Origin of the sequence: Actinokineospora inagensis DSM 44258 (genome assembly GCF_000482865.1) — a bacterium.
Taxonomy (GTDB): Bacteria; Actinomycetota; Actinomycetes; order Mycobacteriales; family Pseudonocardiaceae; genus Actinokineospora; species Actinokineospora inagensis.
Genome location: NZ_KI519518.1, coordinates 135978 through 193648 on the forward strand (window position 1 = coordinate 135978; position 57671 = coordinate 193648).

Here is a 57671-nt window from a genome sequence, read left to right on the forward strand (position 1 = left end):
GCACGTACAGCGCCTCGGCGGAGATCCGCAGGCCCTTGGCGATCTGCTGCAGGATCTCGGCGCTCGGCTTGCGCAGGCCGCGTTCGATCTGGCTGAGGTAGGGGTTGGAGACCCCGGCGAGCCGGGCCAGTTGGCGCAGCGAGATCTCGGCGGTGTTGCGCTGCTGCTTGATGTACTCGCCGATCCCGCGGCCGAGGTCGGCGACCTTGTCGATCGCGCTGCCCTCGTTGTCGTCCACCGGTGCCTCCTCGGTCTCCTTCGACGGTACGCCGGGGTGCTAACTCCTGCAAGCAGAGTGCTTGCGCAGGTCGGTGTGGTCGATCACAGCTCCGACGGCGCGACAATTGCCGAGCGCCGCACCCGGTCCCTGGTGAATGCTGGGTGGCATGACAGAACGGATCGGGCCGCCCACCGTCGGCGCGGAGCGGGAGGTGCTGCGCGGGCTGTTGGATTTCCAGCGCGCGACCTTGGAACTCAAGTGCGAGGGGGTGTCCGACGACGACCTGCGCCGCCGGTCGTGTCCACCTTCGACACTGACGCTGCTCGGCCTCGTCCGGCACATGGCCGAGGTCGAGCGCACCTGGTTTCAACGGGTCATCAACGGTGAGGACTTACCGCTCGTGTGGTCCGACCACGGTGACTTCCAAGAGGCGTTCACCGTCGAGGGCGCGTCCGTCGCCGAGGCGTTCACGGCGTGGCGACGGGAGGTGGCACGCGCACGCGAGATCGAGCAGGCTGCGGTGTCGCTCGACGTGATCGGTTATTCCCCGCGCTGGGAGTCGGACGTGTCGCTGCGGGTCGTTCTCCAGCATGTCGTGTCCGAGTACGCCAGGCACAACGGCCACGCGGACTTCCTACGCGAAGCCATCGACGGCACTACTGGTGCTTGAGCAGGCTAAGAACCCAATTGGCGACAGCCTTCGTCGTTTCCTCTACCGGCGCCGTTGTGGTGTCCAGCAACTGCATGGGTGGATCGGTCGCGGCTGTTTTCACCCACCTGTTGAAGGTGACCATGTCGGCGATCCGTTGCTCGTCGTCCCAACCGCGCCAGGCAGGACGGTCACGGAGGCGTTGCGCGAGCACGTCATCGTCGGCGACCAGGGCCAGGTAGTGGATGTTGGAGAAGAGAACGCGTTCGGGCCGTAGTTCAAACTGCGGCGGCGCGACCGTTCCGCACAACACCACCGGGCGGCCGTTCTGGTTGACCATGGCCGCCATTCGCAACCAGGTCTGCCGGAACGCGCCGAAGTCGTCCTCAGGGTCGCGCAGCGCGCCGACCCACAGGACGTCCTGCTCGAGCACCACCGCGCGGTCGCCGAGCAGCGCGCCCAGCCGCCTGCCCACGGTCGACTTACCGGTGCCGCTCGGACCGGTAAGGGCGAACAGCGGGAGCCGCGCGAACGGCTCCCGCTGTCCACAGAACTCGCAGACCAGTAGATCACCGTCGGCGCGGGGTTCGTCGGCCCACTCGCCGCAGGCCGCGCAGATCATCGGGTTCAACGGTCAGTCGAAGAGTTCTTCAAAGAAGCCCTTCCGCCGCTTCTTGGCCCCTTGATGGCCGTAGTGGCCTTGGTGGCCGTATCCGGGAGGTGAGTCCCGGTAGCCGGGGGGCGAATCGCGGTACCCGGGCGGCGAGTCGCGGTTGCCATACCCGTGCGCGGCGGGGGACGGGTACTGCGGCTGCGGCGGGTACCCGGGCGGCGGGGCCTGGTACGGCGAGGGCGCTTGGTACTGCGGTGGCGTCTGGTAGTGGCGCTGCTCGGCGGCAGCGATCTGCTCCAGCTCGCCGCGGTCGAGGAAGATGCCCCGGCAGCCCTCGCACTGGTCGATGTGCACGCCGAGCCGGTCGACGGTGCGCATCACATTCTGACACTTCGGACAAATCACACCAACCAGAGTACGCAGATCATCCAGCTCCTGTCGGCGTGTCGGTGATCAACACCTATCGAGGTCAGGTTGTAGGAGCTACGCACATGGTCGGTGGCCCTGCGTGTACCTAACGTCATCAGGCATGACGAGTGGCACGGATCACAAAGGCGACCTGCGCGGGCGGACCGCGCTGGTGACCGGCGGGGCGAGCGGGATCGGACGCGCGTGCGTGCTGGCCTTGGCCGCGGCCGGGGCGGAGGTGCACGTGGCCGACCTGGCGGGCCCCGCCGCCGAGCAGGTCGCGGCCGAGGTCGGCGGGATCGCGCACGTGGTCGACCTCGCCGACCCGGCAGCGGTGAACACCCTCCCGGCCGAGGTCGACGTCCTGGTCAACAACGCGGGCCTGCAGCACGTCGCGCCGTTGCACGAGTTCCCCCCGGACCGGTTCGAACTCATCCAGCGGGTGATGGTGACCGCGCCGTTCCTGCTGGTCCGGCGCTGCCTGCCGCACATGTACGCGGGTGGCTGGGGTCGGATCGTGAACATCTCCAGCGTGCACGGGCTGCGGGCGAGCGCGTTCAAGGCCGCCTACGTGACCGCCAAACACGCGCTTGAGGGTTTGTCGAAGGTCGCCGCCGTCGAAGGGGCGCCACACGGCGTGACCAGCAACTGCGTCAGCCCCGGTTATGTCCGCACGCCGCTGGTCCAGGCGCAGATCGAGGCCCAGTCGCTGGCGCACGGGGTGGCCGAGACCGAGGTGGTCGACCAGGTGCTGCTGGACCGGTCGCCGATCAAGCGACTGGTCGAGGCGGACGAGGTCGCCGCCATCGTGCGGTGGTTGTGCGGCCCCCACGCGGCCAACGTCACCGGGATCTCCATCCCGGTCGACGGCGGCTGGACAGCCAACTGATTGGAGCTGACAGCGATGTCCAAGTTCGTGCGCGTCGTCGGTGCGAGCCTCATCGGCACCACGATCGAGTGGTATGACTTCTTCCTCTATACGTCCGCTGCGGCTCTTGTCTTCAACAAGTTGTTCTTCCCGACAGCCGACCCCCTCACGGGGACGTTGCTGGCCTTCTTGACCTATGCAGTGGGGTTTGTCGCCCGGCCTATCGGCGGTCTGGTGTTCGGACATTTCGGCGACAGGGTGGGTCGTAAGCGCTTACTGGTCCTGAGCCTGTTACTCATGGGCGGGGCAACCTTCGCGATGGGGTTGTTACCGACCTATACCGCCATCGGCGTCGGTGCACCGTTGCTGCTAACCGCCCTCCGCCTGGTCCAGGGGTTCGCGTTGGGCGGCGAGTGGGGTGGGGCCGTGCTCATCGTGTCCGAGCACGGTTCCCCTGAGCGGCGCGGGTTCTGGGCGTCGTGGCCGCAGTGCGGTGCCCCCGGCGGCAACCTGTTGGCGACAGGGGTACTGACGCTTCTTGCCGCCACGCAGTCCGATGCGACGTTCCTGTCATGGGGCTGGCGTGTGCCGTTCCTGTTGTCCGGCGTGCTCGTGATGGTTGGCCTCTGGGTACGCCTGTCCGTGACCGAGTCCCCGGTGTTCCTAGAGGCACAGGCGAAGGCCGCTGAACCGCACGTGCCCGTGGTGGAGGTCTTCCGCAACGGTTGGCGCCAAGTGCTGTTGACGATCGGCGCCCGCATGGCTGAGAACGTGTCTTACTACGTCATCACCGCGTTCATCCTCGTCTACGTCACCACCGGGCTGGGGATGGCGCGAACAGTCGGTCTGAACGCGGTGCTGATCGGGTCGGCGGTGCACTTTGTCGCCATCCCGTTGTGGGGCGCGTTGTCGGACTTGATCGGTCGACGCCCGGTCTACCTGTTCGGCGCGGTGTCGATGGCGGCGTGGGCGTTCGTGTTCTTCACGATGCTGGACTCGCGCTCGCCCGCAGTAATCGTCATCGCGGCCACGGTGGGGCTGGTGCTGCACGGCGCCATGTACGGGCCGCAGGCGGCGTTCTTCTCCGAGCAGTTCCCCACGCGTGTCCGCTACACAGGTCTTTCGGTCGGCGGCCAGTTGTCGTCCATCGCGGCGGGCGCGGTGGCACCGTTGATCGCGACAGCGCTGTTCCAGGCCTACCACAGCACGCTGCCGGTCTCGTTCTACCTGCTCGGGATGTGTGCGATCACCGTGGTCGCCGTCCTCCTTTCGCGGGAAACCCGCGGCCGGTCGTTGACCGAACCGGTGGCCACGGCCTCGGCGACGGCGGTTACAGCGGGCTGACCGCGCCGGTGGGGCCGTCCGGCGATTCGGGCGGCCCCCACGCGGTGCCCGGGGATTGGTGCGACCATGACCCCCGTGAAAGCGCACGACGCTGTTCGTGAATTGCTTGGTCTCCTGGTCACGGGGTCGAGCGGTGAGCGGCTGACGCAGGTAGCGGTAACGGCGCGCGCCGCCGGTCTTCCCCCGGACGAGCTGGTGGTGGTGGATACAGCCACCGAGGACGCGGTACGGGTAAGGCAGACGCTGGTAGACCATCGCCGCCGCGAGGCGGAGCTAACCGCCTTGTTCGACACGGCAAGCGATCTGGCCCGGTTGCGCGATACCGACGAAGTACTGCGATCGATCGTGCGGCGTTCGCGGATGCTGCTGCGCGTGAACGTCTCGTACCTGACGCTCAACGACGAGCACGCGGGCAAGACCTACATGCGCGTGACGGAAGGGTCCGCGTCGGCCTTGTTCCAGCAGGTCACCTTGGGGATGGGCGAGGGTCTGGGCGGGTTGGTAGCGCAGACCGCGCGCCCTTACGCGACTCGGGACTACTTCGCCGATTCCCGTTTCCGGCACACCACACCGATCGACTCGTCGGTGAAAGAAGAGGGCATCACGGCGATCCTTGGCGTGCCTCTTACCGTGGGCGGCAAGGTGATCGGGGTCCTGTTCGCGGCGGACCGGTCGCCTCGGGACTTCTCGCCAAGCGAGGTGGCGTTGCTGTCTTCGCTGGCCGACCACGCCGCCATCGCCATCGACAACGCGCGTCTGCTCGACGAGACCCGGCTGACGCTCGCCGACCTCAACGCCGCCAACGCCACCATCAAGGCGCACAACGAGGCCATGCGCCGCGCCGAGGAGGCACACGACAAGCTGACCGACCTGGTCTTGCGCGGGGGCGACCTGCCGGAGGTCGCGGCCGCCGTCGCCGAGGTGCTGCACGGCGGGATCGTGGTGTTCGACGAGTCGGGCACGGAACTGGCCCGAGTCGGCAACCAGCAGGTCTACCTCGATGGCAAGTCCGTCGCGACGGCCAGGGTGACCGGCCGCGCCGTGTCCACTCCGGACGGGTGGGTATGCGCGGTGCAGGCGGGGCAGGAAGTTCTCGGTAGCCTCATGCTGACCGGTCAGCCCGAACTCGCCGACGCCGACCGGAGGCTGTTCGAGCGCGCGGGCGTCGTCACCGCGCTCCTCTTGATGCTCCGACGGTCGGTGGTGCAGGCCGAGGATGAGGTCCGCGGCGAACTCCTGTCGGATCTGCTTACCGCGCCAGGTCGTAACCCCGCCGCGTTGCTGGCACGCGGACAGAGGCTGGGTGTAGACCTCGCCGCGCCCTATGCGGTGCTCGTGATAGCTGCCAACCAGGTGTCTCGTAGGCGACTCCTCGCCGCCGCGAGCCAGTTCGCCGTACTAATCGGTGTACACGCAGAGCAAGTAGTGCTTCTTACGCGCACCAATGACCCGAGTGCATTGGCCGCGCGGATCGCGATGTCGCTGTCTTCCACTGTGGACTCACCAGTGACCGTAGGTGCCGCAGGTCCCGCCACGGGCATGGATGCTCTTGTCGCCGCACACGCTGAGGCAGTGCTGTGTGTCCGATCCCTCTTGGCGCTAGGTCGGTCCGGACACGGTGGTGCCATGTCCGATCTAGGCTTTGTCGGCCTGCTCCTCGGTAACGCCGACCTGGAAAGCTACGTGCACAACAACCTGGGTCCGGTACTGGACTACGACGACCGCCGCGGCACCGAACTGCTGCACACCCTGGACGCGTACTTCACCTCCGGCGCCAACCTCACCCGAGCCAAAGATCTCCTGCACGTGCACGTGAACACGGTCGTGCAGCGGCTGGAACGGATCGGCTCACTGCTCGGCGCCGACTGGCAGGCCCCCGAACGGGCGCTGGAGATCCAGCTCGCGCTCCGGCTGTTCCGGCTGACCGAGGGGTAGTCGGCGAATCCGGTGCCTGCCACTGCCGGTTCGACGACCCTGTGGACAACTTTTCACCGGGTCTTGCGATTTCTGCCATCGTGTGCCGGTCAGCGAGGAACCCCGGAGGCACACCGTGTTCACCATCATCCACTGTGGACTGATCCTGCTCGGCTGGGCCAGGGGCCGACCCCCAGTCGGCCCCTGGCTCCGGCTATTCGGTGCGCAGCGATTCCAACCGGGTCGCGCTGCGCAGGAACGGCAGGGTCAGCAGGGAGACCAGCACCACCAACCCGCCCGCCGCGCCCGTCATCGCCGCCGCGCCGAGCCAGTCGACCACCAGGTCCACCCGCATCAGCCGCACCACCAGCACGGCCAAGATCCCCCCGAGTGCCACCGCGACGGCGACCCCCAGCACGATCGGCACGACGATCTGCCACAGCAGCGAGCGGGCGATCACCCCGGTCGGCACCCCGGAGGCGGCGAGCACGGCCAGCGGTCGCCTGCGCTCCCGAATGTGCTCCACGGCCAGCACCAGCAGGCTGATCCCGGCCAGCATCAACGTCAGCAGCGCGCCGACCAGCAGTCCGCGCCGGATGGTCAGGAACGTCCGCTGGTTCTCGTCCTCGGTGGTCACCGGCTTCCAGAGGCTGTAGGTGGGCACGAAAGCCCGCCAGGTCAGCGGGCCGAGCGCGACGCGCAACCGGTCGATCGAGTCGGGGTCCGCCGGGTCCAGCAGCACCCCGTACTGGTTCAGCGACGCGGGTGGGAGGGCAGGCAGCGCCCCGGGAGTGATCAGGAGCACGGCGCCCGCGTTGAGTGGGTTCATGCCGCGCTCGATGGGGCGCGCGAGGGTCCAGGACCGCGACTCGGGAGTGCCGGAGCCAGGACCGTAGCCGCCGCGCACGTCGTAGAGGACGGCGGAGACCGACGCCCCGGGCGAGAAGCCGCTGAGGGGCACATCCGGGTTCGCGTACATCCGGCCGTCGACGCAGGAGTCCACCGCGCTCATGCGTTCGGCCATGGCGCAGTCGGTCACCAAGGCGGTGAGGCCGTCGCCGGAGCTCGACCGCAAGTCGACATACCGGATGCGGCTCCAGAACTGGACCGCTGGGGCACCCGCGAGCAGCCGGTCGATCCCGGCCGCGCCCTGCTGGGCCACGTAGACCTCCGCGGTGTTGTGCCAACTGGCGGGCGGGGTCGAGTCGTAGCCGGTCCGGGGCAGCGAGTACGAACTCGCCTGGGACAGCAGGGCGGTCTGCAGGGCGATCGCGCCCGCGAGGACGACGGCGACCCCGCTCACGACCCTGGCCGAGGTCCCGCTGTCCAGTTGCAGCCTGCGGACCGCCAACTGCCAGGACGCGGACCCGCCGCGCAGGCGGCGCACCACGCGCTCGACCACCCAGGGGAGCAGGACGGGCACGCCGATCAAGACCAGGCACACCGCGATGGCGACCGCGACCGCCTGCCCCGCGGAGACCGTCGTGTACTGCTTGGACCGGCCGAGCCAGGCCAGCACACCGATGCCCGCGAGCACGGCGACCAGCCGCCAAGCCAGCCGCCTGCCGGTCGGCGTGCCGCGGCGGACCATGCCGAGCGGTTCGATGATGGTGCGGCGCAGCGCGAACTGGGCGGCGAACACGGCCAGCACCGGCGCGGACAGCACCACCAACCCGGCCAGCCACCACACCGGCACGATGTCGGCGGTGTAGACGCTCGCCCCGTAGAGGGTCACGCCGCCCGCCACCTGCCTGCCGACCAGGAACACCCCGATCCCGACCAGCACCCCGAACACCGCGCCCACCAGGGACTCGGCCGCCGCGATCCGACGGACCTGCCTGCTGTCCGCGCCGACCAGCCGCAACGCCGAGAGCCGCCGGTCCCGTTCGGCACCCGCGATCCGGGTGGCCGACACGAGAAAGATGAAAACCGGGATGAGTACCGCGATGATGCCCAGCAGCAACAACAGCAACAGGTTGGGCCGCAGCCCGGAGTACGGCACCGGGTCGAGCCCGAACCGGTAGGCCAACCCCACCTCCGGCGTGGCGGCCCGGTCGAGGTCGCCCGACCCGAGGTAGGCGACCGCGTCGTGCGGGTCCCGCACGGTTTCGGGGGCGATCGTCCCGACGACCCGTTCCGGGAACCTCGCCCGCAGCAGCGGGTCGGTCAGCAGGTCCGCCATCTCGGCCGACACGTACATCTCACCGGGTCCGGGCACCCCCGGAATCCCCTTGGGCGCGGGCGAATCCGCCGCGGTGCCGCGCAGGTAGAGCAGGTCGAGCTGACGTTCGCGAAACTCCGACCGGTTGGTATAGAAGATCGTCGGAGCAACCCCGGCGATGGGTCGCGTATCGCCAACGCCGGTGAGATCCCGCCCCGATCGCGCCTCCACGATCGGACCGACCGATGCCGCCAACAACAGCACGGCCACCGCCAACCCAACCCCGAGCGCGCTGAGCACAAACCGCACCAACGAGGTCCGGCCACCCCCCACGGCCAGCCGCACCCCAATCCCCATGTCGTTGAGCCAGTCCCACAACGACCCCGCTCGCCTCACCCGCTCACCCCCTCATCAACCCTTCACGTGCCCTGCCGATCGCCATGTCCGTCCGGGTGGCTGTTCCGGCGTTCGCCGGGTGCTTTGATGGCTCGATCCGGAACGTTGACCACGTCTCCGTTCCGGATCGAGCAGCTAGGAGACCTCGGCCCGTTGGCGCGTCCGACCGTCTCGGACCACCACCTCGCGGTCCGAGTAGGCGGCGACCCTGGCCTCGTGGGTCACCAGCACCAGCGACGCCCCGGTCTGCTTGGCCGTGTCGACGAGCAGGCGCATCACCTGTTCGCCGCTGAACGAGTCCAAGGCGCCGGTGGGTTCGTCGGCGAAGACCACCTTGGGCGCTGTCACCAGCGCACGGGCCACCGCCACCCGTTGGCCTTGACCGCCGGACACGTCGCCCGGCCGCTTGTCCGCGATCTGCTCGACTTCCAAGCGGGCCAACCATTCCCGCGCCCGCGCCTCGGCGACCCGTCGGCGCGTCCCCGCCAACCGCAGTGGCAGTGCGACGTTCTCCACGCAGGAGAGCTCGGGAACCAACTGTCCGAACTGGAAGATGAAGCCGAACTCGCCCCGTCGCAGCGCGCTGCGCGCCCGGTCGGACAAGTCGGCGAGGTCCTGGCCCTCGAACAGCACCGTGCCCGAGTCCGGGGTCACGAGTCCGGCGAGGCAGTGCAGCAGCGTCGACTTCCCCGAGCCGGAGGGACCCATGATGGCGACGATCTCGCCACGGGCCACGGTGATCCCGGCTCTGTCGAGCGCAGTCGTGTGGCCGAACGACTTCCGCAGGTCCATGGCGCTGAGCAAGGTGTCCGAGGTGGTCGGCTGGTCCCCGTCCAGCGCGGTGGCGCTCATCCGGTGACCTGCCTGGCGAGGTCGGCCAGCCGGGCCGCGGTCAGCTCCAGCCACCGCAGGTCCGCCTCGAGGTGGAACAGCGCGTGGTCGCAGATGAGTTGGTCGGCGAGGTCGCCACCCTGCTTGCGGCTGGTCAGCTCGCGCATCGACCGCAGGTGGGCCGCGCGCTGGGCGTCGAGCACCTCCTCGGCGTCGCGGCCGGACATCAGGGCGAGGACGACCTTCGTGTAGAGGGCGCTCTGCAGGTACATCTGCGGGTTCTCCGGGGTGATCAGCCAGGCCGACACGTCGGTGACCCCGGCGTCGGTGATCGCGTACCGCTTGCGTTCGGGCCCGCCGCCGACCTCGAACCCGCTCTCCTCCACCAGACCGTTGCGCAACAGGCGGGACAGCGTCGAGTACACCTGGCCGTACGCGAGCGGCCGGTCCTGCCCGAACCGCTCGTCGTAGACCCGCTTGAGGTCGTAGCCGTGCCGGGGACCGGTTTCCAGCAGCCCCAGCAGGGCGTGCCCAATCGACATGGTGAAGACGATACCGCACCGGTATACACACTAGGAATAGATCATTGAGCTGGGCAGATGATCCGCCGGAGGCAGTGCACTGGCCGGAAAACGCCATAACCGGTGAAGGGAGCGCAAGAGTTAGCCACACGCCGGGCAACCGGTATTCGGCCTACTGTGGTGTGGTGAGTACTGCTGAGGTCAGTGCCGCCCACGACGTGGAGCTGGTCCTCGATTTCCTGAACACGGTCGACGTCGAGCAGCGCACCGATGTCCTGGACGATCTGGCGCGCTGGCGGATCTGGCTGACCGAGCGCGATCTGGTCGACGATCCCTCGGTCCGCGCGACCCGGGACGGTCTGCGCGCCGTGGTCGGTGGCCCGCACGCTCCGGCGTTCCCGGCCGCGACGGTGCGGATCGAGTTGGTCACCGCCACGCCAACCCTGGTCGCGGACACCGTGACCGGCGCGGTCCTGGCGGCCGCCACCCGCTTGTCGGTCCTCGGCGAGTGGGACCGGCTGAAGATCTGCCCCGCCGACGATTGCCGCTGGGCGTTTTTCGACCGTTCCCGCAACCGCTCACGCACCTGGTGTTCCATGCGCGTCTGCGGAAACCGGGAGAAGGCCCGCGCCTGGCGCGAGCGTTCCAAACTCGGCCAGGCCCAGTAACGGCCCGATCAAACGACAAGCTCACCGCTAGCCGATCAACTGGGCGACGGTGTAAATGATCAGACCCGCCAACGCGCCGACCACGGTGCCGTTGATGCGGATGAACTGCAGGTCTCGGCCGACCTGCAGTTCGACCTTGCGCGCGGTTTCCTCGGCGTCCCAGCGCTGGACGGTGTCGGTGATCAGGGTGGTGATCTCGGCCCGGTAGTTCAGCACGACGTAGGCGGCGGCCCCCTCGACCCAACTGTCGGCCTTGGTGCGCAGCGTCTCGTCGCCGACGAGTCGTTCGCCGAGGGCGACGAGGGCGACGCGAACCCGGGTGCGCAGTTCGCTGGAGGGGTCCTCGGCGGCGTCGAGCAGCATCTTCTTGGCCGTGGCCCAAGCGGAGCCGATCAGGTTCTGCACCTCGGGGTGTTCGAGGACCTGCTGCTTGACCGTCTCGGCACGGGCCATGACCGTCGGGTCGCGCTGCAGGTCGCCCGCGAACTCGCGCAGGAACGTGTCCAGTGCGAGCCGCATCGGGTGGTTGACGTCGGTCTTGACCGCCCACGCGAAGGACAGCACCTCGCCGTAGACCTTGTCCGCGACCAACGAGTCGAAGAACTTCGGCGACCACGACGGCGCCCGGTCGGACACCACGGTCATGACCTGGTCGTAGTTGCCCTTCACCCAGTCGTACGCGCGGTCGCACATCAGGTCGACCAGTTTGTGGTGCGCCCCGTCCTCGAACACCCGCTCGAGCAACTTCCCCAGCGGCGGTCCCCACGGCACCTTCACCACCCGGGAGACAACGGCTTGTTCCATGACCGCCTGCACGTCTTCGTCGCGCAGCACGGTCACCGCCCCGCGCACCACGGTCGCCAACTCCGACGTGACCCGCTCGGCGTTCTCGGTCCGCGCCAGCCAAGCCCCCAACCGCGCCGCGATTCCCACCCGGCGCAACCGTTCGCGCACAACCTGTTCCGACAGGAAGTTCGTCCCGACGAACTCACCGAGGCTGTTGCCCAGCGCGTCCTTGCGGGACGGGATGATCGCGGTGTGCGGGATCGGCAGCCCCAGCGGCCGCCGGAACAGCGCGGTCACCGCGAACCAGTCGGCCAGCGCGCCCACCATCCCCGCCTCGGCCGCCGCCTTCACATACCCGACCCACCCGGGCGCCCCGTTCGCCCCCCAGATCGTCGTCACGAGGAACACCACCGTCGCCGCCCCGAGGAACGCGAGCGCGACCAGCTTCATCCGCCGCAACGCCCGCCGCTTCTCCGCTTCCCCCGGCACCGGCGACGGCACGGCCCCACCTTGCTGACCGGCACCTTGCCTGCCGGCACCCTGGTGACCGACACCCTGCTGACTGGTACCAAGCCGACCGGCACCAGTCGCGGGCACCTCGCCGTCCTGCCGCGCCTCCGCGCCGGACACCGCCTGCCGCCCCACCACATCACTCATGGCCGCCCGCCTCCCCGCCCACACCCAACACCGCCCGGCCGCCGACCACTGAGTCACGCACACCGCTCACCCCACCAACGACCACAGCTCGCATTCCGCTCCCGCCCACCTCGCGGGCTGCGCCACACCCACTCCCGTGTGCTGCACTCGACCCCACCCGGCACGACCTCAACAGCGATGACATCGCGCCAACCAAGCCCAACCGCTCATGAGCCCCCGGCGGCCATCCAGCCCGGACGACGCCGGTCGGACGCGACCACCCGACCGGATGTCCTGCCCTTGCGGGCACCGCGATCCACCGACCTTTGGCGAGGTCAGCGATGGGTTCCGCCGGGCAATCGCACCTCGGGCACGCGGACCGGGGCGGCCCCTGAGGTCCGTCTGGCGCGGGTGTCGGTTGCTCCACGGGCCCATTCTCCGTGAGGATGCGTGGTCGTGCCCCGAAGCAGCCTCGTGCCCCGCCTGCAGCCGTTCACCTCGACGATCTTCGCGGAGATGACCGCGTTGGCCGTGCGCCTGGACGCGGTCAACCTCGGTCAGGGTTTCCCGGACACGGACGGACCGGCCGGGATGCTGACCGCGGCCCAGGACGCGATCGCGTCCGGCGTCAACCAGTACCCGCCGGGCCCCGGGCGACCGGAGCTGCGGGCGGCGATCGCCGAGCAGCGGGCCAGGTACGGCACCGACTTCGACCCGGACACCGAAGTGCTGGTCACGGTGGGCGCCACCGAGGCCATCGCGGCGTCGCTGCTGGCGTTGGTGCAGGGTGGCGACGAGGTGATCCTGTTCGAGCCCTACTACGACTCGTACGCGGCCTCGGTCGCGCTCGCGGGAGCCGAGCGCAGGGTCGTGTCGCTGGTCGAGGAACCGTCCGGCCGGTTCGGTCTCGACGTGGCGGCGCTGCGCGCGGCGGTGACCCCGCGGACCAGGGCGATCCTGGTCAACACCCCGCACAACCCGACCGGCACCGTGTTGACCCGCGCCGAGCTGACCGCGATCGCCGAGGTGTGCCGGGAGCACGACCTGATCGCCATCACCGACGAGGTGTACGAGGACCTCCTGTTCGACGGTCGCGAGCACGTGCCGCTGGGCTCGCTGCCGGGGATGGCCGACCGGACCCTGACGATCTCCAGCGCGGGCAAGAGCTTCAACTGCACCGGCTGGAAGATCGGCTGGGTGTGCGGTCCCGCCGAGCTGGTGGCGGCGGTGCGGGCGGCCAAGCAGTTCCTGACCTTCGTCGGCGGTGCGCCGTTCCAACCCGCGGTCGCCCACGCGCTGCGCTCGGAACAGGCGTGGGTCGCCGAGCTGCGGGCGTCACTGGCGGACAAGCGCACCAGGTTGTCGACGGGTTTGGCCGAGGCGGGGTTCGACGTCCGCGCCGCCGAGGGCACCTACTTCGTGTGCGCCGACGTCCGCCCGCTCGGTTACACCGATGGTCTGGAGTTCTGCCGCGCCCTCCCGGAGAAGGTGGGCGTGGCCGCCGTCCCGGTCCAGGTCTTCACCGACAATCCAGATCGCTGGCGCCACGTGGTCCGCTTCGCGTTCTGCAAGCGCGATGAGGTCTTGGACGAGGCCATCTCCCGGTTGCGTCGTTTGCGTTAGGCATCACCTTTTCCTTTCTGCCGCTGGTTCCAGACAACCGGCGGCCGGGGTGGTCTGTCATCACTCATCCGGGCTACTCCGGGCCAACTCCGCTCTCAGCGGAATTGCCGGAGATCGCACATCAATAACCGGATCGGGCAGCGGTAATCACACCTTCGAGGGGCGCGGGGAGCGGGAACCGGGGCGGGTCCGTCTGAGCCGGCAAATAGCCGACCTCAGATCGGGGAACAGCGTGAACACACTGTCCACAGCAGACTTGTTGGACCGCGCCCGGGGCGGCGACGAGACCGCGTGGCGCGATCTCGTTGCCCGGTTCGCGCCGACCGTGTGGCGGGTGGCCAGGTCCTTCCGCCTGGGCGCCGCCGATTCCGCCGACGTCTGCCAGAACACCTGGATCGCGCTCGCCGAAAAGGCCTCGACCATCCACAGCCCGGAGCGGCTGTCGGCGTGGCTGACCACGACCGCCCGACGGGAGTCGATCCGGATGGTGGGCGCCCACAAACAGGAAGTCAGCGTCGACTGGATGGAATGGGGGACGCTGCTCCGCGACGAACAACAACCCGAGGAACGCGTTATCCGCTCCAACCGCGACGACCTCTTGTGGCGCGCTTTTAACCAACTCTCCGAGCGCTGCCGACAACTCTTGGGCCTAATGGCATTCGCGCCAGAACTCAGTTACCCCCGTCTAGCTCATGCGGTAGGTGTCGCTACCACGAGCGTTAGCACTACCCGAGCACGTTGCTTGGACATCCTGCGCCGCAAGCTCACCATCCTCGGCATGCCGGACGAGGTGGCGGGATGACGAGCTGGATCTCCGACGACGAGTTGCTGTCCGAGCTGCGCGGCCTGCTGGACCGATTGGACCCGACTCCGCGGCGGGTGGTGGACGCCGCGGTCGTGGCCGGGTCGATGCTCGGCGCGCGGTGGGTGGAGGTGGAGCTGACCGAGGTGAAGGGCGTGCTCGCCACCGGGGCGCGGACGGTGTGGCGCGGTGACGGGTTGTTGGTGGAGCTGGGCAGGCGGGTCACCGGCCTGGTCGACCCCAAGCTCGACGTCACCCACGTCGAACTGCACTCCCACGGCGCGGTCGAGGTTCTCGCGGTGGGCTCCATCGGCACGTTCTGCGCCGAGCGACCCGACGGCACTATCCGGCTCGTCTTGCACCGGTCGGGCGCGGCTCCCCTTGTGACGTCATGGCTCCGGTAGAGCTAGCCGGCGTAGACGGACGGCGGTCGACAACCGTCCGGATCGTGCAAGGCCACAAGGCGTTCGCGTTCGGCGGATCCGGACCGCGCGGTCGCACTGCGGTCTGTGTGCACTTGGGACACCGTGACGTCGCAGCCGCGCACTCGCACGGAAGACCGCGAGGTTCACCCGGTCCGGTGGATTCCACTGTCGGTGATCAACGCGACGGTGGGGTGGCGGCGGCGGACGCGTTGCGCCGTCTTTCCGGGTGGAACACACGCGGTTAGGGTGCAGAAGGACGACCCGGTCCTGGATAGTGGCCTGGTCACACCGGTCGGTGGCGGCTCGACGATGGGAACCGGGATGGCGGTGATGCGCGTGGCACGGTCGGTCGACCTGTCCCGGCTGCTGCTCCGGCTCGCCGTCACCGGTGGGCTGGTGGTGGCCGCGTGGGTGATCGGCGTGGTGCTCGCGGGCAGCGCGTCCGCCGACATCGGTCTCGGGTTGAGCTCGGAACCGGGCGACGACCAGGCCGTTGTCTCCGGGTACGTGGTCAACACCAAGACCAGGCCCGCCGCGGCGGTCAGCGCCATTGGCATCACCTCGACGACCCGGCCGCAGACAACCGTCTACGCGGGCGCGGTGTCGAACGAGGTAGCCGCACCACCGGTCGTAGTCACTCCTCCTATCCCCCCTCCCCCACCAATCGCGGTCGCACCGGTAGCGCAAGAGCCGCAGGCCGCGCCTGTCCGTAAGAGCGTCGAGCGGGCTAAACCGCGTCGACAAGCCGTCAAGGCCGTGCGGGCTGTTACCGCCATCGCGCAGACGATCGATGTGGCGTCACCGCCGCAGGCAGCACCACCTGCCAAATCGGAGAACCCGGACGACGGCCCGTTGGCCCAGTCGGGGAAGACCCCCCAAGTTCCCGCACCCACCGCGCCCGCCTGCCCGGCGGCGCCCGGTTCGGCGGCAGCGCCGTCTTACGACAACGGCGGTCACGCCAGGGCATCCCTTGGTGTTCTCACCGACCGTGCGCGGTTGGCACCGCTCGCCGTGGCGGGCGCGACCGCGTCCGGCCCGGTGGAGCCGTCCGGCGACGCCGCCGGGTTGCTCTCGTCCGCCCCGGACTGACCGGGCCGTTTCCACGGGACCGGTCTGTCCACTGACCGGTCGTCCCCACCGCTCACCAGCCATTTCCCGACCCGATCTGCCGACCGCGCCCGGTCAGATCGGGACCTGGCCCCGGCGCCGCGATGCCCCCGCGGCGCCGGGGCTCCCCCTCGGCCACCCCGGGTGGTCGGCACAACGCGGGGCTGTGCCGACCATCGGGGTGCGCACCGAGGCTGGGCGCTCCCGATGGCGAAAGGTCCAAACAACTACGCCATCCAGCGCACTGGATTTCTACCGCCTCGACCGGGTTGAGGCCACCTAGGCGACCGGGATTAGACCATCGGAACCGAGCGTTCCAGGCGATCCGGTGACGACGGCGGCCACTCCGGCGAGCCTGCGCACCGCCTCGGTCAGCAACGGCGCCGGTAGCGTGTACGGCAACCGCAGCCACCGGTCCAGGCCACCGTGGGCGCTGAACCTCGAGGCAGGTGCCAACCGCACCCCCACGCTCTGCGCCGCGACCGCGAGTCGGGTGCCAATCGGCTCAGGCAGCTCACACCACAGGCTCAGCCCGCCCCGGGGGATCTCGAAGGACCAGGTGGGGCAGTGCTCGCGCAACGCGTCAACCATCACATGCCTTGTCGCCGCCATCTCGGCGCGGCGCTCACGTAGCAATGGCTCCGGATCGGCATAGAGCTGCGCGAGGACCAACTGCTCGAAGACCGGGGAACCCAGGTCGAACGCCCGCCGGGACGCGGCGAGCCTGCCAATGATCTCGTCGGACGCGCGTATCCAACCCAACCGGAGCCCACCCCAGTGGGACTTGCTCGCGGAACCGACCGTGATGACCAAGCCCGGCTCGAATGACCCCATCGGGGGCGGACCGTCGAGGGGGTTGCCGTCGAGGTCTAGCTCAACGAGCGTTTCGTCGATCACGACAGGGGTGCGCGCACGGCGCAAGATGGCGGCCAACTGCTCGCGGCCCGCGGCGTCCAACCGGCGACCGGTGGGGTTGTGGAAGTCGACGATCATGTAGGCCAGCCGTGGCGCGGCTTGACGCAAGACCACATCAACACCCTCTAGGTCCCACCCCTGCTCAGGCATGGGTACCGGGACCGGGATGGCGTGCGCGGAGCGGATGGCCTCTAGAGCGTTGTTGTAGGTGGGCTGCTCCACGAGCACGCGGTCACCGGGGCCGGCCATGGCGCGTAGGACCAGAGCGAGCGCGTGGTGGGCTCCGTTGGTGACCAGGACCTGATCGGGCGTGGTGGGCAACCCCCGAGCCGTGAAGCGGTCGGCGAGCCGTTCCCGCAAGACGTTGAGCCCGTAGCCGAGGTAACCGTGGTTGGACAGCTCTACCGCGAACGCCGCGCGGACAGCGTCAACGGCCACCCCTACCCCTGGTAGCGCGCCTGGCGCGGCCGTGGCGAGGTCCAGCGGCTGGTTGCGTTCCTGGAACGGCGCGTTGGCGGGTGTGGCGGGGAGGGTGGTTCGCGAGCCTGAACCGCGCCTGCTGACGATGAGGCCGTCCTCGCGGAGGAGGTCCCAGGCGGTGGCGACGAGGGTCCTGCTGACGCCCAGGGCGGCCGCCAACTCGCGTTCGGCGGGCAGCGTGGTGCCGGGCGGCAACTGGCCGTCGAACATGAGCAGGCGGATACCGGCGGCGAGACCGGCGGAGCCCGACCTGTTGCCTTGGTCACGCCACTCACCCAGCATGCGGACCAATCGCGCTGCTGAGACCCGTCCTCCAGGGGGAAGCATGGGCCAATTCTCGCAGATTGGCTCTCGATTGAAGTCCAATGGTCGGTAACGATGGGGCCATGGCCCCCACCGACCTGTCCACCCTCCCGCTCCGGACCAGTCCAGGCAGACGACTCCCGCAACTGTTCGTCGGGCTGGCGCTCTACGGCTTCAGCACCGGGCTGCAGATCAAGGCGGCACTCGGCCTCGCACCGTGGGACGTGCTGCACGACGCGTTGCACAAGCTCTTAGGCGTCAGCTTCGGCACTGTCACCGCCGCAGTTAGCCTCGTCGTGCTGCTGTGCTGGATTCCCATCAAGCAGCGCCCCGGGGTCGGCACGATCTCCAACGTCTTACTCGTGTCGACCTCGATCGACTTGACCTTGGCGGTAGTGCCGACGCCGTCGAACATGTTCACCCGGATCGTCTTGATGATCGCCGCCGTCGCGCTCAACGGTCTTGCCACGGCCGCGTACATCGGTGTGCGCCTGGGGCCCGGACCGCGCGACGGGCTGATGACCGGGATCTCCGCCCGCACCGGTTACGCCATCCGCTGGGTGCGAACCGCCATCGAGATCATCGTGTTGGCGACGGGGTGGCTGTTGGGGGGATCGGTCGGCGTGGGCACTGTCATCTACGCGCTCGCCATCGGCCCACTCGCGCAGATGTTCCTCCCGATGGTGACTTGGCGTCCACGAGCCGAGGTGAAAGTCGGACATTAGTGTCGGGAGCATGACCAACGCCCCGACGCTGCCACGCTGGAGCCTGGCCGTACCGCCCGCCGCCCTTCTTATCCTCGTGTCGTCCTACGGCCGTCACCTCGGGCCGTTCCTGATAGTGCTCGTATGCCTCGGTCTTGCCGGCGCCGTTACCGCTGCCGTGCACCACGCGGAGGTCGTTGCCCACCGGGTCGGTGAACCGTTCGGCACGCTGATCCTGGCCATCGCGGTCACGGTGATCGAGGTCGCCCTGATCGTGACGCTGATGGTGTCGGGCGGCGAGAAGGCGGCGGCGCTGGCCCGGGACACCGTGTTCGCCGCGATCATGATCACCACCAACGGGATCGTCGGACTCGCGTTGCTGGTCGGCGCGTTGCGGCACCGCGTCCAGGAGTTCCGCGCGCACGCGTCGGGTGGCGCGCTCGCGGTGATCACCGCCCTGGTGACGTTGAGCCTCGTGCTGCCAACGTTCACGGAAAGCACACCGGGACCGACGTTCTCCGGAGCGCAACTGGCGTTCGCGGGTGTCGCGTCACTGGTGCTCTACGGCGTATTTGTGTTCGTACAAACCGTGCGCCACAGGGACTACTTCCTGCCCAAGACAAGCGCCAGCGAGGACGAGCACGCGGACGCACCATCGGGAAAGACGACTCGTACGAGTCTTGTGCTGCTCTTGGCCTGCCTGGTTGCTGTAGTGGGATTGGCTAAGACAGTCTCACCGACTCTAGAGTCCGCAGTGGACTCTGTTGGCGCACCTGTGTCTTTCGTAGGCGTCCTCATCGCGTTGCTTGTACTGCTACCGGAAACGGTTGCCGCAGTGCGCGCCTCTTTGCGCAACCGCCTGCAGGTGAGCCTGAACCTGGCACTCGGCTCGGCGCTGGCGAGCATCGGGCTGACGATCCCGGCGATCGCGGTCGCGTCGATCTGGCTCACCGGGCCGCTGAGGCTTGGCCTTGGCCCCAAGGAATTGGTGCTGCTCGTGTTGACCCTGCTGGTCAGCACGCTGACCCTGGTCTCCGGCCGGGCGACCCTGCTGCAGGGCACCGTGCACCTCACGGTGTTCAGCGCTTTCCTGTTCCTCGCCGTGACCCCGTGACAGCCTGTGGACAACTTGGTGCGGGCTTGACAGAAAACGTGGACACTGGTTGGCGGGCACCACAGCCAACTCAAGGAGGAACGACCATGCTCACCGAGACCGACGCCTTCAGCGGCTTCTCCGTCGACGACATCCCGGCGGCCAAGGAGTTCTACGGCACCACGCTCGGCCTCAGATTGTCGGCGGCGAACGGTATGTTGACCCTGCACCTGGGCGGTGGCGGGAACGTGCTGGTCTACCCCAAGCCCAACCACGCCCCCGCCACGTTCACCGTCCTGAACTTCCCGGTCGCCGACATCGAGTCCGCTGTGGACGAACTGGTGGCGAAGGGTGTTCGGTTCGAGCACTACGAGAACGAGAACCAGGACGAGCGGGGGGTCATGCGCGGGTTCGGGCCGCCGATCGCCTGGTTCACCGATCCCGCCGGGAACATCCTCTCGGTGCTGCAACGCTGATCACCGTCACACCACCCAGCGGCGGAGCCGCACCCGGCACCACCAACACGAACAAGGAGGTACCCGCCCGGACACCAAGCGGTCAGGCGGAGGCGAGATAGGTGCGCACGTTCTCATGGGTGACCCCCAGGGACGCCAACGCCTCGGTGGCGACACCACCGACGCGCAGCAGCGCCAACAGCACGTGCTCGTCACCGATGGACTTGTCGCCGCGTTCCAAGGCCTCACGGAGGCTGAGTTCCAGAACCCGTTTGGCATCACGGGAAAACGGAACCCGCCACCGCGGACCAGAGGTTCGTGGACGACGCGCCGCGGGCGCCAACGCGCCCTCACCGTGGTTCTGCTCGATCGCCGCGACAACCGCGTCGACATCGATGCCGAACTCGCCGAGCGCCTCGGTCTCCGCGGACGACAACCCACCCCGCCTGCGCGTCACCTCGATGGCCGCCTTGGCAGACTCGGCGGTGACGGCGTGCCGAGCCAGGACGGCCGTACCGCGGGTCCCGTCCTGCTTGAGCAGACCGAGCAACAGGTGCTCGGGCTCGATCAACGCCGCCTCATCCCGCTCGGCGAGGTGCACGCCGTCCCGGACGACGACCCGCGCCGCCTTGGTGAACCGCTCGAACATCTAGTGCCTCCCGTACTTCTTGTGCACGGCCTGCCTGCTCACCCCGAGCTCGGCCGCGATCTCCTGCCATGACCATCCGTTCAGCCGCGCACTCCGCACCTGAACCGCCTCGAGCTGCTCCAACAACTTGCGCAGCGCCGCGACCGCCCGCAGACCGACCCGGGGATCCCGGTCACCGGCCGCACTGGCCAACTGGGTTGCTTCAGCCATACCGTCAACATAGGTTGACACAGGCGCCGTGTCAACCTTGGTTGACGAGTTCGCCCGTGTGACCGACCCCGGCAAGCCACTCGACTGAACTGGCTGTCCAGGTCGACAGCCCGGCAAAGCGGCTGGGCTTGGTCAGACCAGCCCGACCAAGCGGACTTGGCTCGGCCGTGGGCAAGGCTGAGCGAGCGTGACCTGAGCCGGCCGTGGGTGGGCCAGGTGAGACTCGGCTGGGCTGAGCTGGGTTGGGCTTCGCCGGGTCAGGTTGGGTCGGATTTGGCTGGCTGGACTTGGCCAGATTGAGCCGGACCGGCTCGGCTCGGGCTGGGCTGGGCTGGACCAGCTTGAGTCGGGTCGAGCCGGATCGGGCCTGGTCGGGCGGGGTCGGGCTTGGCAGGGTCGGGCTGGGCTGGGCCAGCGTTGGGTCAGGTGGGACCGGGTCGAGCTTGGGTTGGGCTTGGGCTTGATTGGGGTCGGACTGCTGGGGTCGAACTGGGCCAGCTTGAGTCGGGTGGGGCTGGACCGGACCAGCTTGGGTTGGGCAGGGCCGACTTGAGTCGGGCGGGACCGTGCCGTACCGGGTCGGGCTGGGCAAGCTCGGGTTGGGCTGCCAGATTGAGCTGGACCAGCCTGAGTCGGGTGAGACCGGGCCGAGCCGGGTCGAGCCGGGCTGGGCTGGGTCGAGCCGGGCTGGGCTGGGTCGAGCCGGGCTGGGCTGGGTCGAGCCGGGCTGGGCTGGGTCGAGCCGGGCTGGGCTGGGTCGAGCCGGGCTGGGCTGGGTCGAGCCGGGCTGGGCTGGGTCGAGCCGGGCTGGGCTGGGCCGGCTCGGGTCGGGCTGTCAGGTTGGGCTAGGCCAGCTTGGGTCGAGTGGGATCGGGCTAGGCCAGCTTGGGTCGGGCTGGGACAAAAAGGGAAGGGCTGGGGCGGCCCGGGGCGGGCTGTCAGGTTGGGCTAGGCCAGCTTGGGTCGAGTGGGATCGGGCTAGGCCAGCTTGGGTCGGGCTAGGCCAGCTTGGGTCGGGCTAGGCCAGCTTGGGTCGGGCTAGGCCAGCTTGGGTCGAGTGGGATCGGGCTGGGCCAGCTTGGGTCGGGCCAGGCCAGCTTGGGTCGGGTGGGGCTGGGCTGAGCTGGGTCGGTCGTACTGGGGCGGGCTGGGCTTCGGGTCGGGGGCCGGGTTGTTGGCTGGGGTCGGGCGGGGCAGGCAGTGGGGGTGGGGAACGGGTTGGGGTGGGCTGGGAGTGGGTGGCTGGAATTGGCTGGGTGTGGAGTGGAGGGTGGGGAAAGGAGGGCGGGGCGCGGCGGGATGATCGTGGGTCTGGGAGCATCGGGGGGTGCCGGAGATCGCGATGGCGGAGGCGGCGGGGGTTGGGCTGGGCGGGGATGCGCGGCCCAGTGAGGACGTTGTCCTCGTACTGCCCGACGCGGTGGTGTTGTTGGATGGGGCTACGTCGATGCGGGATGACTTGCCCAGTGGGGGTGCGTACGCGGCGGAGTTGGGGGCTCAGGTGGCGGCGCGGCTGTCGGCGGCGCCTGAGTTGGATTTGGCGGACCTGTTGGCGGGGGCCATCCGGTCGGTGGCGCGGGGGAACGGGTTCACGCCGGGGGAGAGTCCGTCGAGCACTGTGTCGATCGTCCGGTGGAACGCGGCGGAGGTGGAGGCGCTCGTGTTGGCGGACAGTCCGGTGGTGGCGTTCCTGCCTGAACCGGACGTCGTCGAGGACCAGCGGTTGCGGATGGTGCCGCGGGGGAGTTACCGGGACCGGTTGAAGGGTGGGGGTGGGTACTCGGCCGATCACGTGGCGGCGGTGCGGGCGTCGGCGCGGAAGACGGCGGCGTTGCGGAACCAGGAGGGCGGGTACTGGGTGGCCGAGGCGGTACCGGCGGCGGCTCGGCACGCGGTGCGGCGGTCCTGGCCGCGCGACACCGTCCACCACATCCTCATGGCGAGCGACGGCGTCTCCTGCGGAGTCGACGACTACGGGGTCCTCACCTGGTCGGGGGTACTCACCCTGGCCCGCTCCAAAGGTCCCCAGGCCGTGCTGGACGCGGTCCGGGCCGCCGAAGAGTCCGACCCGGACGGCACCCGCTGGCCCAGGCCGAAACCGCATGACGACCAAGCCCTGGTCCTCATCGCCTTGTGACAAGCAAGAACCAGACGCACCCCAGGGGCCACGTGTCACAGCACGATGGAACCCACCGAACGCAAAGCAGCCGCACGACGACCAAGCCCCAGTACTCATCGCCTTCCAGCGAGCGGGAGCTGGATCTCCAAAGCGGTACGGCAGGACGGAGGCTGGCGACCCTAGTCAGCCGCGCGACGGTGAGAGCTGGTGGTCATCGCGTGTTGAGGAGTGGGCGGAGTGAGGTGTCGGGTGTGGGCGGCGCCTGTTGGCTCAAGGCTGGGACTCGGGGGAGTGGCTGCTGGAAAGGAGAAAGCCGCCGGGCGTGGGGGGCGCGGCGGCTTTCTCGGGGTGGGGTTACGGCTTGCCGAGGCCGATCCACTGGAAGCCTGCGCGGCGGGCGACGGCGGGGTCCAGGAGGTTGCGGGTGTCGACGACGATGGGGTTGCGGACGGAGTCGGCGAGGCGGGACCAGTCGAGGGAGCGGAACTCGGGCCACTCGGTCAGCACAACAACAGCCTCGGCGTCCTTGGCGGCCTCGTACGGGTCGTCGGCCACGGTGACCGAGGACAAGTCCGGGTGGCGGGTTTCCGGCTTCAGGGCCGGGTCGTAGCCCACCAGGTCGGCGCCTGCCTGGCGGAGGAGGGCGGCGACGGCCAGGGCGGGGGAGTCGCGCAGGTCGTCGGTGCCCGCCTTGAAGGTGAGGCCGAACAGGGCCAGTTTGCGGCGGGACAGCGAACCGTTGCGCTTGCCGGTCACGGCCAGCCGGACCTTCTCCACCATCCGCTGCCGCTGGCGGGTGTTGGTGTCGATCGTCGCGCGGATGAGGCGGAACTCGAAGTCGGCGGCGTCGGCCAACTGCACCATCGCGGACGTGTCCTTCGGCAGGCACGAGCCGCCCCAGCCGGGGCCGGGCTGCAGGAACGCCTGGCCGATGCGCTTGTCGTAGCCCATGCCCTCGGTGACATCCGAGATGTTCGCGCCGAGGCGGTCGCACAGTTCGGCGACGGCGTTCACATAGGACAGCTTCATCGCCAGGAAGCAGTTGGCGGCGTACTTGACCAGCTCGGCGCTGGGGGCGTCGGTCAGCACCGTGGGGGCGCCCAGCTTGGCGTACAAGGCGGCCACCCGCTCCGCGGCGTCCTGCTGGCGGCCGCCGACGACGATGCGGTCCGGGTTGAGGAAGTCGTAGACCGCGCTGCCCTCGCGCAGGAACTCCGGGTTGGACACGACGGCGACGTCGGCGCGGTCGAGGAGTTCCTCGGTGCGCTCAGCCGTCCCGACCGGCACGGTGGACTTGTTGACCACCACGCAGTCCACCGGCAGCAGCTCGCGAACCTCCTCGACCACCGACTCGACGATGCTCAGGTCCGCCACGCCGCCGACGCCCATCGGGGTCGGCACGCACAGGAACATGACCTCCGGCGCGTGCTGGACGGCGTTGGCGGCGCCGAGCACGAAGCTGAGCCTGCCCGCGGCGATGCCCTCGGCGACCAGGTCGGCCAGGCCGGGCTCGAGGATGTCGACCTCACCGGCGGTGAGGCGCTTGACCTTGTCGGCGTCCACATCGGCGCAGACCACGTCGTGGCCGAGGGAGGCAAGGCAGGCCCCCGTGGTCAAACCCACGTACCCGGTGCCGATCACGGCGATCCGTCGGACGAACATCAATTCTCTCCCCTGCGAAACGGAATCAGCTCTGGCCGCGGACCGGCTCGGACGGCGTCATGATGCGAGTCGCGGCGAACGCGCGCAACGCCGCCTCGTCGCGGAGGTCGACCAACTGGTTGCCCCACTGGTCGCGCAGCTCCGCCGGTTCCTGGCCGGACCTGCGGTCCACCGCGGGCCAGCCGTCCGGGAACGGACCGGCCGACGGGAACCCGAGAAGTTCGTCATACACCCCGACGTAGGCCTGCGCCTGCGGGCGCCAGTCCAGCACCTGCTCGGCGCGGCGGCGGCCCTTGGTGCCCAGCTCGGCGCGGCGCTCGGGGGCGTCGGCGAGTTCGAGCACGGCGTCGGCGAGGCCGTCGCTGTCGCCGGGCTCGACGTAGACGGCGCACTCGCCGCCGGAGACCACGGTCTCGGTGAGCCGGTAGGCGACGACGGGCAGCGCGTAGGCCATGTACTCCATGGTCTTGTTCATCGTGGACACGTCGTTGAGCGGGCTGCGCGGGTCGGGCGAGAGGCCGATGGACGCCGCGGACAGGTAGCTGGAGATCTTCTCCGGCCCGACCCGGCCGGTGAACTCGACGTAGTCGTCGAGGCCGAGGTCGCTGCTCTGCTGCTTGAGCTCGTCGAGGCAGTCGCCGAAGCCGAGCAGGACGAAGCGGAAGTCGCGGCGGCCGTGGTGGTTGACGATGCGGTCGGCGGCCAGCAGGACGCCGTCGACGCCGTCCTGCGGCCCCATGATGCCCAGGTAGGCGACGAGGTGCTTGCCGCCGCGGCGCAGGTCGGGGTCGGCGTAGACGGGCCGCATGACGGAGGTGTCCGGACCCGACCGCACCACCGTCGTGTGCTCGCGGTTGACGCCGCCGCGGTTGACCGCGATGTCCTGGTACGAGGTGTTGGTGGAGATGACCCGGTCCGCGGTGCGGAAGGTGCGGCGCTCAAGCCACTTGAGGATGGCGAGCTGGACCTTGCCCGCGAGCTTCTTCGGCTCGCCGAACCGCGACCGGAACACCTCGGGGTTGAGGTCGTGGTGGTCGAAGACGAACTTGACCGCGTCGGCCTTCCACAGCAGCGCGAGCGCCCAGTAGGTGTCCGGCGGGTTGCAGGCCTGCATGACGTGGAACCTGGCGCGACGGCGGACCTTGAGGGTCAGCGCGGCGGTGCGCAGCCAGCAGTAGACGAACTCCCACGCGTACCCGAGCAGCCCCTCGGCCTGCTTGGGCGGCTCGTACTTGTAGAGGTGGACGCCATCGAGCACGGCATAACCGGGGTCGCCGGGGCCCTTCGGGCAGATGACCGACACCTCGTAGCCCGCGGCCCGGAGCGCCTTGCATTCCAGCCAGACCCGCCGGTCGAGCGGGACGGGCAGGTTCTGCACGATGATCAGGACGTGCGGGGCCCTCTGACGGCTCACGGGGACCTCTTCCAAGGGGGTGGGGGCACTGCTTGTGTGGTCGCTCGATCGGGCACATCGGTTACCGGGGGTATGAGCAGGCCCGGCGAGTACCCACCAAAGATTCGGTCCAGTTCGGCACCTTGTTACACACCGTGGTCATCCGCCGATACGCCAGTCGAGGCGCCGCGGCAATGCGGGCTAGCTGCGGAGGTGTTCGGGTGTACGTAGCGTCGACCAGGCAGACCAAGACCACGCCTGCGGAAGGCGGATCGTGGCGGTCCCGCGTTCCGACGACGGTTCTGCTGTTGGGGACCGTGAGTCTGCTCACAGACATCTCCTCGGAGATGGTGACCGCGTTCCTCCCGGTCTATGTGATCTTCAACCTGCAGATGAGCTACTTGCAGCTCGGTCTGCTCGACGGCATCTACACCGGCGCGACCGCCATCCTGCGGCTGGTCGGCGGGCACGTGTCCGACCGGGTGCGCAGGCACAAGGCGGTGGCGGTCGCCGGCTACGGATTGTCAGCGGTGATGAAGCTGGTCTTCCCGTCGGTCGGCGCGTCCTCGGTCGGTCTCGGCGGGGTGCTCGCGGTCGACCGGGCGGGCAAGGGGTTGCGCACCGGGCCGCGGGACGCGCTGATCTCCCTGGTCACGCCGAAGGAGAAACTGGGCGAGGCGTTCGGGGTACACCGCACGATGGACACCGTCGGCGCGCTGCTCGGTCCACTCGCGACGTTCGTCATGCTGACCTGGCTGACCACCAGGCCCGGCCCGATCTTCATGATCAGCTTCTGCTTCGCCGCGCTCGGCGTGATCGTGCTGATCAGCTTCGTCCGCCAGCCGCGGCTGGAGCGGGTGCCCGGCAAGCCGGTGACCATGGGCGCGACGCTGGCCCTGCTGCGCAACCGGGGCATGCGGCGCACCACCATCGCCGCCGGGCTGCTCGGCCTGGCCACCATCTCCGACGCGTTCGTCTTCGTAGTGCTGCAGAAGGTGTCCGGCGTCGCGCCGACCTGGTTGGCGCTGATGCCGGTCGGCACCGCGCTGACCTTCCTGCTCGCCGCCACCCCGCTGGGCAAGCTGGCCGACAAGATCGGCCGCTGGCGGATGTTCTTCGCGGGCCACGTGGTGCTGTTCGTGGTGTACTTGCTGCTGCTCGGACCGTTCAGCGGCGTCATCCTGGTGATCGTCGCGTTGGCGCTGCACGGCCTGTTCTACGCCGCGACGGACGGGGTGCTGATGGCGCACGGCTCGACCCTCGTGCCCGACCACCTGCGCGCGGGCGGTCTGTCCATTGTGCAGACCGGCCAGGCGTTGGCCCGGTTCGCCAGCTCCGTCTTCTTCGGACTGTTCCTGCAGAGCCTCGCCTTCAGCTCGGCGGTGCTCATCGCGATCGGCGCGTTGGCGGCCGCGCTGGTCGGGGTCTACCTGCTGATCCGCCCGGAGGTCTCGCGGTGAAGGACTGGTTCGTGCGGCACCGGATCGTGGTCGGGGTGGCCGCGATGGTCGTCGTGATCGCGGTGGCGGTCGGGTACGTCGTGGTGACCGTGAAAGACCAGAACGAGGCCGCGTCCCAGCCGGGGGCGCCGGTGGCCGACGGGTTGCTGTTCGTCGACAACGACGGCGGGCAGAACCTGGTGTCCACTTTGGATTCAACCGGCAAGCGGACACCCGGGTCGATCAAGTGCCTGCGGGTCTACAAGGCCGCCGGGACCACCGTGTGCCTGCGGATGACCCTGCCGAACGCCTACGAGGCCGCCGTGTTCGACTCGTCCGGCGCCGAGGTCCGGACCGTCCCGCTGCCGGGTACGCCGTCGCGCGCCCGGGTGTCGGCGTCCGGCAAGGTCGTGTCCTGGACCGTCTTCGTCACCGGCGACTCCTACCTCTCCCCCGGCGGCTTCTCCACCCGCACCGGCGTCCTGGACCTGCGCACCGGCACCCTCATCGAGTCGCTGGAGAACTTCACGACCACCGTCGACGGGGTGCCCGACAAGCGCGCCAACGAGAACTACTGGGGTGTGACGGTGGCGTCGGACGACAACACCTTCTACGCGACGCTCGGGTCGGGCAGCAAGACGTGGCTGGTGAAGGGCAACCTGCGTGCGCGGACGATGGCCACGGTGCACGAGTCGGCCGAGTGCCCGTCGCTGTCGCCGGACCAGACGCGGATCGCGTACAAGAAGCGCGGCGGGCGACTCGGGACGTGGCAGCTCTACGTGCTCGACCTGGCGAGCGGCAAGGAGACCGAGCTGCCGGGTTCGGACGGGGTGGACGACCAGGCGGCGTGGCTGAACAACGCGAAACTCGCGTACGCCAAGGTCCAGACCGGGGGCGCCCCCACGATCTACGAGTCGGCGGCGGACGGCTCGGGCCAGCCACGGGAACTGGTGGCGGGCGCTTCATCGCCTGGACCGGTGTCGTAAGCACGAAGGCCGCCGCCACCTGGGGGTTTGGTGGCGGCGGCCGATTCGGGCAGCCCTAGGAGGGCTTGTTGATCTGTTTGTTGGCCGAGGTCGTGTTGTTCGACCAGGCCGAGACGGTGGCTCCGTCGTCGACCAGGGTCTCGCCCCAGCCACCGGTGATGGGGCCGAAGTGGTTGTCGGTGATGACGGCGCCGCGGGTGGAGGCCCCGACGCGCATGATGTAGCCGCCGCCGTCGAGGTAGTTGCCGACGATCTGCAGGCCCGTGGTGGACCCGCCGTCGCTGTCCATGATGAACACCGCTGCGTTCTGGTGGGTGCCGTCGTAGGACTTGCCCGCGTTGCTGATGTCGATGCGGTTGTAGCGGACGACCAGGTTGGGGCCGCCGTAGGCCTGGATGCCGTCGTTGTGGGTGTTGTTCGGGTAGGTGCCCGCGAGCAGCAGGTCGTGGATGTAGCTCTGCTCGATCGTGCTGTCGCCGGGGCCGTTCTGGATCCCGTCTGGCGTGCCCGAGATGTCACACCGGACGACGGTGACCGTGGCGTCGCCGTGGATGGCGCCGTTGCCCCACTGCGGACCCGGCCACTGGCTGTCCTTGTAGGTGACGGTCGTGTCGCTGATGTTGATGTGGCCCGCGTTGCCCAGGACCGGCGCCCAACTGTTGTGGTTGCCCTCGATGACCGAGTTCTTGATGGTCAGCGTGCCCTTGCCGTTGTACTCGATGCCGCCCTTGATCCAGTAGCCGTCGAGGGTGACGTTGCCGCTGAAGCGCAGGGCGCCGGAGTTCCACTCGGTGCCGGGTGGGGCGGAGCCGGGGCCGTCGACGACCTTCAGCTTGCCGCGGTCGCCGGTGTAGCCGACCTGACCGGGCTGGGGCACCGCGCCCGCGGGCAGTGAGCCGGGCGGACGGGGCTGAGTCGCGGTGGGCTTGGCGCTGGTGGGCTTGATGGTCCCCGAGGCCGTGGTGGTCGCACTCGACACCGTCGTGGTGGGTGGAGCGCTGGTCGTGGTGGTCTCGGTCCCGGTGGGCGCCGAAGTGGGCGCCTCGATGGTGGTCGTCGTCGGGATGTGCGGCGGTGGTGGAGTCGGCTTGCCCGCCACGGGCTTGCAGCCCGCCGCGAGTACCAGGGCCCCCAGCGCCACACCGGTTGTGAGCGCGAGTTTTCGCGCCCGTCTGAGCCCGTGCAGCTTGCCTAACTCCGCGGACGTGTGAGGTCGAGCGGACATGAGATCCTTCCGGTTGGCAACAAGTCGCCCCCGTTGCAGGACAAGGGTTTCGGCCCGGCCGTCGGAGCGCCGGAGCCTGCGGCACTCTATGCACATCCAGCACCAGATCACAATGCAGTCACGATGCGACGAGTAATCTGATTACCAAGAGTGGGATCCGTCACCCGATCGCGCAAAGCGACGCTGCGTAACGATTCCGCGTGTGGCGCGATGCCTGCACCGAGCACAATCGCTCACCCCCATCCAGGCAGCCGGGAGCTGGGATGCGCACGAGCGCCCGACCGACCCCCGCCCCGGACCGGCCACTGGCCGCGGCCGAGGCGCGCACGAGTACGCCCGTTTGGCTCACCGCGACGGCGGTGGCCTGCGTACTCGCGATCATCCGCGTGGCGATGGTGGTGTTCTCGCCGTACTCGACCGCGGTCGGGCTGTTCGACGACGACGCCTTCTACTACTTCGGCGTCGCCGGTCACATCGCCGCGGGCGACGGGTCAACATTCAACGGACTGGACCCGACCAACGGATATCACCCTCTGTGGTTGTTGATCCTCGTCCCGGTGTTTTCGATCACGAACGGTAAAACCGCGCTGGTTGCTGTGACGCTGGTCTCATCAGCCCTGGCGATTGCGTCCGGACGGCAGATCGACCGGATTGGCCGGTTCACCGGGCGTCCGGTCGTGACCACGCTGTGTGCGGCCCCGCTGCTGATCCTCGGCGCGGCTGGCCCGTCGTTCTGGTACTCGGGCATGGAGACCGGGCTGCTGCTGTTCGCGCTGCTCTGGCTGGCCGCGACCTACCTGCGCACGGACGGCTTCACCGCGCCCGCCTTCGGCCCGGCCGCCGCCCGCAACGCGGGTGTGATCGCCGCGATCGCGGTGCTGGCCCGGCTGGACACCGTGTTCCCGATGGCCGTGCTCGGTGTCGTCGCCATCACCGGCTGGGTGCGCGCGGGCAAGCCGTGGCTGAAGCTGACCGGGTCGTTCGTCGCGGTCCCGGCCGTCGCGCTGATCGCGTACGTGGCGGTCAACCAGTGGCTGTTCCACACTCCGCTACCGGTTTCCGGTCAGGCGAAGGCATTGGGCGGCCACGGGGTGAATGTCGACACGATCGGGCAATTCCTCACCTCACCGGTCCTTTTCGGGCAATCGACCTATCTCGGCGCGATCGGGATCCTCGTCGTCCTCGGCGCGCTACTGGCCAAGTCGACCGGACACCTCGGACTGGCCGCCCGGTTCGGCGCGGTGGTGCTGGCGGGCGGCGTGCTGACCGTCGGTTACTACGCGTTTACCTCAACTTGGCAGTTGTGGCCCTGGTACTTCTCCTCCGCGCCGCTCGCGGTGGCGCTCGCCGGACCGTCCGTGGTGGACCGGTGGGCGCGCTGGGTGCCGGTGCGCAAGCTGGGCGCCGCGGCGCTGGTGCTGCTGGTGGTCGCCGTCGTCGGCGCGAACGCGGTCCGGGCGACCCGGGCGAACGTGGCCCGCTCGGCGTTCATCGAGGACGGACCGGCGGTCGCCGCCCAGATCGACGCACTGACCCCGGTCAACGAGCCGATCGCGATGGGCGACCGGGCGGGCAGCCTCGGCTACCACCTGCACAGACCGCTGGTGCACCTGGAGGGCCTGGTCAACTCGGCCGACTACCTCGACGCGCTGAAGAACGGCACCGTGCACCGGTTCCTCGCCGATCGGGGGGTCGCGCTCTACGCCCGCGGCGACAGCGACCCGGGCACCCCCGACCCCGCCAACCCCGGCTGCGTCCGGTTCACCGAACCGGAGCAGGGCGGCGGCACCAAGGTCCAGATCGTCGTGTGCGATCGGGACCTGCTCCTCACAACCCCGGTGGCGGACGGGACGTCCTACCGGGTGTGGCGCTACCGGGTCGACCTGAATCGGTAGCAACGGTCGTTGGACCGTTCGGCCGAGTCAACCGGCGCGTAGCATCACAACGAGTAACGACTTTCTTCCGCTGGCGATTCATCTACAAGTGAGCGACCGGACCGGTTCCTCGGTGTCACGTCGTGTGTTGGGGCGCAGATGATGGATTTCTTCAAGACACTGCTGCTGCTGTTGAAGCGGTGGTACGTGGCGCTCCCCGTGTTCGCCGTGACCGTCGGCGCAGCGGGGGCCGTCTACGTGGCGATGCCGCTGCAATACGAGTCGACGGCCACGATCGTGCTGACGTCGCCGTCCAGCGGCCCGACCAGCACCACGGACAAGGTGAACGGGCAGACCAACCCGCTGCTGGCGTTCGACACGAGCCTCACCATCTCCGCGTCGATCGTGATCCAGAGCATCAACACCCCCGAGGTGGTGAAGTCGCTGGGCGCCGACGGCCCGGACAACACCTTCGTGTTGACCGGTGGCGGTGACGGCGGCCCGTTCATCAGCGTCAAGGCGGACAGCTCCACCGAGTCCGCCGCACGCGACCTGTGCGTGAAGGTGCTGGACAAGGTCAAGCAGGAGCTGACCAAGCGGCAGCAGGCGCTCAACGCGCCGCCGAGCACCTTCATCGGGGTAGACGACGTGGTGCCGCCGACCAAGCCGGAACCGCTGCGCGGCGGGAAGCTGCGCGCGGCCGGTGTGGCGCTGGCCCTCGGTCTGATCGCCAGCCTCGGCGCCGTCTACGGCATCGACACGCTGCAGCAGCGCAAGCGCCGTCGGGAGAACCCGGAGGATGCCGACCTCGACGACGAGTTGGACGACCTCGATGTGCCGGAAGCCCCCACGGGCCAGGCGCAGGAGCACCCGTCCCGGCCGTCGCTGCCGCCGGTGAGCCGGACCCCGCAGCCGATGGGCGTCGGAGCAGGCGAGCTGACCCAGCGGGTGCGGCCCGCGCAGGCCGAGTCCGGCAACGGCAGGCCGGTCGGTTCCGGGGCGGCGGGCAGCACGAGCGGCCAGCTCAACACCGGTAGCGCGCTGAACCGGCCGCAGGGCCAGGGCAACCGCGAGTACCGGGAGCCGCCGACCGTCCGGGTCAAGCCCGCGCAGGCGCCGCAAGAACCGCGTGGTTGATCGTGGCGGCCCCGGAAGCGCTGCCGGACCACTTGCCACCGGCCAAGGGCAAAGCGAGGTTTGACGGCGCCACGCTGGCGTGCGTCTACGCGCTGGCGATGACCGTGATCCCGGCCGCGCTGGTGATCAAGGGCCTGCCCATGTCGCTCACCCCCGGGGTGGCGTTCGGCCTGGTCATGGGCGTGGTGTGGTTCCTGGCGCAGTTGGTCAGCTCGATGGGTGTGGCCAAGGGCCGCAACGCCGCGCGGACCGCGCTGTTCCTGTTCGCCTCGTCGCAGCTCGCGACCTACGGCTACGCGACCTACGGCTACCTGCCCGGCGACGAGCTCAACGCCGCCGACCGCACGCTGATCACGATCCTGGCGGTGACCGCGGTCGGCATCGCGGTGACCGACGGGGTGCGCGGCCTGGACCGGATCGACCGGGTGCTCAAGGTCATGATCGTCGGCGCGACGTTCATGGCCTTCGTCGGCATCCTGCAGTTCCAGTTCGGGTTCGACCTGACCCAGTACCTCAACTTCCCCGGCCTGCGCGCCAACGGCGACCTGTCGCACGTGCTGGACCGGTCCGGCTTCCGCAGGCCCGCGGGCACCGCCGGGCACCCCATCGAGTTCGGTGTGGTGTGCGCGATGACGGTGCCGCTGGCCCTGTACTACGCGCTGCGCAACATGGACTACGGCGGCCCGCAGCGGCGCTGGTGGCTGTGCCTGGCGATCCTGGCCGTGGCGTCGATGCAGTCGCTGTCCCGCTCGGCGGTGCTCGGCCTGGGCATCGCGGCGATCTTCATCATCCCGGCGATGGCGCCCAAGCGCCGGGTCCGCGCGCTGTGGGGGATGCTCGGCTTCCTGGTGGCGATGCGGATCATGGTGCCCGGCCTGGTCGGCACCCTGCTCAGCCTGTTCACCAGCATCAGCGTCGACCCCAGCGCGGAGAGCAGGCGGCGGGCGGTGGAGCGGGCGGGCAAGGAGATCCCGCACCACCTGTGGCTCGGCCGCGGCATGGGGACCTACCTGCCGGAGAAGTACGGCTGGCTGGACAACCAGTACCTGGGCACGCTGGTGCAGAACGGCGTCATCGGGCTGACCCTGCTGATCTTCATCTACCTGGCGGGCATGTACTGCGCCTTCCGCGCCCGGCTGGCCAGCAAGGACCCGCGCATCCGCGACCTCGGCATCACCCTGGCCGCCTGCATCGCGGTCCCCGGCATCTCCTCGGCCACCTTCGACCTGATGGGTTTCGCCGTCGCCACCGGCTACACCTTCCTGCTCATCGGCCTGGCGGGCGCGCTGTGGCGCACCGTGCGGGAGCAGCCGGGTGGGATTCCGCCACTGTTGGGTCCGCCGGTGCAACGCCCGGGGCGGGACCGACGACGACTAGACCGGGGCGGCCCGTCCGGGAAGAAGTCGACCGGGCCGCCCCGCCGTCCCCGCAAGCGACCTGAGCAGAGACCCGAGGTTCCCGCGTGACCGCCGCTGACGCCCAACAGGCGCCACAGACACCGCGCCCGCCCACCCTCGACCCGCCACCGGTCGAACCCGACCCGGAACCACAGCCGACGGTCGGCAGCAAGGTCGGCAACGGCGTGCTGTGGAGCCTGCTCAACACCGCCGTGCTGCGGCTGGGCATCCTGGTGTCCGGCATCGCGCTGGCCCGCATCCTCACCACTGAGGACTACGGCGTGTTCGGCGTCGCGGCGGCCGTGTTGATCGTGTTGCACGCGTTCAACGAGCTGGGCGTGAGTCTGGCCCTCGTCCGCTGGGAACGGGACGTCCGCGAGTTCGCCCCGACCGCCATGACGATCTCCGTCGGCACCTCCGCGGTGCTCTACGCCGCGCTGTTCGCGACCGCCCCGGTGATCTGCGACCTGATGGGCAGCCCGACGTCGGTGCCGGTGGTCCAGGTCCTGTGCGTCGCGGTGATCCTGGACGGGATCGCGTCGGTGCCGTCGACCATCCTGAACCGGGAGTTCAAGCAGCGCACCAGGTTCTTCTGCGACGCGCTCGCGTTCGTGGTGGTGACCGGCCTGACGATCTCGCTGGCGCTCTCCGGCGCGGGCGCGATGAGCTTCGCCATCGGCCAGGTGGCGGGCAACGTGGTCTCGGTCGTCTGCTACCTGCTGCTGTGCCCGATCAAGGTGCGGCCCGGGTGGGACAAGGCGATCGCCCGCGAGCTGCTGGTGTTCGGGCTGCCGTTGGCGGCGGCGAGCGTGTTGACGCTGTCGGTGATGCAGATCGACAAGTTCGTGGTCGGGCCCATCGCGGGCACGGTCGCCCTCGGCCTGTACATGATGGTGTTCAACCAGTCGAGCCTGCCGCTGCAGATCTTCTCCGAGGCCGCGCGCCGGGTGTCGCTGGCCGGGTTCGCCCGGCTGGCCGACGACAAGCCGCAGCTCGAACAGTCGGTGGCGCGCGGTGTCGGGCTGTTGGTGGCGGGCGCGCTGCCGGTGTGCGCCCTGCTGGGCTGCTACGCGGCGCCGATGCTGCACATCGTGTACGGGGAGCAGTGGGTGCCGGGCGCGGCCGCGCTGCAGTTCCTGGCGGTCCTCGGCCTGGTGCGGATCGTGCTGTTCATCGGCTACGACCTGCTGGTGGCGCTGGACGGCAACAAGGCGCTGATCGGGTTGCAGGCGCTGTGGCTGGGCGCGGTGCTGCCCGCCCTGATCATCGGCACCCACCTCGACGGCATCCGCGGCGCGGCCATCGCCCAGGCGACGGTGGCGACGCTGGTGGTGCTGCCGTCGTTCGCCATCGTGATCCGGCGGCGCGGGGTGCGGCTGATGCCGTCGGTGCTGGCCTGCGTCCGACCGGTCGTCGGCGGCGTGCTGCTGGTCGCGTCCACGATCGTGGTCCGCTCGGTGTTCACGAACCCCTGGCTGCAGGTCGGGGTCGGCGGCCTGGCCGCCGCTGTGCTGTACCTCCCCGTGGTGTACCCGATGCGCAAGATGTTGCCCGGAAAGGCTTCCGCATGACCGCCCCGCTCAAAGACCGCGGCGGCGCCTCGGCGTTCGCCCGCCGCGCGCTGCGCGACGCGTTCGGCCTGTGGCCGATGCACGAGGCGAAGACCAAGCTGGTGCTGGGCAGGCGGGTGCCGGAGCTGCGCCGGTTCGAGGACGCCGAGGTGGCGTCGCTGCGGTCGGTCGTGGGTGACCGACCGGAAACCCTGGTGGCGACGGTGATGCCGACGTACAAGCGGCCCGGCCTGCTGCCGGTCGCGGTCGAATCGGCGCTGGCGCAGACGGTTCAGGACCAGACGATCATCGTGGTGGACGACGGCGGCGGCCTGCCCGCGCTGCCGTCCGACCCCCGGTTGGTCGCGGTGAGCCTGTCCCGCAACTCGGCGGTGCTCGGCCTGGTGCGCAACGTCGGCATCCGGCTGACCCGCTCCAAGTACATCGCCTTCCTCGACGACGACAACACCTGGCGCGAAGACCACTTGGAACACACGCTGGCCACCCTGGGTCGCGGCGCCGACCTGGTCTACTCCGCGGTGGAGCGCCGCCGCGCGGACGGCTCCGTGCTCGATGTGCTCTCAGAACCGTTCGACCGCAAGACAATGGTGGACGACTCGCCCTACGTCGACTCGAACTCGATCGTGCTGCGCCGCGCGGATGACGTGCTGTTCAGCCGGATTCCGCGGGTGAAGCAGACGCTTCCCAAGGAAGACTGGGAGTTCGTGCACCGGATGTCGCGGACCCGGGTCGTGCAGCACGTGCCGGAGCCCACGGTGCGGTACCTGGTCAACGAGGACAGCTACTACACCGCCTGGAAAGCCTGATCCCCCAACACAAGCAGCCCCCGCCGGATGTGGCGGGGGCTGCTTGTGTTGGGGCTACTTGACGTCGAGGTGGGTGTCAGTGGCGACGCGGGCGAGGGCTTCCAGGGTGTAGGGGAAGGCGGGCAGCTCGGTGACGGTGTCGGCGAAATACTTGCTCTGGGCGAGGAACAGCACGTCGCCGTCGGCGAAGCGGAACAAGGCCCACTGGCCCTTGCGGGCCGCGGACGGCGGGGCGGTGGTGACGGCGACCTGCTTGCCGTCGACCGTGATCACGACGCAGGTGGGCGGCTCCGCGCCCTTGTCCTTGCTGTCCTTGCCGTCCTTGGTTTCGGTGGGGCACCCGTCGGCCTGCTCGACCTTGTCGTTCTTGTCGTTCTTGCCGCCGGAGTAGAGGACGGCCGAGAGGTAGCCCCAGGACGTGCCGTTGTTGCTGACGGCGAGGGAGGCGCGGTAGTCCCAGGGGGCGTCGCCCGAGCGCTCGGCGAGGACGTCGTGACCGGGGGTCTCGGTGCCCGGAACGGTCGCGGGCGAGGTGTAACCGGCCGGGAGGAGCGCCTGCAGCGCGGCTTCGAGGCGGTGGGCGCGGTCGGCTTCCGGGCCGGACCGCTGCGTCTCGTCGGGCTTGCCGGGGCCGCAGGGCTTGCCGGAGTTGATGATGGTCACCTTGGTGCGGTCGCCCGCCTTCGGGTCACCCGGTTTCGTGGACCCGTTCGTCGTCGTCGGGCCGCCTGAAGGGGTGGAGTCGTCCGGCTTCGTGGGGCCGCCGGTCTTGGTGGGCTCTCCTGGCTTGGTGGGGTCTCCCGGCTTGGTGGGGTCGCAGGACTTGGTCGGGTCGCCGGGCTTGCCCGCCGCGGCGCCGGGGGCGACCTGGCCGTCGGAGCCGTGCACGGGGATGGTGAGGGCGCCCGCGGCCACCGCGAGGACGGCGGCCGAGGTGCCGAGGACGAGCCTGCGGGTGTGGCGGGAACGCTGGGCGGAGCGAGCGGCGGCGACGACCTCGTCCGGGTTCATCGCGGGCGGGGTCGGGGTGGCGTTCATGACGCCGTGCAAGGCGTCGCGAAAGTTGTCCATGAGGTCCCTCTCCTAAGAGGTCGCGGTGGGGGTCGGGAGGATGTCGCGGAGGTAACCGAGTCCGCGGGCGGATTGGCTCTTGACCGTTCCCTCGGAACAGCCCATGGCCTTTGCCGTCTCCGCGAGCGACAGGTCCTCCCAGTACCGCAGGACCAGTGCGGCACGCTGCCGTGCGGGCACCCTGGTCAGTGCGCGCAGCAACTCAAGCCGGTCCTCGACGCTGCCGTTGGCGGCGGCAGCGGGGTCGCCGGGGTCCTCGGTGACGGTCTCGCGGCGGAAGAAGCCCCGCCGGGTCTCATCGAGGAAGGTGCGGACCAGGATGCGTCTGGTGTAGCCGTCGAGCTTGTCGTGCTCGCTGACTTTGTGCCACACGCGGTAGAGCTTGACGAAGGTCGTCTGCACCAGGTCCTCGGCCCGGTGCCAGTCACCGCACAACAGGTACGCCGTCGCGCGCATGCTCGTGGAGCGCGCCGCGAAGTACGCGGCGAACTCGCTGTCCCGATCTTTCATCGAACCCCCTGGCCCGCTCGGTTACGGGTTACACACGCCAGGACGCGGTGTCGAGGTTGCACGGAAAACCGCCGCCCGCCGGGGGCACGGCGGGCGGCGGCATGGGGTGGGGACTCAGTCCTGGTCGGGTGGCAGGTTCAGGATCACGTGCACGTCGCTGGTCGCGTTGACGGCCATCATGGCGACCCGGGAGATGTCGTCGACCCGCACGGACAGTTCGGGGGTCTCGCCCGGTTTACCGAAGGTCATCTCGATGTCGTGCGGGTTCCGGACGTTGTACTCCATGACGTACGAGCCGTTGAAGGCGAACTTGGCGGTCGGCATCGGCCACTCCCGGTGGGTTGAGGTGCCCCGCCTACAAAGGGTGACAGGTCGGGGTGTAGAAACCGTACACCGCAAGGATGCACCAGTCCTGCGAGGAACGCAACCTTGCGTAAGATGTTCATGCGTTTGCTGGGTGGGGAGGGAGTGCGGAAAGATTGGACCCCGTGGGACAGCGGAAGCAGACACCAACAGTTCGCCTGCGGCGCCTAGCCGCCGAACTGCGCCGTCTGCGCACGGAAGCCGGGCTGACCCGGGACGAGGTGAGCGACCAGACGGGCATCAACAGCGTCACCCTCTACCGCATCGAAACGGCGAAGGCCCGCCCCCAAGGCAGAACCCTCACCGCCATGCTCACCCTCTACGGCACAGCGGACGACGAGCGCGCCCAGTTGGTAGCCCTGTCCAAGAACGCCCTGACGCAAGGCTGGCTCCAGCCCTTCCACGCAGAGCTGTCGGAGGAGTACACCGCCTACATCAGCTTCGAGGCCGAAGCCAAGTCGATCCGCAGCTACGGATCGTTGTTCGTACCTGGGCTGCTTCAGACTGAGGACTACGCCCGAGCCGTCATTCGCGGCACGATGCCGAAGATCAGCAACCAAGAGGTGGAAGACCGAGTTCGGGCGCGGATGGAGCGCCAGGCTCTACTCGCCGCCGACAAGCCGCTGACACTCTGGGCCATCGTGGATGAAGCCGCGCTGCACCGCGATGTTGGCGGGGCCGCAGCGATGCGCGGCCAGATCAAGCGACTGGCCGAGGCCGCAGAACAGCCGAACATAACGTTGCAGGTGATCAGCTTCGCGTCGGGCGCACATCCGGGCATGCCTGGATCATTTGTCCTTCTGGGGTTCGCAGACCCCGTGGATACCGATCTGATCTATATCGAGAGCATCGGCGGCGACCTCTTCTTGGAAAGCGGCTCAGACGTCGCAACCTTCACCGATGCGTTCGATCATCTTCGGGCAGTCGCCAAGAGTCCCGCCGATACAACCAAGCGACTGACCCAGCTCGCAAAGCAGAGAGAGTAGGAGACACCCATGACCAGCCGCGACTTCGCAGCCGCTTCGTGGCGCAAGAGTTCCTTCAGCGGGGGCAACGGCGAGTGTGTGGAGATCGCTTTCGCCGGCGACAGCGCGGCCCTGCGGGACTCCAAGAACACCACCGGTCCGGCGGTCATCATCCCGGCCGCGAGCCTGACAACCTTGGTGGCATCCCTCTCCAAGTAGGAGGCCCCATGACCTGGCGAACAAGCTCCTTCAGCAGCGGTAACGGCCAATGCGTAGAACTCGCCTACACCTGGCGCAAGAGCTCCGCCAGCAGCGCCAACGGCCAGTGCGTCGAGGTCACCACCACCGACGCTCTCGCCGCCTTCCGCGACTCCAAAAACCCCACCGGCCCAATCCTCGTCATCCCAGCCAACAGCCTGACCGCCCTGGTCGCCGCCATCACCACCTAAGGCAACTGCCCCTGTGTACTACCAACTGGAGCCCGAGGTTCCCGGGGAGCTCGGGAAGAACTCCGTGGTGAACATGCGGGTTCACCCTCCCCAGGCAAACCAGGTCGAATACGCGTTCCACGACTGGCTGGGCGACGAGTTGATCACCTCGCACCCCGTGTTCCTGGTGACCACCGCCCTGGCCGAGGTGCTGGCGGCGTCGAAGCTGACCGGGTTCGAGCTCCGCGACGCCAGCACCACCCTCGCCGACGAGGGCGAGGACTGGATCAGCGACGTCTCCACGCTTCCCGCGTTCAGATGGCTCGTCATCACGGGAACAGCGGGCGACGAGGACTTCGGGCTGATGCCGAACAGCACCCTCGTCGTCTCCGACGCTGGACTCGCCGCGCTCCGAACCCGCCAGTTGGAATTCTGCGACGTCATTCCGTACGAGGCGGAGTAGACCCCACAGCAAGGTGAGCACGTGAACTACTTCGCACTAGACCCCGAAGTCGCAGGCGAACTCGGTGCCGGTTCGGTGGTCAACCGGAGCACGTACCCGCCCGAGGTGAGCCGGGTGGAGTGCGCCTTCCACGATTGGTCGGGCGACGACCTGGTCACCGCCTTCCCGGTGTTCCTGGTGACCGGGGGTTTGGCCGAGGCACTGGCCCAGTCCGCCCTGAGCGGCTTCGAGATCCGCGACGCCACCAGCACTCTCGCCGACGAGGGCGGCGAAGACGACATCGGGCTCGTTCCCCGGGCATCCCTCGTCGTGTCCGAGGCGGCGCTGACCGTGCTGAGGACTCGGAAGTTGGAACTCTGCGAGGTCACCGCCTACCAGCCGTGACATGAGAAACGCCGCCGCAGACCGGGGAGGTCGGCGGCGGCGTTCCAGCAAAAGGCTAGATGCCCTCGCGTTGCCACTTGAGGACGCGGGCGTGGTGGCGGAGGCGGCGGGCGGGGGCCGTCAGCACCAAGGGAGACAGCGCCCGCGCGCGCTTGGGGCCGAGGCGTTTGCGTAACTGGAGGGTGTGCCACTCGGGCAGGGACTCGATGTCGCCGAAAGCCTCGCGGGCGAAGTCGACCAGCTCATCCACCGGGTCGACCTCGCTGCGGCCCTTGTCGTAGGCGCGGCCTGCGCGGCGGAGGGCGTCGCGGGCGAGGACTCGGCGGACGGTGCGGTCCATGTCCTGGCGGTCCGGGAGGTTGTTGTCTTCCCGGGTGGTGATGGCGGTGTAGGCGGCCAGGCGTTGACGCAAGTCGTTGACGATCGACGCGTAGTACGCCGCCGACATGTTCTGGCCGTGGACCCGGTAGTAGGCCTGGTCGACGCCGCGCAGGTAACCCACGTCGGTGTGCAACGCGAAGCGCATCCACATCTCAATGTCGCCGGTGTGCCGGAGTTCCGGGTTGTAGCCGCCGAACTTGTGTTGCACCGAGGTCCGAACGACGACCTCGGGGGAGGTGATGCAGCCGTCGCCCAACGCGAAGCGGCGGCGGAGCCAGGCTAGTCCGTTGTAGACGGTCCAGCCCTTGTCCTCGGTCCTGGCGGGCGGCAGCGGGTCGCTGCCGTCCCAGTGCAGTGGGCGGCCGTAGGCGAACCCGACCTCCGGGTGCGCGTCGAGCAGGCGGGTTGCCCGTCGAAGCGCACCCGGGGTCAGGGCGTCGTCGGCCGAGAGGAGAGCGCAGTAGTCGGCGCTCGCCCAGTCCAGCAGGCCCTCGTTGTAGGTGGCGATGTGTCCCTTGTTCTGCTTGTGCTCGACCACGGTGACCCGACTGTCCTGTTCGGACAGTGAGCGGGCCACGTCGGCGCTGCCATCGCCCGAGCAGTCGTCGATGACGAGCACTCGGACGTCGACACCGGGCTGGTCGAGCACACTGCGCACGGCAATCGGCAGTACCTTGCCGTACTTGTAGCACGGGATGACCACATCAACGCCGGCCACTGGTTAGCCCCTTCGGCTAGGAAACGCTGGTCGCGAACACTGCGTCGACCCAGTAGTTCGTTCCGTTACCGGACCCGTTCGGCACCAGCCCACCCGTACCGTACCGGTACAGGCCGTTGGGCGCGGTGTCCGTGCTGGCCGGGGCCGTGATCGGGCCGTTCACGTGGCTGGTGGCGAAGTACTGCGGCGTGTAGCCGTACTTGCCCGCCGACCCCCAGAAGGAGACCACGTAAGAGGTATCGGCCGTCACCTGGACCGGGGTGGCGAAGGTCAGTGTCTGCCACCCGCTGGTCGTCTCGTTCGTGAACGTGCCGGTCGCCACCTGCGCGCCCGCGCTCGTCCAGAGCGTGCCGGTGTGCGAACCGGTGTCCCCGGCGACCTTGTAGAACCGGACGCCGGTGATGTAGCCGTTCGCGCTCGGGGTGATCCGCATACCCAGCTCCACCTGGGCGTCCGTCGCGCTCGTCTCGGGCGCGTCGGTCGGCCGGAACAGGGTGCACGGGCACTGGCCCGCGGCGCCGGTGGTGAACGACCAGGTATAGGCCGAGGCCATCTGGTTGCCCCACGCGTCGGACGCCCGCACGCTCACCTGGTACTGCGCGTTGCCCGCCAGGATGTCGGTCGAGGCGAACACGACACTGCGGGCGTCAGCCGACAGGTGCGTGGTGCCCGGAACCGAGGTGCCGCCGCGGGTCACGGTGAACTGCAGCGAGGTCGGGTTGATCGCCTCGGAGAAGTTCGCCGTGATGCCGGTGCCGGTGGAGATGGCGGTGGCGCTCGCGGCCGGGTCGACCGACGTCACCGACGGCGGGGTGTTGTCCGCCCCGTTGGTGTCGATGACCGGGTCCACCCAGTAGTTGTTCGAGTTGTACGAGCTGTTCGGGAAGCCGCCGCCGTAGACGTACACGCCGTTGCCGTTCGCCGCGGCGGAGGTCGGCGCGGTGAGGATCCCACGACCGGCGCCCTGGCTGGCGAAGTACGCGTTGTCGACGGAGTAGTGCCCGCCCGGCGCGTAGTACGACGCGATGTAGGTCTGGCTCGCCTGGAGCTGGACCGGCGCGGCGAACGTCAGCGTCTGCCAGCCGGAGGCCGACTCGTTCGAGAAGGTGCCGGTGGCGATGCGCTGCCCGCTGGTTGTCCAGATCGAGCCGGTGTGCGTGCCGGTGTTGTTGAAGTTCTTGTAGAACCGGACACCGGTGACGGTGGCGCTGACACCGGTGCTGAACTTCACGCCCAGCTCCACCCCGCTCGAGTCACCCGAGTCGGCGATCGCGGGGGTCCGCGAGCCGAACAGGTTGCACGGGCACGGCTGCAGCGTCGTACCGGTGCTGAAGCTCCACGTCTTGGTCGCGGCCAGGGCGTTGCCGAAGCCGTCCGTGGCGTTGAGCGTCACGTTGTGCGTGGTGTTGGTGGCGAGCAGGTCGGTCGGGGTGAAGGTGACCGTCTTGTCGTCCACGCTGACCGTGCCCGCGACCGGGTTGCCGCCCGCCTGGACGGTCATCTGGACGCTGCTCGGGTCGACCGACTCGTTGAACACGGCGGTGACATTGCCGTCGATGTAGGCACCGGTCGCACCCGTCGCCGGGGTGACCGAGCTGACCACCGGCGGGGTGTTGTCCGCGGTGTCGGTGGTGATGACCGGGTCGACCCAGTAGTTGCCACCGTTGTACGAGCCGTTGGGGAAGCCCGCGCCGTACTTGAAGACGCCGTTGCCGCCCGGGGTGTTGCCGGTGGCCGGTGCCGTCAGCGGGACGATGCCCGCGCCCTTGGTGTTGAAGTACCCGGCGTCGACCGAGTAGTGCCCGGTGGGCGCGTAGTACGAGGCGATGTAGGTCTGCCCGGAGCGGATCTGGACCGGGCTGGTGAAGTTCAGCGTCTGCCAGCCGGAGGCCGTCTCACCGGAGAAGTTGCCGGTGGCCAGGAGTTGACCGGCCGAGGTCCACAGCGAGCCGGTGTGCGAGCCGGTGTTGGTGGTCGCCTTGTAGAAGCGGACACCGGTCACGGTGGCGTTCACCGAGGTGGTGAACTTGGTGCCGACCTCGATCGCCGCCGCGTCACCGCCGTCGACGGTGGTCGGGGTCTGGCTGCCGAAGAGGGTGCACGGGCACTGCTGCGCGCCCACGGTCACCGGGCGGGTCACCGTCGAGCCCAGGTTCGCGCTGTCGTCGGACGCGCGGACCTGGATGGTGGTGGTCCCCAGGCTGCTCGGGGTCCACTGGTAGGTCCAGTTGTCCAGGCCGGTGGCGCGGTGGAAGCTCTGGCCGCCGTCGACCGAGACCTCGACCGAGCCGACCTTGCCGCCGCCGTTGTCGACCGCGGTACCGGTGATGGTGCGCGGGGTGCCCGCCGGGACGGTGGTGCCCGCCGCCGGGGACGTGATGGTCACCGTCGGGCCGGTCGTGTCGGTCGACTTGGTGGCCAGGACCAGACCGGACATCAGGGTCTTGGGCTGGGCACCCATGTCGGCGAGCAGGTTCACCGTGGCCTGCTGCATGATCACGCTGGTCGGCGCGGTCGCCGGGGCGCCTGCCGGGAACAGGTGCTCGGTGTCCAGGCCCCACGACCACTGCACCGTCGCCGCGCTGAAGACGAGCGCCTTGCTGCTCGGGTCGCGGTACATGGTCATCTTGTGGTTGGCCGTGCCCGCGCCGTAGAGGTAGCCGTAGTCGAGCAGCAACTGGCCGTCGTCGACGTTGACCGTGGTGTCCGACAGCGGAACGGAACCGGCCGGGCGCAGCCCGTTGTCCGGGTCGCTGTCCCACTCGTAGCCCAGGGTGCCCGTGGGCAGCGTGGTCGTGGTGGTCGCGTTCGCGATCGAGGTGTTGCGCCAGAACCGGTTGCGGCCGTAGGAGGCCGGGACCTGGATCGCGTCGGCGCGGTAGCCGTTTACGTCGAACAGGGTGCCGATGAGCGCGTTCTCCGGCTTGCCGCCGTCACTGGGCGGGGACTGCCGGGGGTCGCGCCAAGTGCCGGTCCACGCCGGGTCCGGGTCGATCTTCGCGCCGCCCGGGGCCTTGGTCTCCTTGTAGCAGGCCATCGTGCGCAGCGCGGTGTTCGAGCCGTCGATCGAGTTCTCGAACCGGGTCTTCCAGAACATGGTGTTGCCGGTCGAGAAGAACAGGTTCACGCCTGCGGCCTTGGCGGCCTCGATACCGGCCCGCTGGGTCGCGTTGACGTACTCGTCGTGGCCTGAAGAGAGGTAGACCTTGTGGTTCTTCAGCAGGGCCGGGTTGCGCGTGATGTCGACGCCGGTGAGGTAACTGACGTCGTACCCGTTGCGCTCGAGGAACCTGATCATCGGGTATTCGGCGTTGAGGTAACTCGACGTGCCGGAGTTCCGGTACGGCCGGTTGTAGCTCACCTTGTACGAACGACCGTCCGCTGATCCGGAGAAGCCGCCCTCGTAAAGGCTGAACTCGTTCACGTTGGGCTTGTCGCCGTACTTGTTGTACGCCTGCCAGGTCTCGTCGGAGGTCTGCACGACGATGTCGGAGGTCGACGAGTCGTTGCGTACGACGAACGGGTACTGGGAAGCGCCCGCGGTGCCGTCGTTGCGGATGAAGTTCGCGACGTAGAAGCCGGGGACCGCGGTGGTGGGGACGTTCCACGACGTGGACACGGTCCAGTTGCCGCAGTCGACCAGTCCGGTCGCGGCCTGGGACGCGCAGGTGGGCTGGGTCTGCGGCAGGTGCGCGGTCGGGGCCAGCACCTGCTGGAGCCGGGCGCCGTCGCCGTTGTAGTAGCCGAGGCGGAGGATGTCCACCTCGTAGTTGGTGCTCGCTGTCTTGATCTTGAAGTCGAGCCGCTCGCCGGGCTGGACGCTGGTCTGCGTCGCGTAGCCCTCGATGTCCCCGTAGGGGCTCTCGACCCACCAGTCGCCGCGTGGAGTACCCGTCTTCGAGTTCTCACAGACGATGGCGTTGACAGGCGCGTCGCACGGTCCGGCGGAGGCCGGCGCGGCGACGAGCACAGGGAGTCCGACAATCACAACTAAACCTGCGAGAACGGCGCGCACCCAGCGCCCCGTCCGCCCCCGAGCGCGTGCGGCCAGCATCGCACGGTCCATCCGAGCCTCCACGGTAAGTAACCGCCCTAAGCGAAATATCTGAAGTTGGCACCGAATAGGGGACGCGCTACAGGGCACGCGGTTCCTATTTACCTGCACATCGTCACATCATCGCACCCTGTTACCCCCGACGGGAGTACCAGTGGCCATTGTCAAGTAACGAATTGAACACGGAGAGTCCTGAGTGGACTTGATCGCTTTACCCGGCCGAACGACTTCTCCCAGCGGACTCCCAGTGTCCAATGGGGATTTCTTGACCGGGAATCGGCCCTGGTGAGGTGGGTCACCAACCGGCAGGTAGCGCCCGGTAATCACCTGTTCGGCGCAGAGTGCGAACACGAGCAACATCCATTAAAGCCCGAATGGCCGCCGATGGTGATCGGCGGCCATTGGTCTCGAACGTGAAAAACTAGACCCGGGTCAGCCCGTTGCCGTCATCGGCGACCCGGAAGTCGCTACCGCAGTCGGCGCAATGCAGTGCGTCGTCCAGCCGGGCTGCGCATTCGCAAACCCAGCCCTTGCGGACCGCCGGGTTGCCCGCCACGAAGGCGTGCGGCGGGACGTCCTTGGTCACCACCGCGCCCGCGCCCGCGAACGCGAAGCTCCCGATCTCGGTCCCGCAGACCACCACGGTGCCCGCGCCCAGGGTCGCCCCCCGGCGGACAACCGTGTCGACCAGTTGGTCCGGCCCCTTCTTGATGTGCGCTCGGGGGCGGAAATCGTTGGTGAAAAGCACGTTGGGGCCGAGGAAGACGTCGTCCTCACAGGTGACCCCGCCGAACACCAGGGTCCCGTTCTTCACCGTCACGCCGTTGCCGAGGACGGCCCCGGTTTCCACGAACGCCCCGTCGCAGATGTTGCAGTCGCGGCCGACCACGGCCCCGGGCAGCACGTGCGCGAAGGCCCAGACCCGGGTGCCGTCGCCGACCTCGTCGCTCTCGCAGAGTCCACGCTCGTGGACGAAAACTCCACTCACCGCACGGCCTCGGACAACACGGACACGACCCGCTCCTGCTGGGCCTCGGTGATCTCCGGGAACAGCGGCAGGGACAGGATCTCCGCCCCCAGCCGCTCGGCGTTCGGGAACGCTCCCGCGCCCAGGCCGAGGTCGGCGAACGCGCCGGTGAGGTGCACCGGGGTGGGGTAGTGGATGCCCGCGCCGATGCCCTCGGCGTGCAGCTTGCCCAGCACCGCGTCCCGGTTGGCGACCCGGATGACGTAGAGGTGCCACACCGGCACGTTGCCCGCGGCGACCACCGGGGTGGTCACTCCGTCCACACCGGACAGCAACGCGGTGTAGCGGTCGGCGGCGACCCGGCGGGCGGCGTTCCAGTCGGCGAGACGGCGCAGCTTGGCCGAGAGCACGACCGCCTGCAGGGTGTCCAGCCGCGAGTTGAAGCCCAGCACCGGGTGCTCGTACTTGCGCGGCGAGCCGTGCGCGCCCAGCAGCCGGACCCGCTCGGCCAGATCGGCCCGCGAGGTGGTGACCGCGCCCGCGTCGCCGTACGCGCCGAGGTTCTTGCCCGGGTAGAAGCTGGTGGCGGCGATGTCACCGAAGGAGCCCGCGGTCTGCCCGTTGCGGGTCGCGCCCTGCGACTGGGCGGCGTCCTCCAGGATCGCGACGTTGGACGGCAGCACCGAGCGCAACTGGTCGATCGGGGCGACCTGGCCGTAGAGGTCGACCGGGAGGACGGCGCGGGTGCGGGTGGTGACCGCTGCCGCCGCGGCGGTGACATCGATCAACGCGGTGTCGAGGTCGCAGTCGACCAGGACCGTGGTGGCACCGGTGCGGGCCACGGCCTCGGCGGTGGCGATGAAGGTGTTGGCAGGCACGACGCACTCGTCGCCGGGGCCGATCTCCAGCGCGCGCAGGGCCAGCTCCAGCGCGTCGGTGCCGTTGCCGACGCCGACGCAGTGCTCGGCCCCGGCGAACGCGGCGTACTCGGCTTCGAAGGCCGCGACCTGCGGGCCGCCGACGAAGGCGGTCTTGGCCAGCACGGCCGCCCAGCCTTCGGCCACCTCATCCGCCACGGCGGCGTGCTGGGCGGCCAGGTCGACCAGGGGAATGGGGCCGGTCATGGTGGGTTCTCCTCAAGAGGGCTTGGTGATGGGCCTGGCCGGAACGCCGACCCAGGTCTCGCCGTCCGGCACGTCGGACAGCGCGACGGCACCCATGCCGAGCACGGCGCGGGCACCGATGCGGACGTCCTGGCGGACGAGCGAACCCGCCCCCAGGTAAGCCGACTCGGCGACGGTCACCGCGCCCGCGAGCGCGGCCCGCCCGGCGCAGGTGACGAAGTCGGCGACCGAGTCGTCGTGGGTGAACAGCACGTGCGGCATGGTCAACACGTGCGCGCCGACCCGCTGCGGCGCGGTGATCACGGTGCCCGCCAGCAGCACGGTCCCCTCGCCCAGCTCCACGCCGGGGGCGACCGAGGCGGCCGGGTGGACGAGGGTGGCGTAGCGCTCGGCGGGCAGGTCCAGCCTGCGGACCACGGTCGCCCGGCCGTCCGGGCGAACCGGGGAGGCCACGCAGACCAGCACGAGCGCGTCGGTCAGCTCGTGCACCAGCCCGGTCGGGCCGAGCACCGGCACACCGTCCACTTCGGACCCGTGCCGCTCCGGGTTGTCGTCGAGCATGCCGATGGTCTTGAACTCCCCCGGCAGCGCGCGCGCCGCGGCGAGCACCTCCCTGGCCAAGCCACCCGCCCCGACGAGCAGCAGCGGCTGGGTCATGCCCCCACCTGCTGCTTGGCGAACTCGCGGTGCCAGACCTCCAGCGACAACAGGGTCCACAGCCGGGGCTGCTCGTTGCGGGTGCCCGCGCCGTGCTCGTCGAGCAGGCGGCGCACCGCGGTCGGCTCCAGCACGGTGCCGACGAACGACGACGGTCCGGTCAGCAGGTCGTTGGCCATGTCCTTGAGGCCGTCGCGGAACCAGGCGTCCAACGGGACCTTGAAACCGGACTTGGCCCGGTCCACCACGTCGGCGGGCAGGTGCCTGCGGGCGACCTCCTTGACCACCCACTTGCCGACCCCGTTGCGGACCTTCACCGACGACGGCAGCGAGAACGCCAACTCGACCAGCCGGTGGTCCAGGAACGGCGGCCGCAGCTCCAGCGACGCGGCCATCGACATCCGGTCGCCACGCTCCAGCAGGTTGTCGGCCAGCCAGGCGTGCGAGTCGGCGTAGAGCATCCGGCTCAACGCGTCACCGCGGCCGCGCTGGTACGGGCCGATCGCGCTGCGCACCGCCGGACCGCCCAGCAGCCCGTCGCGCTCGCGCTCGGTGAACGGCGCGAACCAGCCGCGCATCCGCTCGGCCGAACTGCCCTCACCCATCGCCCGCACCGCCACGCCCAACCGCGACCGGGACGCGGGCAGCGCCCGCTCCAGCCGGGGCAGTATCCGACCGCGCAGCGGCGCCGGGATCAGGCCCGCCCACCGGGTCGCCTGCGCGAACCGGTACTTCGGGTAACCGCCGAACAACTCGTCGCTGCCCTCACCGGAGAGCACGACCTTCACCTGTTGCCTGGCCAACTCGGCCAGCTTGAACACGGCCACGTCGGCTGGCTCGGACAGCGGCGCGTCCCGGTGCCAGCTCAGCTTGTGCCAGTTGTCCTTGAAGTCGTCGGCGGACACGATCACCTCGTGGTGCTCGCTGCCGACGATGCCCGCCACCTTGCGCGCCCAGTTCAGCTCGTCCACCCGCGGGTCGCCGAACCCGGCGGAGAACGTGTGCAGCCCCTCGCCCTGCTTGGCCTTCGCGGCCAGCGCGGAGATCAGGCTGGAGTCGATGCCGCCGGACAGGTACGCGCCGACCGGGACGTCCGCGACCAGCGCGTCGTCGATCGAGGCGTCCAGCGCGTCGGTGACCAGCCGGACCGCTTCCTCCGGGGTGACGTCGCGGTGCGCGGCGTTGGCCGGGATCTGCCAGTACGCCCGCAGCCGGACCTGACCGTCCCGGCCCAGCGTCAGCCGGTGCCCCTGCGGGACCTTCCGCACGCCCTCGACCAGGGTGTACGGGGCGGGCACCGACCGGTGCGCCAGGTAGTCGTGCAGGCTCGCCACGTCCACCCTGCGCTCGCTGATCGCGGGCAGCAGCGCCTTGATCTCCGACGCGAACGCGAACACGTCCTTGTCGATGTAGTAGTACAGCGGCAGGATGCCCAGCCGGTCGCGCACCAGGTGCAGCTCACCGGTGTCCTCGTCGTGCAGCGCGTACGCGAACTGGCCGCGCAGCTTGGAAACGCTGTCGACGCCGTGCTTGGCGTAGAGCGCCAGCAGGGTCTCGGTGTCGCCGCTGGTGCGGAACGGGTAGTCCACCTGGGACCGCAGCTCGCGGTAGTTCAGGATCTCGCCGTTGAAGGCGATCACCTTCCGCCGGTCCGGGGTGAGCATCGGCTGCACCGAGGCACCCAGGTCGATGATGGACAACCGGGTGTGCGCGAAACCGGTGGACCCCTCGATCCAGGTCCCGGCGTCGTCCGGACCGCGGTGGTGCAGCCGCCTGGCCATCTCGACCAGCACGGCCGGGTCCACCGGGGCCCCGTCCAACCTGCGCACTCCGGCGATTCCGCACATCGCTACCGCTGCCCTTCGGCCAGGTCCATCAACTGCCGCGCCCGGGAGTCCCACGACGCGGGCAGCACCGCCGCCCGCCTGCCCTCCACAGTGGACAGGCCGCCGTCGGCGATGGTCTGCCGCACCGCCTCGACGAACGCGTCGTGGCCGCGGGCGATCCTGATCAGCTCAGGGTACTGGTGCACCTCGGGGAAGTCGGTGCTGACCACGGCGAGGCCGAGCGCGAGGTACTCCTTCATCTTGATCGGGTTCGCGTGCTTGATCCAGTCGTTGTCCAGCCACGGCATCAGCGCCACGTCGAACCCGGTGCCGTAGCCCGGGATGTCCGCGTACGGCCGGAAGTCCAACCAGTGCACGTTCGGGTACTTCGCGAACCGCTCCATCGACAGCGTCGCGTCGCCGATCAGCACCAGCGACGCCTCGGGGAACTCCCCGGCGATCCGCTCCAGCAGGTCGAAGTCGACCAGGTAGTCGTCCAGGCTGCCGAAGAACCCGATGCGCGGGCCGGGGATGTTCGCGATGTCCGCGGGCAGTTCCTCGCGGCGGCGGAAGTGCTGCAGGTCGACACCGTGGTCGAGGAAGTACGCCCGGTCACCGGTGGCGCCGGACTCCTCCTGCTGCAACTGCCTGCTGACGTAGAGGACGTGGTCGCTGCCGGTGAGCAGCTTGTCCTCCAGCGCGGCGATGGTGGTCTGGTCGGCCTCGGGGAACGCCGAGTGCCGGTCGGACCGGTTGAACACCAGCGCCCGGCGCTTCATCGGCTCGACAACACCCCACGCGGTGGGGATGGTGGCGACGACGACCGGGTTCGGCATCCGCAGCAGCAGGCACACCGCCCGCACCTGGGCGCGGACCAGCGCGGCACCGAGGGCGCGCACCCGCTCGCTGCCGTAGAAGGGCAGCGGGAGCGGGGTCATCACGTAGTAGTTCGGCACGTCCGGCAGCGGGCGGCGGACCAGCTTGGCGACGCTGCCCGCCTTGCGCAGGATGCGGCGGAGGAACTGGGTGCTCTTGCCCGGCGTCGGCATCCGCAGGCCGATGCTGTTGACCAGCAGGACCTTGCGGTGCTTGGCGACCCGGCGCATCAACTGGAAGTCCGAGTGCGCCTGGTTGTGGTACCACCAGTCCTGCGCCGAGAAGCACACGTACGGCGGCGCACCCTTGTCCACAGTGGACTTGACCGGGGTGGACAGCGGCGCGGGCCAGCGGCGCTGGGTCAGCAGCGCGCGCACGGCCGCGCGGTGCGTCGGCGAACCCTTGACCGCGCGGGGCAGGCTGTTGACCAGCGACGCCGCCCACATCGCCGCACCCGCGACCTTGCCGTGCCGCTCGCGGTGCAGCCGGACCTTGTTGGTGACCAGCAGCGACCACAACCGCGGCGAGGTGCCGGACTCGCCACCCAGGTGGACGGCCTGCGCGGCGGGCTCGAAGTAGGTGCGACAGCCCCGCGCGCCCGCGCGGAGCATGAACTCGGTCTCCTCCGAGTAGAGCAGGTAGCGCTCCTCGATCGGACCGATCTCGTCGATGCACTCGCGGGTCACCAGCCACGCCGCCCCGGTCGCCCAGTCGACGAAGCCCGCGCGCTCGTAGGCGGCGGGCTTGGTGATCGTCTCGCCCAGCGGGCCGAACCGGCCCGCGCGGTCGCCGCCGAGCACCGCCTCCCCCAGGGTCCGCAGGACCGTGGGGGTGCGGCGCAGCGAGTGCTGGATGGTGCCGTCGGGCTCGGTCAGCTTCGGCGCCACGACGCCAACCCCGGGCCGGACCGCGGCGCGCAACAGCTTGACCGAACCCGGCGCCAGCCGGATGTCGGCGTTGAGCACCAGCACGTCACAGCCGTCGGCGTGCGCGAAACCGGTGTTGACGCCCGCGGCGAACCCGTCGTTGCCCGCCCGGTGCACCACCTTGACCTCGGTGTCGGTCGCCGCGACCACGTCGGCGGTGCCGTCGGTCGACGCGTTGTCGACCACGATGACCCGCGACTCGCCCGCGCCGTCGAGGGCGGCGGGCAGGGCGCGCAGGCAGTCGCCGATGACCTCGGCGCTGTTGTACGTCACGATCACGACAGCGACCGGACGGGCCGGGCTCATGACGCCACCAACCCCAGCGCGTCGGCGAGGGAACCGACCACGTGCTTCTGGTCGGCGTCGGTCAACTCGTGGTGCAGCGGCAGGATCAGCGAGCGGGTCGCGATCTGCTCGGTGTGCGGCAGCGGCCCGTGCGGGTGACCCTCGTACGCGGGCTCCAGGTGCGCGGCCATGATGCCGCGCCGCGCGGAGATGCCCGCAGCGGCGAGCTTGCCGAGCACCTCGGTCAGCGCGGGGGCGTCATCGGGCAACGCCACCCAGAAGGACTGGTAGTTCGTCGTCCCGTGGGTCGGGTCGGTCACCGCGCGTAGACCCAACGGGGCCAGCAGCTCGTGGTAGCGGGCAGCCAGCGCGCGCCGCTGCTCGATGATCCCGTCCAGCCTGCCGAGCTGCACCAGGCCCATCGCGGCCTGGATGTCGGTCATCCGGTAGTTGAACGCGGTCTCCACATAGGACTCGACGACCGCGCCGCCCGCCGCGTGCCGGTCCGCCGCCGACATGCTCATGCCGTGCTCGCGGAGCCTGCGCAACCGCTTGGCCCACTCCGGGTCGTCGGTGGTGACCATGCCGCCCTCACCGGTGGTGAGCAGCTTGCGCGGGTGGAACGACCAGGCCGCCAGCAGCGCGCCGGTACCGACCGGGGCGCCGTTGAGGGTCGACCCGGCGGCGCACGCGGCGTCCTCCACCACGGGCACGTCACCCACGACCGCCCGGATGGCCGGGACGTCGGCGGGCACGCCGCCCTGGTGCACGACCATGACCGCCTTGGTGGCCGGGGTCAGCGCCGCGGCGACCGACTCGGCCGTCAGGTTGCCGGTCAGCGGGTCGACGTCGGCGAACACCGGGGTGGCGCCGCAGTAGCGCACCGCGTTCGACGACGCGATGAACGACAGCGACGGCACGACGACCTCGTCGCCGGGGCCGACGCCGAGCAGGTACAGGCACAGGTGCAGCCCGGTCGTGCAGTTGGACACGGCCACGCCGTGCGCCGCGCCGACCCTGGCCGCGAACGCCTCCTCGAAGGCGGCGACCCGCGGCCCCTGCGCCACCCAGCCGGAGCGCACGGCCTCCGCCACGGCGAGGGCTTCCTCCTCGCCGAGCAGCGGCTTCATCACGGGGATGGCCATCGTCAGACCGCGCCTTCCTGAGCACCAGCCGCGGTAACGCCCTTTTCTGCGCGCCACCACTCGACGAGACCACGCAGGCCCTCGTCCAGCTTGATCTCCGGGCGCCAGCCCAGCTCGCGCTCGGCGGAGCTGATGTCGGCGAGCCGCCGGGTCACGCCGTTGACCTTGCGCTCCGGGCCGTGCTCGACGCCGAGACCCGAGTCCATCGCGGCGAGCAGCGCCTGGGCCAGGCCGAGCAGGCTGGTCTCCTGCGCGCTGGCGATGTTGTAGACGGTGTCGGTGACGTCCGCGCGGGCGGCCAGCAGGTTGGCTCGCGCGATGTCGTGGACGTGCACGAAGTCCATCGTCTGGGCGCCGTCACCGAAGATCAGCGGCGGCTCGCCCCCGACGATCCGCTCCATCCAGCGGATCAGCACCTCGGTGTACAGGCCGTACACGTCCATACGCGGACCGTAGACGTTGAAGTAGCGCAGCGCGACATAGTCCAGGTCGGACATGGCCTTGAAGCTGCGCAGCATGCCCTCGTTGAACGCCTTCGCGGCGCCGTAGAAGGTGTCGTTGTTGTACGGGTGGTGCCGCTCGGTGGTCGGGAAGGTCTCGGCCAGGCCGTAGATCGACGCCGACGACGACGCGATGACCTTCTTGACCCCCTCGGCTGCGGCCGCCTCGATGATGGTGAAGGTGCCGTCGACCAGGCTCTCCAGCGCCAGCCGGGGCTCCTCGGCGCACTGGGTGATCCGGATCGCGGCCAAGTGGAACACCAGGTCCTGGCCCTTGGTCAGGGTGCCGACCAGCGCGCGGTCGTTGATGTCGCCGTCGACCACCTTGAGCCGGTCGCCCGCGGCGGCCACGGCGGCGGCCAGGTTCTCCCGGCGACCGCGGACGAAGTTGTCCAGCACGGTCACCTCGGCCGCGCCCGCGGCGACCAACTGGTCCACCACGGCCGAGCCGATGGTGCCCGCACCGCCGGTGACCAGGATGCGCTGGCCCTCGATCGGCTGCGCGCTCATGCGTTGACTCCCTCTGCAACAGTGACGTCGGCACCCAGGATCGGCAGGAAGGCCCCGCCCTGGGCGAGGCTCGCGGACGCGGCCTCCAGGATGGACAGGACCTGCAGGCCGGACCGGCCGTCGGTCAGCGGCGGGCGGCTCTGCGTGATCGAGGCGTGGAACTCGGCCATCACCGCGCGCAGCGCCTCCTTCTCCGGCAGCGCCGGGGCGACCATGTCACCGGTCCGGTAGGACACCAGGGTCTGCGCCCTGGTCTGCTCGCCGACCTCGGTGGCGTCCTTGCGGTCGACACCCCGGTCGTAGATGGCCAGCCGCTGGGCCGGGTTCAGGTCGTCCCACACGACGGTCCGCGCCGAACCGCCGATGATCATCGTGCGGACCTTGGTCGGGGACAGCCAGTTCACGTGCACGTGGGCCATCGCGCCGCCGGTCAGCTCGATGGTCAGGTGCGCGACGCACGCCCGGCCGGCGCCGATCGGGTCCGACCCGTGCGCGGCAACCGCGACCGGCGCCACGCCGTCGGGCAGGATCGACAGGAAGATCGACAGGTCGTGCGGGGCCAGGTCCCACAGCACGTCCACGTCCGGCTGCACCAGGCCCAGGTTGATCCGCACCGAGTCCAGGTACTGCACCGAGCCGATGCCGCCGCTGCGGACGAGGTCGCGCAGGTGCGCCACAACCGGGGTGTAGCAGTAGGTGTGGTCGAGCATCAGCGTCAAACCGCGCTTGTCCGCAGCCTCGACAAGCTGGCGCCCCTCGGCGTAAGTTGCCGCCAGCGGCTTTTCGACCAGCACGTGCTTACCGGCCTCCAGCGCGGCCATGGCGACCGGCAGGTGCGTCTTGGCCGGGGTCGCGATCGCGACCGCGTCGACCGCCGGGTCGGCCAGGACCTCGTCCAACGAGTCCGACACGGCCACGGTCGAGTACTCGCCGAGCACCTTGCGCGCCCGGTCGGCGTCGAGGTCGCACAGGTACTGCAGGCGCAGGCCCGGAGTGGCCTGCGCGTTGCGCACCAGGTTCGGCCCCCAGTAGCCCGCGCCGATGACGGCTAGCCCGATCGTTCCCACGCTGAATCCCCTTACTCGGTGCTGATTCCCGCCCGCACCGAGATTCCCCGCGCGGGCGCGTCGTGACTTGCTCTGATCCCCTGGTGGAACGGGTGGTCAGTAGGCGCCCTGTCCGGTGAACACCGCGCGGAACGTCTTCCACAGGATGACCGCGTCCAGCGCGAGCGACCAGTCCTCGACGTAGCGCAGGTCCAGCCGGACCGCTTCTTCCCACGGGAGGTCGCTGCGGCCGCTGACCTGCCACAACCCGGTCAGGCCCGGCTTGACCAGCAGCCTGCGCCGCACGTCCGGGGCGTAGCGGGCGCTCTCCTCCGGCAGCGGCGGCCGTGGGCCGACCAGCGACATCGGGCCCGCGACCACGTTGAACAGCTGCGGCAGCTCGTCGATCGAGTACCGGCGCAGAATCGCACCCACCCGGGTGACGCGCGGGTCCTTCTTCATCTTGAACAGCAGGCCGTGGCCCTCGTTCTGCTCGGCCAGGTCGCTGACCATCTTGTGCGCGTTGACCACCATGGTGCGGAACTTGACGATGGTGAACTCGCGGCCGTCCTTGCCGACCCGGCGCTGCTTGTAGAACACCGGACCGCGGGTGTCCACGGCGATCGCGATCGAGACGGCGATCATCACCGGGGCCAGCAGGGTCAGCAGCGCGAAGGCGCCGACCTTGTCGAACACGTCCTTGACCATGCGGCGCACCCCGGTGAACGAGGGCGCGGAGACGCGCAGCAGCGGCATGCCGAGCACGGCGTCGACGTGCAGCCGGGGACCGGCCACCTCCATCAGCACCGGCGTGACCACCATCTCGGCGCCGGAGCCCTCCAGCTTCCAGGCGAGCTGCTGCAGGCGCTTCGGGGTCCAGTAGGCGTCCGGGGTGACCGCCACGATCCGGTAGCCGCCGCGGCGGGCGTGGGTGGCGAGGTCGCGCAACTGGCCGACCACGGGGACACCGTCGATCTCGGTCACGTCGTCGGCGAGGCCGTCGGTGGTGCACACCGCGTCGACCCGCCAGCCGAGGTGGGTGGCGCCGCGGGTGCGGGAGATGAGGTCGCGGATGGTCTCGGTGTTGCCCGCGGCCATCACCGGCAGCAGGCAGCGGCCCTCACGGCGAGCGCGGTGTAAGAACTGGCGCAGCACGTACCGCATCGGGAAGACGAGCAGCGCGGTCGCCGGGACCACCATGAACACCCACGGCCGGATCCGGGCGATGTCGAACAGCAGCCCGCCCAGCGCCAACACGACGGCGGCCGCGACGAACGCGCGACCGAGGCGGCGGAACTCCTCGGCGCCCTGGCCGAGAACTGCGAGATTCCACACGCGGTTTACCGTCAGGGAGCCGACCAGGACGCCGAATGTCACGATGCCGGTCGGCGTGACCAGCGGGCTGGCCGGATCGACCCTGGCCGCCACGAAGCCGCCGACGACGAGCACCCCGAACAACACGGAGAACAGGTCGGACAGCAGCACACCCGTGCGGTAGCGCGGCTCCCAACCCGCCACCGGCGGGTAGGAAGGCTCACCCGCGGGCAGGTTGGCGCCGTGGCGGGCACCGGTTGGTGCGGGCCACAGGGACGCTCGCCGTCGTGGAAGGCCGACTTGGTCACGCATCGTGTATCCCCCGTTGTGGGTGGATCGGGTATCACGGGCACGGAGCGTCGCTAGCTCCTAGCCGTGGACGAATCAGGGTGTGAGCCACGCCCGAGCTGCGGCGATCGGGTGCTGGCTGCGATAGCTCATTCGCTTGGTTCCCCGGGGCCGTTACACGGAGGGTTAGTTCTTATGTAACCCGATCAGCGAGCCCTCTCGTGTGTAGGCAACCGACTACACACTGGGTAGCAATTGAAGATGCACAAGCGTGACCTGCCGTCCCGCTCCGTCGCAGGTGAACCGGTCCCCCGAGAACACAAACGACAGTCCACGTCGGACAGCCAGGCAGGTGACAGAGCGTATAACTCCCGCCGTGAATTCACCGCGGCGGCCAAGATCACAATCCCCGGCGGTTACTCGGCGCACGCCACCTGACCACCCCCGTCCAGCCGCGCGCGCATTCCCCCGATCGCCAAC

At 69.4% G+C, this 57671-nt stretch carries 52 protein-coding genes (1 of these 52 only partly in view); 25 read left to right on the plus strand and 27 right to left on the minus strand.

The genetic code is table 11. The features are described 5' to 3' along the window. A protein-coding gene (locus tag H504_RS0130275) for a helix-turn-helix domain-containing protein (RefSeq protein WP_051386418.1) crosses the window boundary here: on the minus strand, positions 1–214 show its 5' portion. The gene continues 212 nt to the left of window position 1, outside the view; the window shows 214 of its 426 coding nt (coding positions 1–214); it begins with the start codon at positions 212–214; its stop codon lies off the left edge, out of view. A 172-nt stretch (positions 215–386) separates the two neighbouring features. Between H504_RS0130275 and H504_RS0130280 the strand changes: the two genes are divergently transcribed. After that, the gene (locus H504_RS0130280) at positions 387–890 is read left to right on the plus strand and encodes a DinB family protein (RefSeq protein WP_035306878.1); all 504 of its coding nucleotides are present in this window, start codon (positions 387–389) and stop codon (positions 888–890) included. Here the strand turns inward: H504_RS0130280 and H504_RS0130285 are convergent. Together H504_RS0130285 and H504_RS0130290 are read right to left on the minus strand one after the other, a co-directional pair. Further along, the gene (locus tag H504_RS0130285; RefSeq protein WP_051386409.1) at positions 877–1491 is read right to left on the minus strand and encodes a P-loop nucleotide/nucleoside kinase family protein; all 615 of its coding nucleotides are present in this window, start codon (positions 1489–1491) and stop codon (positions 877–879) included. The two genes, H504_RS0130280 and H504_RS0130285, sit on opposite strands and share 14 nt — an antisense overlap. A gap of 12 nt (positions 1492–1503) precedes the next feature. Further along, the gene (locus tag H504_RS0130290) at positions 1504–1905 is read right to left on the minus strand and encodes a TFIIB-type zinc ribbon-containing protein (RefSeq protein ID WP_425394093.1); all 402 of its coding nucleotides are present in this window, start codon (positions 1903–1905) and stop codon (positions 1504–1506) included. Positions 1906–2011: 106 nt separating this feature from the next. Here H504_RS0130290 and H504_RS0130295 point away from each other — a divergent pair, with 106 nt between their 5' ends. The 3 genes from H504_RS0130295 (at position 2012) to H504_RS0130305 (ending at position 6037) form a co-directional block, all read left to right on the plus strand. Continuing rightward, complete coding sequence (locus tag H504_RS0130295; protein WP_026425858.1) at positions 2012–2779, plus strand: 3-hydroxybutyrate dehydrogenase; 768 nt, start codon at positions 2012–2014, stop codon at positions 2777–2779. Between the two features lie 15 nt (positions 2780–2794). After that, positions 2795–4102 (plus strand): MFS transporter, encoded by a 1308-nt coding sequence (locus H504_RS0130300; protein WP_035306881.1) that lies wholly within the window; start codon positions 2795–2797, stop codon positions 4100–4102. Positions 4103–4168: 66 nt separating this feature from the next. Then, positions 4169–6037, plus strand: a complete 1869-nt coding sequence (locus tag H504_RS0130305) for a helix-turn-helix domain-containing protein (protein WP_026425860.1) — start codon at positions 4169–4171, stop codon at positions 6035–6037. Between the two features lie 193 nt (positions 6038–6230). On the opposite strand, the gene H504_RS0130310 is transcribed toward H504_RS0130305, so the two are convergent. The 3 genes from H504_RS0130310 to H504_RS0130320 all read right to left on the minus strand — a co-directional run bounded on the left by H504_RS0130310 (position 6231) and on the right by H504_RS0130320 (position 9946). Next, positions 6231–8573 carry an FtsX-like permease family protein gene (locus H504_RS0130310; protein ID WP_157440727.1) on the minus strand — a complete coding sequence of 781 codons (2343 nt, stop codon included), beginning with the start codon at positions 8571–8573 and terminating at the stop codon, positions 6231–6233. Between the two features lie 135 nt (positions 8574–8708). Beyond that, positions 8709–9425 (minus strand): ABC transporter ATP-binding protein, encoded by a 717-nt coding sequence (locus tag H504_RS0130315; RefSeq protein WP_051386410.1) that lies wholly within the window; start codon positions 9423–9425, stop codon positions 8709–8711. Then, positions 9422–9946, minus strand: coding sequence for a PadR family transcriptional regulator (locus H504_RS0130320; protein WP_026425863.1), 525 nt, complete (start codon positions 9944–9946; stop codon positions 9422–9424). The genes H504_RS0130315 and H504_RS0130320 overlap by 4 nt, the downstream gene beginning before the upstream one ends. A 164-nt stretch (positions 9947–10110) precedes the next feature. Here H504_RS0130320 and H504_RS0130325 point away from each other — a divergent pair, with 164 nt between their 5' ends. Then, on the plus strand, positions 10111–10593 hold the full coding sequence (locus H504_RS0130325) for a CGNR zinc finger domain-containing protein (RefSeq protein WP_035306884.1): 483 nt from the start codon (positions 10111–10113) through the stop codon (positions 10591–10593). A gap of 27 nt (positions 10594–10620) precedes the next feature. Here H504_RS0130325 and H504_RS0130330 read toward each other — a convergent pair whose 3' ends face one another. Further along, positions 10621–11829, minus strand: a complete 1209-nt coding sequence (locus tag H504_RS0130330) for a DUF445 domain-containing protein (protein WP_084468415.1) — start codon at positions 11827–11829, stop codon at positions 10621–10623. Positions 11830–12471: 642 nt separating this feature from the next. Between H504_RS0130330 and H504_RS0130335 the strand changes: the two genes are divergently transcribed. The 4 genes from H504_RS0130335 to H504_RS0130350 all read left to right on the plus strand — a co-directional run bounded on the left by H504_RS0130335 (position 12472) and on the right by H504_RS0130350 (position 15954). Then, on the plus strand, positions 12472–13638 hold the full coding sequence (locus H504_RS0130335) for a pyridoxal phosphate-dependent aminotransferase (RefSeq protein ID WP_035306980.1): 1167 nt from the start codon (positions 12472–12474) through the stop codon (positions 13636–13638). A 232-nt stretch (positions 13639–13870) separates the two neighbouring features. Further along, complete coding sequence (locus H504_RS40635; RefSeq protein ID WP_026425867.1) at positions 13871–14440, plus strand: RNA polymerase sigma factor; 570 nt, start codon at positions 13871–13873, stop codon at positions 14438–14440. Next, positions 14437–14844, plus strand: a complete 408-nt coding sequence (locus H504_RS0130345; protein WP_026425868.1) for a hypothetical protein — start codon at positions 14437–14439, stop codon at positions 14842–14844. The genes H504_RS40635 and H504_RS0130345 overlap by 4 nt, the downstream gene beginning before the upstream one ends. Before the next feature lie 267 nt (positions 14845–15111). After that, positions 15112–15954 carry a hypothetical protein gene (locus tag H504_RS0130350; protein WP_026425869.1) on the plus strand — a complete coding sequence of 281 codons (843 nt, stop codon included), beginning with the start codon at positions 15112–15114 and terminating at the stop codon, positions 15952–15954. 297 nt (positions 15955–16251) lie between these two features. Here the strand turns inward: H504_RS0130350 and yczR are convergent, their stop codons facing one another. After that, on the minus strand, positions 16252–17694 hold the full coding sequence (gene yczR, locus H504_RS0130355; RefSeq protein ID WP_026425870.1) for a MocR-like transcription factor YczR: 1443 nt from the start codon (positions 17692–17694) through the stop codon (positions 16252–16254). 59 nt (positions 17695–17753) lie between these two features. On the opposite strand from yczR, the gene yczE reads away from it, so the two are divergent. The 3 genes from yczE to H504_RS0130370 all read left to right on the plus strand — a co-directional run bounded on the left by yczE (position 17754) and on the right by H504_RS0130370 (position 19943). After that, a complete protein-coding gene (gene yczE, locus H504_RS37780; RefSeq protein WP_035306886.1) occupies positions 17754–18395 on the plus strand; it encodes a membrane protein YczE in 642 nt (213 codons plus the stop codon). A gap of 10 nt (positions 18396–18405) precedes the next feature. Then, positions 18406–19488: a calcium:cation antiporter gene (locus tag H504_RS0130365; protein ID WP_026425871.1), complete on the plus strand. Its 1083-nt coding sequence runs from the start codon at positions 18406–18408 to the stop codon at positions 19486–19488. Between the two features lie 86 nt (positions 19489–19574). Then, positions 19575–19943: a VOC family protein gene (locus H504_RS0130370; protein ID WP_026425872.1), complete on the plus strand. Its 369-nt coding sequence runs from the start codon at positions 19575–19577 to the stop codon at positions 19941–19943. An 82-nt stretch (positions 19944–20025) separates the two neighbouring features. Here the strand turns inward: H504_RS0130370 and H504_RS0130375 are convergent, their stop codons facing one another. Next, the gene (locus H504_RS0130375; RefSeq protein ID WP_026425873.1) at positions 20026–20571 is read right to left on the minus strand and encodes a Clp protease N-terminal domain-containing protein; all 546 of its coding nucleotides are present in this window, start codon (positions 20569–20571) and stop codon (positions 20026–20028) included. After that, positions 20572–20781, minus strand: coding sequence for a sigma factor-like helix-turn-helix DNA-binding protein (locus H504_RS0130380; RefSeq protein WP_026425874.1), 210 nt, complete (start codon positions 20779–20781; stop codon positions 20572–20574). It abuts the gene before it with no gap. Between the two features lie 1327 nt (positions 20782–22108). On the opposite strand from H504_RS0130380, the gene H504_RS0130385 reads away from it, so the two are divergent. Continuing rightward, on the plus strand, positions 22109–22918 hold the full coding sequence (locus tag H504_RS0130385; RefSeq protein WP_026425875.1) for a hypothetical protein: 810 nt from the start codon (positions 22109–22111) through the stop codon (positions 22916–22918). A 336-nt stretch (positions 22919–23254) separates the two neighbouring features. Here the strand turns inward: H504_RS0130385 and H504_RS0130390 are convergent, their stop codons facing one another. Together H504_RS0130390 and H504_RS0130395 are read right to left on the minus strand one after the other, a co-directional pair. Then, positions 23255–24562, minus strand: a complete 1308-nt coding sequence (locus tag H504_RS0130390) for a UDP-glucose dehydrogenase family protein (protein ID WP_026425876.1) — start codon at positions 24560–24562, stop codon at positions 23255–23257. 25 nt (positions 24563–24587) lie between these two features. Further along, complete coding sequence (locus H504_RS0130395) at positions 24588–25976, minus strand: glycosyltransferase family 4 protein (protein WP_026425877.1); 1389 nt, start codon at positions 25974–25976, stop codon at positions 24588–24590. 200 nt (positions 25977–26176) lie between these two features. Between H504_RS0130395 and H504_RS0130400 the strand changes: the two genes are divergently transcribed. Together H504_RS0130400 and H504_RS0130405 are read left to right on the plus strand one after the other, a co-directional pair. Next, a complete protein-coding gene (locus H504_RS0130400; RefSeq protein ID WP_026425878.1) occupies positions 26177–27415 on the plus strand; it encodes an MFS transporter in 1239 nt (412 codons plus the stop codon). Next, on the plus strand, positions 27412–28380 hold the full coding sequence (locus H504_RS0130405; protein WP_026425879.1) for a TolB family protein: 969 nt from the start codon (positions 27412–27414) through the stop codon (positions 28378–28380). Before H504_RS0130400 ends, H504_RS0130405 begins: the two co-directional genes overlap by 4 nt. Before the next feature lie 55 nt (positions 28381–28435). On the opposite strand, the gene H504_RS0130410 is transcribed toward H504_RS0130405, so the two are convergent. After that, positions 28436–29605 (minus strand): right-handed parallel beta-helix repeat-containing protein, encoded by a 1170-nt coding sequence (locus H504_RS0130410; protein WP_157440729.1) that lies wholly within the window; start codon positions 29603–29605, stop codon positions 28436–28438. 263 nt (positions 29606–29868) lie between these two features. On the opposite strand from H504_RS0130410, the gene H504_RS0130415 reads away from it, so the two are divergent. From H504_RS0130415 to H504_RS39150, 5 genes are all read left to right on the plus strand, one after another. Then, positions 29869–31500, plus strand: coding sequence for a hypothetical protein (locus tag H504_RS0130415; RefSeq protein ID WP_026425881.1), 1632 nt, complete (start codon positions 29869–29871; stop codon positions 31498–31500). A gap of 141 nt (positions 31501–31641) precedes the next feature. Then, positions 31642–32616, plus strand: coding sequence for a hypothetical protein (locus tag H504_RS0130420; protein WP_157440730.1), 975 nt, complete (start codon positions 31642–31644; stop codon positions 32614–32616). Between the two features lie 2 nt (positions 32617–32618). Then, on the plus strand, positions 32619–34082 hold the full coding sequence (locus tag H504_RS37785; RefSeq protein ID WP_245614511.1) for an O-antigen ligase family protein: 1464 nt from the start codon (positions 32619–32621) through the stop codon (positions 34080–34082). Beyond that, positions 34079–35584, plus strand: coding sequence for a lipopolysaccharide biosynthesis protein (locus H504_RS43750; protein WP_026425883.1), 1506 nt, complete (start codon positions 34079–34081; stop codon positions 35582–35584). The genes H504_RS37785 and H504_RS43750 overlap by 4 nt, the downstream gene beginning before the upstream one ends. Next, positions 35581–36390, plus strand: a complete 810-nt coding sequence (locus H504_RS39150) for a glycosyltransferase family 2 protein (RefSeq protein WP_026425884.1) — start codon at positions 35581–35583, stop codon at positions 36388–36390. The genes H504_RS43750 and H504_RS39150 overlap by 4 nt, the downstream gene beginning before the upstream one ends. Before the next feature lie 54 nt (positions 36391–36444). Here H504_RS39150 and H504_RS0130440 read toward each other — a convergent pair whose 3' ends face one another. The 3 genes from H504_RS0130440 to H504_RS0130450 all read right to left on the minus strand — a co-directional run bounded on the left by H504_RS0130440 (position 36445) and on the right by H504_RS0130450 (position 38295). Continuing rightward, on the minus strand, positions 36445–37461 hold the full coding sequence (locus H504_RS0130440) for a hypothetical protein (RefSeq protein WP_026425885.1): 1017 nt from the start codon (positions 37459–37461) through the stop codon (positions 36445–36447). Between the two features lie 12 nt (positions 37462–37473). Next, positions 37474–37971 (minus strand): SigE family RNA polymerase sigma factor, encoded by a 498-nt coding sequence (locus H504_RS0130445; protein ID WP_026425886.1) that lies wholly within the window; start codon positions 37969–37971, stop codon positions 37474–37476. 114 nt (positions 37972–38085) lie between these two features. Next, complete coding sequence (locus H504_RS0130450; RefSeq protein ID WP_026425887.1) at positions 38086–38295, minus strand: hypothetical protein; 210 nt, start codon at positions 38293–38295, stop codon at positions 38086–38088. Between the two features lie 164 nt (positions 38296–38459). Between H504_RS0130450 and H504_RS0130455 the strand changes: the two genes are divergently transcribed. The 5 genes from H504_RS0130455 to H504_RS0130475 all read left to right on the plus strand — a co-directional run bounded on the left by H504_RS0130455 (position 38460) and on the right by H504_RS0130475 (position 40574). Continuing rightward, entirely contained in the window at positions 38460–39320 is an 861-nt protein-coding gene (locus H504_RS0130455) for a helix-turn-helix domain-containing protein (RefSeq protein ID WP_026425888.1), read from the plus strand. 9 nt (positions 39321–39329) lie between these two features. After that, a complete protein-coding gene (locus tag H504_RS0130460; protein ID WP_026425889.1) occupies positions 39330–39518 on the plus strand; it encodes a DUF397 domain-containing protein in 189 nt (62 codons plus the stop codon). A gap of 8 nt (positions 39519–39526) precedes the next feature. Further along, positions 39527–39748, plus strand: coding sequence for a DUF397 domain-containing protein (locus tag H504_RS0130465; protein ID WP_035306891.1), 222 nt, complete (start codon positions 39527–39529; stop codon positions 39746–39748). Positions 39749–39821: 73 nt separating this feature from the next. Beyond that, positions 39822–40190, plus strand: coding sequence for a hypothetical protein (locus H504_RS37795; protein ID WP_245614512.1), 369 nt, complete (start codon positions 39822–39824; stop codon positions 40188–40190). A 21-nt stretch (positions 40191–40211) separates the two neighbouring features. Further along, positions 40212–40574 carry a hypothetical protein gene (locus H504_RS0130475; protein ID WP_026425891.1) on the plus strand — a complete coding sequence of 121 codons (363 nt, stop codon included), beginning with the start codon at positions 40212–40214 and terminating at the stop codon, positions 40572–40574. Between the two features lie 55 nt (positions 40575–40629). Here H504_RS0130475 and H504_RS0130480 read toward each other — a convergent pair whose 3' ends face one another. The 11 genes from H504_RS0130480 to H504_RS0130530 form a co-directional block, all read right to left on the minus strand. Next, complete coding sequence (locus H504_RS0130480) at positions 40630–41673, minus strand: glycosyltransferase family 2 protein (RefSeq protein ID WP_026425892.1); 1044 nt, start codon at positions 41671–41673, stop codon at positions 40630–40632. Positions 41674–41689: 16 nt separating this feature from the next. Continuing rightward, positions 41690–45661, minus strand: coding sequence for a DUF4082 domain-containing protein (locus H504_RS37800; RefSeq protein ID WP_169735482.1), 3972 nt, complete (start codon positions 45659–45661; stop codon positions 41690–41692). Positions 45662–46148: 487 nt separating this feature from the next. After that, complete coding sequence (locus tag H504_RS37805; protein WP_035306901.1) at positions 46149–46715, minus strand: acyltransferase; 567 nt, start codon at positions 46713–46715, stop codon at positions 46149–46151. Continuing rightward, positions 46712–47818 (minus strand): DegT/DnrJ/EryC1/StrS family aminotransferase, encoded by a 1107-nt coding sequence (locus H504_RS0130495; RefSeq protein ID WP_026425893.1) that lies wholly within the window; start codon positions 47816–47818, stop codon positions 46712–46714. The genes H504_RS37805 and H504_RS0130495 overlap by 4 nt, the downstream gene beginning before the upstream one ends. A 12-nt stretch (positions 47819–47830) precedes the next feature. Then, a complete protein-coding gene (locus tag H504_RS0130500) occupies positions 47831–48475 on the minus strand; it encodes a NeuD/PglB/VioB family sugar acetyltransferase (RefSeq protein WP_026425894.1) in 645 nt (214 codons plus the stop codon). Then, entirely contained in the window at positions 48472–50322 is a 1851-nt protein-coding gene (gene asnB / locus H504_RS0130505; protein ID WP_026425895.1) for an asparagine synthase (glutamine-hydrolyzing), read from the minus strand. Before asnB ends, H504_RS0130500 begins: the two co-directional genes overlap by 4 nt. A 2-nt stretch (positions 50323–50324) precedes the next feature. Beyond that, entirely contained in the window at positions 50325–52409 is a 2085-nt protein-coding gene (locus tag H504_RS0130510; protein ID WP_026425896.1) for a glycosyltransferase, read from the minus strand. Then, complete coding sequence (locus H504_RS0130515; RefSeq protein ID WP_245614513.1) at positions 52406–53533, minus strand: DegT/DnrJ/EryC1/StrS family aminotransferase; 1128 nt, start codon at positions 53531–53533, stop codon at positions 52406–52408. The genes H504_RS0130510 and H504_RS0130515 overlap by 4 nt, the downstream gene beginning before the upstream one ends. Positions 53534–53535: 2 nt before the next feature. Then, positions 53536–54543 (minus strand): NAD-dependent epimerase/dehydratase family protein, encoded by a 1008-nt coding sequence (locus tag H504_RS0130520; RefSeq protein ID WP_026425898.1) that lies wholly within the window; start codon positions 54541–54543, stop codon positions 53536–53538. Next, on the minus strand, positions 54540–55610 hold the full coding sequence (locus H504_RS0130525) for a Gfo/Idh/MocA family protein (protein WP_026425899.1): 1071 nt from the start codon (positions 55608–55610) through the stop codon (positions 54540–54542). Before H504_RS0130525 ends, H504_RS0130520 begins: the two co-directional genes overlap by 4 nt. Before the next feature lie 96 nt (positions 55611–55706). Next, positions 55707–57215 (minus strand): sugar transferase, encoded by a 1509-nt coding sequence (locus H504_RS0130530; RefSeq protein WP_245614514.1) that lies wholly within the window; start codon positions 57213–57215, stop codon positions 55707–55709. Between the last annotated feature and the right edge of the window lie 456 nt (positions 57216–57671).

Coding starts and splice junctions, on each gene's coding strand:
- H504_RS0130445 (WP_026425886.1), bottom strand. CDS start 37,971: ATGAAAGATCGGGACAGCGAGTTCGCCGCGTACTTCGCGGCGCGCTCC.
- H504_RS0130450 (WP_026425887.1), bottom strand. CDS start 38,295: ATGCCGACCGCCAAGTTCGCCTTCAACGGCTCGTACGTCATGGAGTAC.
- H504_RS0130415 (WP_026425881.1), top strand. CDS start 29,869: ATGCGCACGAGCGCCCGACCGACCCCCGCCCCGGACCGGCCACTGGCC.
- H504_RS0130285 (WP_051386409.1), bottom strand. CDS start 1,491: ATGATCTGCGCGGCCTGCGGCGAGTGGGCCGACGAACCCCGCGCCGAC.
- H504_RS0130295 (WP_026425858.1), top strand. CDS start 2,012: ATGACGAGTGGCACGGATCACAAAGGCGACCTGCGCGGGCGGACCGCG.
- yczR (WP_026425870.1), bottom strand. CDS start 17,694: ATGCTTCCCCCTGGAGGACGGGTCTCAGCAGCGCGATTGGTCCGCATG.
- H504_RS0130330 (WP_084468415.1), bottom strand. CDS start 11,829: ATGAAGCTGGTCGCGCTCGCGTTCCTCGGGGCGGCGACGGTGGTGTTC.
- H504_RS0130520 (WP_026425898.1), bottom strand. CDS start 54,543: ATGAGCGCGCAGCCGATCGAGGGCCAGCGCATCCTGGTCACCGGCGGT.
- H504_RS0130375 (WP_026425873.1), bottom strand. CDS start 20,571: ATGTTCGAGCGGTTCACCAAGGCGGCGCGGGTCGTCGTCCGGGACGGC.
- H504_RS0130300 (WP_035306881.1), top strand. CDS start 2,795: ATGTCCAAGTTCGTGCGCGTCGTCGGTGCGAGCCTCATCGGCACCACG.
- H504_RS0130495 (WP_026425893.1), bottom strand. CDS start 47,818: ATGACCGGCCCCATTCCCCTGGTCGACCTGGCCGCCCAGCACGCCGCC.
- H504_RS39150 (WP_026425884.1), top strand. CDS start 35,581: ATGACCGCCCCGCTCAAAGACCGCGGCGGCGCCTCGGCGTTCGCCCGC.
- H504_RS0130465 (WP_035306891.1), top strand. CDS start 39,527: ATGACCTGGCGAACAAGCTCCTTCAGCAGCGGTAACGGCCAATGCGTA.
- H504_RS0130280 (WP_035306878.1), top strand. CDS start 387: ATGACAGAACGGATCGGGCCGCCCACCGTCGGCGCGGAGCGGGAGGTG.
- H504_RS0130420 (WP_157440730.1), top strand. CDS start 31,642: ATGGATTTCTTCAAGACACTGCTGCTGCTGTTGAAGCGGTGGTACGTG.
- H504_RS0130370 (WP_026425872.1), top strand. CDS start 19,575: ATGCTCACCGAGACCGACGCCTTCAGCGGCTTCTCCGTCGACGACATC.
- H504_RS0130515 (WP_245614513.1), bottom strand. CDS start 53,533: ATGGCCATCCCCGTGATGAAGCCGCTGCTCGGCGAGGAGGAAGCCCTC.
- H504_RS0130460 (WP_026425889.1), top strand. CDS start 39,330: ATGACCAGCCGCGACTTCGCAGCCGCTTCGTGGCGCAAGAGTTCCTTC.
- asnB (WP_026425895.1), bottom strand. CDS start 50,322: ATGTGCGGAATCGCCGGAGTGCGCAGGTTGGACGGGGCCCCGGTGGAC.
- H504_RS0130530 (WP_245614514.1), bottom strand. CDS start 57,215: ATGCGTGACCAAGTCGGCCTTCCACGACGGCGAGCGTCCCTGTGGCCC.
- H504_RS37795 (WP_245614512.1), top strand. CDS start 39,822: ATGCGGGTTCACCCTCCCCAGGCAAACCAGGTCGAATACGCGTTCCAC.
- H504_RS0130500 (WP_026425894.1), bottom strand. CDS start 48,475: ATGACCCAGCCGCTGCTGCTCGTCGGGGCGGGTGGCTTGGCCAGGGAG.
- H504_RS0130390 (WP_026425876.1), bottom strand. CDS start 24,562: ATGTTCGTCCGACGGATCGCCGTGATCGGCACCGGGTACGTGGGTTTG.
- H504_RS0130320 (WP_026425863.1), bottom strand. CDS start 9,946: ATGTCGATTGGGCACGCCCTGCTGGGGCTGCTGGAAACCGGTCCCCGG.
- H504_RS0130305 (WP_026425860.1), top strand. CDS start 4,169: ATGACCCCCGTGAAAGCGCACGACGCTGTTCGTGAATTGCTTGGTCTC.
- H504_RS0130315 (WP_051386410.1), bottom strand. CDS start 9,425: ATGAGCGCCACCGCGCTGGACGGGGACCAGCCGACCACCTCGGACACC.
- H504_RS0130380 (WP_026425874.1), bottom strand. CDS start 20,781: ATGGCTGAAGCAACCCAGTTGGCCAGTGCGGCCGGTGACCGGGATCCC.
- H504_RS0130410 (WP_157440729.1), bottom strand. CDS start 29,605: ATGTCCGCTCGACCTCACACGTCCGCGGAGTTAGGCAAGCTGCACGGG.
- H504_RS0130345 (WP_026425868.1), top strand. CDS start 14,437: ATGACGAGCTGGATCTCCGACGACGAGTTGCTGTCCGAGCTGCGCGGC.
- H504_RS0130365 (WP_026425871.1), top strand. CDS start 18,406: ATGACCAACGCCCCGACGCTGCCACGCTGGAGCCTGGCCGTACCGCCC.
- H504_RS0130440 (WP_026425885.1), bottom strand. CDS start 37,461: ATGGACAACTTTCGCGACGCCTTGCACGGCGTCATGAACGCCACCCCG.
- H504_RS0130510 (WP_026425896.1), bottom strand. CDS start 52,409: ATGAGCCCGGCCCGTCCGGTCGCTGTCGTGATCGTGACGTACAACAGC.
- yczE (WP_035306886.1), top strand. CDS start 17,754: ATGGCCCCCACCGACCTGTCCACCCTCCCGCTCCGGACCAGTCCAGGC.